Annotated in this window: 52 protein-coding genes, 1 tRNA gene and 2 pseudogenes (2 of these 55 only partly in view); 21 read left to right on the top strand and 34 right to left on the bottom strand. The window is 68.5% G+C overall.

Annotated features, from left to right (window positions below; all coding sequences use genetic code 11):
• A protein-coding gene (gene thrC, locus ACWAT3_RS06750; RefSeq protein ID WP_460796944.1) for a threonine synthase crosses the window boundary here: on the bottom strand, nt 1-201 show its 5' portion. Its footprint begins 1,203 nt before the window's first position; only the first 201 of its 1,404 coding nucleotides appear in the window; the start codon lies at nt 199-201; its stop codon lies off the left edge, out of view.
• A 96-nt stretch (nt 202-297) separates the two neighbouring features.
• The gene (locus ACWAT3_RS06745) at nt 298-426 is read right to left on the bottom strand and encodes a hypothetical protein (protein ID WP_460797725.1); all 129 of its coding nucleotides are present in this window, start codon (nt 424-426) and stop codon (nt 298-300) included.
• Nucleotides 427-447: 21 nt separating this feature from the next.
• On the opposite strand from ACWAT3_RS06745, the pseudogene ACWAT3_RS06740 reads away from it, so the two are divergent.
• The 4 genes and pseudogenes from ACWAT3_RS06740 to ACWAT3_RS06725 form a co-directional block, all read left to right on the top strand.
• Nucleotides 448-570 (top strand): annotated as a pseudogene (locus tag ACWAT3_RS06740) (short chain dehydrogenase); the annotation flags it as partial.
• Nucleotides 571-681: 111 nt separating this feature from the next.
• Nucleotides 682-1,449, top strand: a complete 768-nt coding sequence (locus ACWAT3_RS06735; protein ID WP_460797723.1) for a lysostaphin resistance A-like protein — start codon at nt 682-684, stop codon at nt 1,447-1,449.
• A complete protein-coding gene (locus ACWAT3_RS06730; RefSeq protein WP_460796942.1) occupies nt 1,442-2,290 on the top strand; it encodes a CPBP family intramembrane glutamic endopeptidase in 849 nt (282 codons plus the stop codon). Before ACWAT3_RS06735 ends, ACWAT3_RS06730 begins: the two co-directional genes overlap by 8 nt.
• Before the next feature lie 46 nt (nt 2,291-2,336).
• Nucleotides 2,337-2,429 (top strand): annotated as a pseudogene (locus ACWAT3_RS06725) (IS5/IS1182 family transposase); the annotation flags it as partial.
• 88 nt (nt 2,430-2,517) lie between these two features.
• On the opposite strand, the gene iolG reads toward ACWAT3_RS06725, so the two are convergent.
• Genes iolG through iolC form a run of 7 tightly spaced genes read right to left on the bottom strand, consistent with a single transcriptional unit; the run spans nt 2,518 to nt 10,735 of the window.
• Nucleotides 2,518-3,528: an inositol 2-dehydrogenase gene (gene iolG / locus ACWAT3_RS06720; RefSeq protein ID WP_460796940.1), complete on the bottom strand. Its 1,011-nt coding sequence runs from the start codon at nt 3,526-3,528 to the stop codon at nt 2,518-2,520.
• A gap of 28 nt (nt 3,529-3,556) precedes the next feature.
• Nucleotides 3,557-4,474 (bottom strand): sugar phosphate isomerase/epimerase family protein, encoded by a 918-nt coding sequence (locus ACWAT3_RS06715; protein WP_460796939.1) that lies wholly within the window; start codon nt 4,472-4,474, stop codon nt 3,557-3,559.
• Complete coding sequence (gene iolD / locus ACWAT3_RS06710; protein ID WP_460796938.1) at nt 4,471-6,399, bottom strand: 3D-(3,5/4)-trihydroxycyclohexane-1,2-dione acylhydrolase (decyclizing); 1,929 nt, start codon at nt 6,397-6,399, stop codon at nt 4,471-4,473. The genes ACWAT3_RS06715 and iolD overlap by 4 nt, the downstream gene beginning before the upstream one ends.
• Nucleotides 6,396-7,313 carry a 5-deoxy-glucuronate isomerase gene (iolB, locus tag ACWAT3_RS06705; protein ID WP_460796936.1) on the bottom strand — a complete coding sequence of 306 codons (918 nt, stop codon included), beginning with the start codon at nt 7,311-7,313 and terminating at the stop codon, nt 6,396-6,398. The genes iolD and iolB overlap by 4 nt, the downstream gene beginning before the upstream one ends.
• Nucleotides 7,313-8,881 (bottom strand): CoA-acylating methylmalonate-semialdehyde dehydrogenase, encoded by a 1,569-nt coding sequence (locus ACWAT3_RS06700; protein WP_460796934.1) that lies wholly within the window; start codon nt 8,879-8,881, stop codon nt 7,313-7,315. The genes iolB and ACWAT3_RS06700 overlap by 1 nt, the downstream gene beginning before the upstream one ends.
• Nucleotides 8,882-8,901: 20 nt before the next feature.
• Entirely contained in the window at nt 8,902-9,795 is an 894-nt protein-coding gene (locus ACWAT3_RS06695) for a Cgl0159 family (beta/alpha)8-fold protein (RefSeq protein ID WP_460796932.1), read from the bottom strand.
• The gene (gene iolC / locus ACWAT3_RS06690) at nt 9,788-10,735 is read right to left on the bottom strand and encodes a 5-dehydro-2-deoxygluconokinase (protein ID WP_460797721.1); all 948 of its coding nucleotides are present in this window, start codon (nt 10,733-10,735) and stop codon (nt 9,788-9,790) included. Before iolC ends, ACWAT3_RS06695 begins: the two co-directional genes overlap by 8 nt.
• Before the next feature lie 102 nt (nt 10,736-10,837).
• Here iolC and ACWAT3_RS06685 point away from each other — a divergent pair, with 102 nt between their 5' ends.
• Nucleotides 10,838-11,602, top strand: a complete 765-nt coding sequence (locus tag ACWAT3_RS06685; protein WP_460796930.1) for a GntR family transcriptional regulator — start codon at nt 10,838-10,840, stop codon at nt 11,600-11,602.
• Nucleotides 11,603-11,627: 25 nt separating this feature from the next.
• Here ACWAT3_RS06685 and ACWAT3_RS06680 read toward each other — a convergent pair whose 3' ends face one another.
• From ACWAT3_RS06680 to ACWAT3_RS06665, 4 genes are read right to left on the bottom strand one after another with little or no spacing between them, the layout of a single operon-like run.
• A complete protein-coding gene (locus tag ACWAT3_RS06680; RefSeq protein WP_460796928.1) occupies nt 11,628-13,310 on the bottom strand; it encodes a hypothetical protein in 1,683 nt (560 codons plus the stop codon).
• A 1-nt stretch (nt 13,311) separates the two neighbouring features.
• Nucleotides 13,312-14,133 carry a carbohydrate ABC transporter permease gene (locus ACWAT3_RS06675; RefSeq protein ID WP_460796926.1) on the bottom strand — a complete coding sequence of 274 codons (822 nt, stop codon included), beginning with the start codon at nt 14,131-14,133 and terminating at the stop codon, nt 13,312-13,314.
• Nucleotides 14,130-15,095 carry a carbohydrate ABC transporter permease gene (locus tag ACWAT3_RS06670; protein ID WP_460796924.1) on the bottom strand — a complete coding sequence of 322 codons (966 nt, stop codon included), beginning with the start codon at nt 15,093-15,095 and terminating at the stop codon, nt 14,130-14,132. The genes ACWAT3_RS06675 and ACWAT3_RS06670 overlap by 4 nt, the downstream gene beginning before the upstream one ends.
• A gap of 2 nt (nt 15,096-15,097) precedes the next feature.
• Nucleotides 15,098-16,375: an ABC transporter substrate-binding protein gene (locus ACWAT3_RS06665; protein ID WP_460796922.1), complete on the bottom strand. Its 1,278-nt coding sequence runs from the start codon at nt 16,373-16,375 to the stop codon at nt 15,098-15,100.
• A gap of 189 nt (nt 16,376-16,564) precedes the next feature.
• On the opposite strand from ACWAT3_RS06665, the gene ACWAT3_RS06660 reads away from it, so the two are divergent.
• Together ACWAT3_RS06660 and arfA are read left to right on the top strand one after the other, a co-directional pair.
• Nucleotides 16,565-19,456 (top strand): glycoside hydrolase family 2 TIM barrel-domain containing protein, encoded by a 2,892-nt coding sequence (locus ACWAT3_RS06660; RefSeq protein ID WP_460796920.1) that lies wholly within the window; start codon nt 16,565-16,567, stop codon nt 19,454-19,456.
• 29 nt (nt 19,457-19,485) lie between these two features.
• Nucleotides 19,486-21,018 (top strand): arabinosylfuranosidase ArfA, encoded by a 1,533-nt coding sequence (gene arfA / locus ACWAT3_RS06655; protein ID WP_460796918.1) that lies wholly within the window; start codon nt 19,486-19,488, stop codon nt 21,016-21,018.
• A gap of 102 nt (nt 21,019-21,120) precedes the next feature.
• Here arfA and ACWAT3_RS06650 read toward each other — a convergent pair whose 3' ends face one another.
• Entirely contained in the window at nt 21,121-22,332 is a 1,212-nt protein-coding gene (locus tag ACWAT3_RS06650) for an acid phosphatase (RefSeq protein ID WP_460796916.1), read from the bottom strand.
• A gap of 191 nt (nt 22,333-22,523) precedes the next feature.
• Between ACWAT3_RS06650 and ACWAT3_RS06645 the strand changes: the two genes are divergently transcribed.
• The 5 genes from ACWAT3_RS06645 to ACWAT3_RS06625 all read left to right on the top strand — a co-directional run bounded on the left by ACWAT3_RS06645 (nt 22,524) and on the right by ACWAT3_RS06625 (nt 28,253).
• The gene (locus ACWAT3_RS06645; protein ID WP_460796914.1) at nt 22,524-24,119 is read left to right on the top strand and encodes a DUF5060 domain-containing protein; all 1,596 of its coding nucleotides are present in this window, start codon (nt 22,524-22,526) and stop codon (nt 24,117-24,119) included.
• A gap of 382 nt (nt 24,120-24,501) precedes the next feature.
• Nucleotides 24,502-24,867, top strand: a complete 366-nt coding sequence (locus tag ACWAT3_RS06640; protein ID WP_460796912.1) for a MerR family transcriptional regulator — start codon at nt 24,502-24,504, stop codon at nt 24,865-24,867.
• 101 nt (nt 24,868-24,968) lie between these two features.
• Nucleotides 24,969-25,913 carry an aldo/keto reductase gene (locus tag ACWAT3_RS06635; protein ID WP_460796910.1) on the top strand — a complete coding sequence of 315 codons (945 nt, stop codon included), beginning with the start codon at nt 24,969-24,971 and terminating at the stop codon, nt 25,911-25,913.
• A 197-nt stretch (nt 25,914-26,110) separates the two neighbouring features.
• Nucleotides 26,111-26,539 (top strand): MarR family winged helix-turn-helix transcriptional regulator, encoded by a 429-nt coding sequence (locus tag ACWAT3_RS06630; RefSeq protein WP_460796909.1) that lies wholly within the window; start codon nt 26,111-26,113, stop codon nt 26,537-26,539.
• 109 nt (nt 26,540-26,648) lie between these two features.
• A complete protein-coding gene (locus tag ACWAT3_RS06625; RefSeq protein WP_460796907.1) occupies nt 26,649-28,253 on the top strand; it encodes an SPFH domain-containing protein in 1,605 nt (534 codons plus the stop codon).
• Nucleotides 28,254-28,302: 49 nt separating this feature from the next.
• Here the strand turns inward: ACWAT3_RS06625 and ACWAT3_RS06620 are convergent, their stop codons facing one another.
• From ACWAT3_RS06620 to ACWAT3_RS06595, 6 genes are all read right to left on the bottom strand, one after another.
• A complete protein-coding gene (locus ACWAT3_RS06620; RefSeq protein ID WP_460796906.1) occupies nt 28,303-29,037 on the bottom strand; it encodes an ABC transporter permease in 735 nt (244 codons plus the stop codon).
• Nucleotides 29,034-29,795 carry an ABC transporter ATP-binding protein gene (locus ACWAT3_RS06615; protein WP_460796904.1) on the bottom strand — a complete coding sequence of 254 codons (762 nt, stop codon included), beginning with the start codon at nt 29,793-29,795 and terminating at the stop codon, nt 29,034-29,036. The genes ACWAT3_RS06620 and ACWAT3_RS06615 overlap by 4 nt, the downstream gene beginning before the upstream one ends.
• A 42-nt stretch (nt 29,796-29,837) precedes the next feature.
• Nucleotides 29,838-30,434: a TetR/AcrR family transcriptional regulator gene (locus tag ACWAT3_RS06610; RefSeq protein WP_460796902.1), complete on the bottom strand. Its 597-nt coding sequence runs from the start codon at nt 30,432-30,434 to the stop codon at nt 29,838-29,840.
• Between the two features lie 27 nt (nt 30,435-30,461).
• Entirely contained in the window at nt 30,462-31,220 is a 759-nt protein-coding gene (locus ACWAT3_RS06605; protein ID WP_460796900.1) for an AAA family ATPase, read from the bottom strand.
• Nucleotides 31,220-32,788, bottom strand: a complete 1,569-nt coding sequence (locus tag ACWAT3_RS06600) for an L-serine ammonia-lyase, iron-sulfur-dependent, subunit alpha (RefSeq protein WP_460796898.1) — start codon at nt 32,786-32,788, stop codon at nt 31,220-31,222. The genes ACWAT3_RS06605 and ACWAT3_RS06600 overlap by 1 nt, the downstream gene beginning before the upstream one ends.
• Before the next feature lie 70 nt (nt 32,789-32,858).
• Nucleotides 32,859-32,931 (bottom strand) — tRNA-Arg (locus ACWAT3_RS06595).
• Nucleotides 32,932-33,137: 206 nt separating this feature from the next.
• Between ACWAT3_RS06595 and msrB the strand changes: the two genes are divergently transcribed.
• The gene (msrB, locus tag ACWAT3_RS06590) at nt 33,138-33,587 is read left to right on the top strand and encodes a peptide-methionine (R)-S-oxide reductase MsrB (RefSeq protein WP_460796896.1); all 450 of its coding nucleotides are present in this window, start codon (nt 33,138-33,140) and stop codon (nt 33,585-33,587) included.
• Nucleotides 33,588-33,606: 19 nt separating this feature from the next.
• Here msrB and ACWAT3_RS06585 read toward each other — a convergent pair whose 3' ends face one another.
• From ACWAT3_RS06585 to ACWAT3_RS06540, 10 genes are all read right to left on the bottom strand, one after another.
• The gene (locus tag ACWAT3_RS06585; protein ID WP_460796894.1) at nt 33,607-34,182 is read right to left on the bottom strand and encodes an asparagine synthase; all 576 of its coding nucleotides are present in this window, start codon (nt 34,180-34,182) and stop codon (nt 33,607-33,609) included.
• A gap of 28 nt (nt 34,183-34,210) precedes the next feature.
• Nucleotides 34,211-34,900, bottom strand: a complete 690-nt coding sequence (locus ACWAT3_RS06580) for a hypothetical protein (protein ID WP_460796892.1) — start codon at nt 34,898-34,900, stop codon at nt 34,211-34,213.
• A 1-nt stretch (nt 34,901) separates the two neighbouring features.
• Entirely contained in the window at nt 34,902-35,555 is a 654-nt protein-coding gene (locus ACWAT3_RS06575; protein ID WP_460796891.1) for a GntR family transcriptional regulator, read from the bottom strand.
• A gap of 52 nt (nt 35,556-35,607) precedes the next feature.
• On the bottom strand, nt 35,608-36,567 hold the full coding sequence (locus ACWAT3_RS06570; protein WP_460796889.1) for a GNAT family N-acetyltransferase: 960 nt from the start codon (nt 36,565-36,567) through the stop codon (nt 35,608-35,610).
• 42 nt (nt 36,568-36,609) lie between these two features.
• Nucleotides 36,610-37,479 carry a sulfurtransferase gene (locus ACWAT3_RS06565; protein ID WP_460796887.1) on the bottom strand — a complete coding sequence of 290 codons (870 nt, stop codon included), beginning with the start codon at nt 37,477-37,479 and terminating at the stop codon, nt 36,610-36,612.
• Nucleotides 37,480-37,573: 94 nt separating this feature from the next.
• Complete coding sequence (sufU, locus tag ACWAT3_RS06560; protein ID WP_460796885.1) at nt 37,574-38,017, bottom strand: Fe-S cluster assembly sulfur transfer protein SufU; 444 nt, start codon at nt 38,015-38,017, stop codon at nt 37,574-37,576.
• Nucleotides 38,014-39,315 (bottom strand): SufS family cysteine desulfurase, encoded by a 1,302-nt coding sequence (locus ACWAT3_RS06555; RefSeq protein WP_460796883.1) that lies wholly within the window; start codon nt 39,313-39,315, stop codon nt 38,014-38,016. Before ACWAT3_RS06555 ends, sufU begins: the two co-directional genes overlap by 4 nt.
• A gap of 28 nt (nt 39,316-39,343) precedes the next feature.
• On the bottom strand, nt 39,344-39,655 hold the full coding sequence (locus ACWAT3_RS06550) for a DUF7882 family protein (protein ID WP_460796882.1): 312 nt from the start codon (nt 39,653-39,655) through the stop codon (nt 39,344-39,346).
• Between the two features lie 120 nt (nt 39,656-39,775).
• A complete protein-coding gene (locus tag ACWAT3_RS06545) occupies nt 39,776-40,678 on the bottom strand; it encodes an AraC family transcriptional regulator (protein ID WP_460796880.1) in 903 nt (300 codons plus the stop codon).
• 35 nt (nt 40,679-40,713) lie between these two features.
• A complete protein-coding gene (locus ACWAT3_RS06540; protein ID WP_460796878.1) occupies nt 40,714-41,055 on the bottom strand; it encodes a DUF6804 family protein in 342 nt (113 codons plus the stop codon).
• A 140-nt stretch (nt 41,056-41,195) separates the two neighbouring features.
• Here ACWAT3_RS06540 and helR point away from each other — a divergent pair, with 140 nt between their 5' ends.
• The 5 genes from helR to ACWAT3_RS06515 all read left to right on the top strand — a co-directional run bounded on the left by helR (nt 41,196) and on the right by ACWAT3_RS06515 (nt 50,163).
• A complete protein-coding gene (helR, locus tag ACWAT3_RS06535) occupies nt 41,196-43,343 on the top strand; it encodes an RNA polymerase recycling motor ATPase HelR (RefSeq protein WP_460796877.1) in 2,148 nt (715 codons plus the stop codon).
• Between the two features lie 82 nt (nt 43,344-43,425).
• Entirely contained in the window at nt 43,426-44,763 is a 1,338-nt protein-coding gene (locus ACWAT3_RS06530; protein WP_460796875.1) for a hypothetical protein, read from the top strand.
• Nucleotides 44,764-44,770: 7 nt separating this feature from the next.
• On the top strand, nt 44,771-46,468 hold the full coding sequence (locus ACWAT3_RS06525) for a SulP family inorganic anion transporter (RefSeq protein ID WP_460796874.1): 1,698 nt from the start codon (nt 44,771-44,773) through the stop codon (nt 46,466-46,468).
• Nucleotides 46,458-47,540, top strand: a complete 1,083-nt coding sequence (locus tag ACWAT3_RS06520) for an ATP-binding protein (RefSeq protein ID WP_460796872.1) — start codon at nt 46,458-46,460, stop codon at nt 47,538-47,540. The genes ACWAT3_RS06525 and ACWAT3_RS06520 overlap by 11 nt, the downstream gene beginning before the upstream one ends.
• 58 nt (nt 47,541-47,598) lie before the next feature.
• Complete coding sequence (locus ACWAT3_RS06515; RefSeq protein ID WP_460796870.1) at nt 47,599-50,163, top strand: LuxR C-terminal-related transcriptional regulator; 2,565 nt, start codon at nt 47,599-47,601, stop codon at nt 50,161-50,163.
• A 6-nt stretch (nt 50,164-50,169) separates the two neighbouring features.
• Here the strand turns inward: ACWAT3_RS06515 and ACWAT3_RS06510 are convergent, their stop codons facing one another.
• Nucleotides 50,170-50,613 (bottom strand): DUF6325 family protein, encoded by a 444-nt coding sequence (locus ACWAT3_RS06510; protein WP_460796868.1) that lies wholly within the window; start codon nt 50,611-50,613, stop codon nt 50,170-50,172.
• Between the two features lie 103 nt (nt 50,614-50,716).
• A complete protein-coding gene (locus ACWAT3_RS06505; RefSeq protein ID WP_460796866.1) occupies nt 50,717-51,379 on the bottom strand; it encodes a TetR/AcrR family transcriptional regulator in 663 nt (220 codons plus the stop codon).
• Between the two features lie 87 nt (nt 51,380-51,466).
• Between ACWAT3_RS06505 and ACWAT3_RS06500 the strand changes: the two genes are divergently transcribed.
• Both ACWAT3_RS06500 and ACWAT3_RS06495 read left to right on the top strand, forming a co-directional pair.
• Nucleotides 51,467-52,897 (top strand): MFS transporter, encoded by a 1,431-nt coding sequence (locus tag ACWAT3_RS06500; protein WP_460796864.1) that lies wholly within the window; start codon nt 51,467-51,469, stop codon nt 52,895-52,897.
• 63 nt (nt 52,898-52,960) lie between these two features.
• Nucleotides 52,961-53,587 carry a TetR/AcrR family transcriptional regulator gene (locus tag ACWAT3_RS06495; RefSeq protein ID WP_460796862.1) on the top strand — a complete coding sequence of 209 codons (627 nt, stop codon included), beginning with the start codon at nt 52,961-52,963 and terminating at the stop codon, nt 53,585-53,587.
• Between the two features lie 2 nt (nt 53,588-53,589).
• Here ACWAT3_RS06495 and ACWAT3_RS06490 read toward each other — a convergent pair whose 3' ends face one another.
• Nucleotides 53,590-54,714 carry a Gfo/Idh/MocA family protein gene (locus ACWAT3_RS06490; protein WP_460796860.1) on the bottom strand — a complete coding sequence of 375 codons (1,125 nt, stop codon included), beginning with the start codon at nt 54,712-54,714 and terminating at the stop codon, nt 53,590-53,592.
• On the bottom strand, nt 54,711-55,535 hold the full coding sequence (locus ACWAT3_RS06485; protein WP_460796858.1) for a sugar phosphate isomerase/epimerase family protein: 825 nt from the start codon (nt 55,533-55,535) through the stop codon (nt 54,711-54,713). The genes ACWAT3_RS06490 and ACWAT3_RS06485 overlap by 4 nt, the downstream gene beginning before the upstream one ends.
• 108 nt (nt 55,536-55,643) lie before the next feature.
• On the opposite strand from ACWAT3_RS06485, the gene ACWAT3_RS06480 reads away from it, so the two are divergent.
• Nucleotides 55,644-57,046: the 5' portion of an ABC transporter ATP-binding protein gene (locus ACWAT3_RS06480; protein ID WP_460796856.1), read on the top strand. 394 nt of this gene lie beyond the right edge of the window; the window shows 1,403 of its 1,797 coding nt (coding positions 1-1,403); it begins with the start codon at nt 55,644-55,646; the stop codon falls past the right edge of the window.

Genomic DNA, 57,046 nt, shown 5'->3' with positions numbered 1-57,046 from the left:
CGGGATGTCCGTGGCGAACAGCGCCAGCACCTCGGTGGCGAGCTGCGGGTACGTCAGTGCGCGCCAGCGCTCGAGCGTCTCGCCGTCGACGGTCGGCATGACCTCGGGGACGGCCAGTCCGCCGTCGGGCGCGAGCCCTTCGAGCAGCGTCTCGCAGTACGGCAGCGGCTGCATGCCGCCTCGGGTGGAGATGTACTGCACTTCGGCTCCTCGGAGTTGATTCGGCGCGGGCTTCCATTCTCGCAGGTGTGCGGAACCGGATGACGCATGCGTCGGAACCGACCAGCCTGCCCGGCGTCAGCGCATCACGCGCAGGCTCAGCGTCGACAGCAGTTTCAGCCTGTCGTGGCTCTCGGATCCCGGAGCTGCGGTGTAGACGAGCAGGGAATGCGACCGGACAGGGTCGATCAGGGTCTGGCACGACAGCTCGAGGGCTCCGAGCTACGGGACCGGTTCGAACGGCAGTTCGGCACGAATCATCTGGCGCACGTCGCCCTCATCGCGCATATGCTGCCGCTGCTGCGCGCCGGCAGCGCGCGTGTGACGTCGCAGATCAGCATCGCCGCGCGCGGGGCTCGCCTTGCAAGATCGCGCGCGGCGCGCCGTCGAAGATCGCGCGAGATGCCGCTTGCACAGCGAAGAAGTCATATGTGCGAAACGAGGCTCTGCCATGATGTGCTCATGACTGAGACTCTGAGGGTGCGACCGCAGGTGTGGATCGGCCTGGCTATCTATGTCGGCTACGTGGTGGTCGTGTTCCTCGTGCAGCAGCTGAGTGGCGTGCCCTACACCGATCTCGGCGACAGCGGGGCGAACCTCTTCTTCGGTGCGGGGCTGTCGTTGATCATCGCTGCGATCCTGCTCGCGATCACCACGACGCTGCTGGGCTGGTGGCGGCCCGCGCTGCGTGAGCAGAAGCGCAGCGTCAGATGGCCGATCATCGCGCCGATCATCATGGTGGTCGCGTTGCTCATCAACCTCGCGTCCACCGATTGGGCGTCGTATGACGGGGCGTTCTTCGCGGCATCCATCGTGCTGATCCTCGTCGGCTTCACCGAGGAGCTCACCACGCGAGGACTGCTGCTCACATCGCTGCGCAGCCGGCTCAGTGAGGGGTGGGTGTGGTTCCTCACCTCGGCGCTGTTCGCGCTCATGCACCTCATCAACGCCGCGTCCGGCCAAGACCTCCTGCCGACTCTGCAGCAGGTGGGCTTCGCATTCCTCGGCGGAACGATCTTTTACATCGTGCGTCGCGTCACCGGCACTCTGATCTGGGCCATGGTCCTCCACGGGCTGTGGGATTTCTCGACGTTCGCGGTGCTTCACGGCACACCGGGTGCCTTCGCTGGCTTCGGCTCCATCGTGTATTTGGGTGCAGGCGTCCTCGCGCTCATCTTCGTCCCGTTCGTGATTCGCGGTGCGCACGAGAGGGTGGGGGTTCGTGCCTGACGAACAGTTCGCGGTGCGCAGCCGTCCCCGCAGCATCTGGCTCGCTCTCCTCGCCGTCGTCGTCTATGTTCTCTTGGCCGCCGGTCTCGGCAATCTGCTGAGCGGACTGGTCAGCGATGACCAGGAACTGGCCCAGTTCTCGCTCGGGCATTTCATCCCGCTCGCTGTCGCGATCGTCGGTCTGCTGCTGTTCCTGAGGTGGACGGGCTGGGGCGCGGACGTGTGGCGGGAACCACCGACCCCGACCCTAACGCCGAGGCGCTGGTGGCTTGTCTCGATCCCCGTGCTCGTGGTCCTGCTGCCCCTCAGCCAGCTCGGCGACGTCCCGTGGATGTCGCGCTCTATCGGGTTCGTCCTCGTCATCGCGGCGGGCACGCTCATGGTCGGGTTCGGGGAGGAACTGCTCATCCGAGGGGTCCTGCTCACCACCATCCGCGCCCGCCATGGCGAACTCGTGACCCTCCTCGTAACGAGCGTGGTCTTCGCGCTCGCCCACATCCCCGGGAGCATCATCGGCGGTGCGTCCCTCGGCGCCATCGCCTTCCAGGTATCGTTCCTCGCCGCGTCCGGCGCCGCCTACTACTGGGTGCGACGCGTCACCGGCAGGCTCTGGGTCGCCATGCTCGCGCACGCTCTCACCGATTGGGTACTGTACCTCGCCTCGGGAGCAGGGACCCCCGCCGCGTCCTTGCCGCAAACTCACTCTTCGGAGGACCCGAACATGTTCGCGGTCACTTTCCAGGTCCTGCTGCTCATCGCAACGACGATGAGCGTCATCAGCGTCATCCGGGAAGACCGGCGCCACAAACGCTCGGCCGCAGTTGCCGCACCTGTGGGTTGACGTGCGGCCCATCGACACGGAGAAGCTTCGGTAGATCGAACAAGGAATCGGCCGTTCCCGGGGCGGGTTGTCGACGAAGATCCACCAGCTCGTCGACGGCAACGGGCTGCCACTGGTCACTCTCGTCACCCAGGGCAGGCCGGCGACTCACCTATGTTTCTGCCCTTGATGAGGCAGCGGCGTGTCGAGCGTGACATCGCATGGACGAGAGCTTTGCCAGACACGCCCTAGCTCACATCGACGGCGACCGAGACGCCTTCGACCGCCGAGCGCTGCGCCGCATCGGCCAGCAGGAGCGCCGCGCGTCCGTCCTCGAATGTCGAACTCGACGACTCACCGCCGCGGGCGAGCACGATGAAGCTGGCCAGCTCCGCCGCGTACGCCTCGGCATAGCGCTGCAGGAAGAAGTCCTCATACGGCGCGCGCGACTCGACCCGCGTCGCGGACGAGTGGCTGGCCAGGCTCGTCGAGCGGTTGGAGACCTGCAGCGATCCCAGAGCCCCGAACGCCTCGACGCGCTGGTCGTAGCCGGTGGCGCTGTGGCGCGAATTGATGATCGCCACGACGGCGCCGGATGCCGCGGTGAGCGTCACCACGGCCGTGTCGAAGTCCCCGTGCTCGCGCGCTCCGGCGTCGAACGTGTTCGTCGCGGTTGCCGAAACCCGGACGATGTCGGGGAGGAAGAAGCGCGCCATGTCGAAGTCGTGGATCGTCATGTCTCGGAAGATGCCGCCGGAGACGGCGACATAGTCCGCCGGCGGGGCGGCCGGGTCGCGACTGACGATCGTCAGCTGCTCGAGTGCACCGATCTCGCCATCGGCGACGCGCGCGCGCACCTCGGCGAACGCCGGGTCGAATCGACGGTTGAAGCCGAGAGCGACCGGGACGCCGGACGCGGCGACCTTCGGCCGCAGCGCCTCGACGCGCGCGATGTCCAGGTCGATCGGCTTCTCGCACAGGACCGGGATGCCGCGATCGACCGCTTGCTCGATAAGGGCGACGTGCGTGGGTGTCGGCGAGGCGATGAGCACGGCATCCACATCGTCGGCGGCGAAGAGCTCGTCGGCATCCGCCGTTGCCCGGCCGCCGAAGCGCTCGGCGACGCCGCGGGCACTCTGGATGAACGGATCGGCGATCCACGTCAGCGTCGCATTCGCGTCGTCGGCGATGTTGGCGGCGTGGACCTGGCCGATCCGGCCGGTACCGATCAGGCCGATGCGCAAGGGATTCTGGGTCACTCTGGGTTCCTTCTCTGACGGTCTCGGCTCACGCCCAGGCGCGCAGCGCCTCGCGGTTGGTCTTCTGGTCGGCGCTGCGGGCGCGCCGGAACGCGTCGATGGCGACATCTGGAGCGTTCAGGACGTCCTGTTCGACGACGATCCAGCCGTCGAATCCGCGTTCCTGCATCGCCGCCATGACGCCGGCGAGGTCGAGGTCGCCTTCGCCGAAGGCGACGAACGCGCCGGACATCCACACCGCGGCCATGTCGCCTCCGGACGCGAGGACGCGATTCAGCTCGGAGCGGTCGACGTCCTTGAGGTGCAGGTGGTTGATCCGATCGCCCCAGCGCGTCACCGCATCCATCGGGTCGCCGCCCGCGATCAGGAGGTGGCCCGTGTCGAGGGTCAGATCGACGTCGACGCCGGCGAGGAAGCGGTCGACTTCCTCCGGCGACTCCACGAAGGTGCCGGCGTGATGATGGAACGTCGGCTCGAAGCCGGCTGCGCGCACCAGGGCGGCAGCGCGCTCGGTGTTGGCGATCAGTCGCTCCCACGCGTCGGCATCCAGTGGGTCCACGGCAGCGCCCTGCCCCGGATGCGCACGGCGCGTCAGCGAGCCGTCGTCGGCCAGCGTGGGCAGCGGCAGGCGCGCGGGGCCGGATGCCGCGGCATCCGAGAAGACGCGCAACGCGTCGTGCAGCGCCGGCAGCGACGCTTCGAAGCCTTCATCATCGGACAGCGGCAGCTGCACCCACCCGCCCGCGAGTTCGAGGGCGTGTGCGTCGAGGCGAGCACGCAGATCCGCGCCACGGCCGAGGAACCCGACCGGTCCGAGGTCCACTCCCCCGTAGCCGGCTTCGGCCAGAGATATGAGCATCTCGTCAGCGGAGACCGTGGCGGCTCCCTCCGGAGTCATCTCGAACACTCCGTAGCTCACCGGCGCTCCGGCCACCGTCGCGTTCATCGCGCCTCCTCTTCGCCCAGCAGCGGCCGCTGGACGGCGCGCTCCTGCTCGTACGCGGCGCGGGCGCGCTGCGTGGACTCGAGCTCCGAGACGGCGGGAACCGGGACGTCCCACCATCCCTCGCCATCCGGCGCGTACAGCAGCGGATCGCTCTCGACGTGGATGAAGGTCGCCCGATCGGATGCCTTCGCAGTCGCGACCGCTGCTCGCAGGTCGTCGATGGCGCTCTCCCCTGGCGCGACTTCGATCACATCCAGACCATAGCTGCGCGCGTTCATGGCGAGATCCACCGGCAGAACGTCGCCGTTCTGGAAGCTCCGCGCATCGGCATCATAGGAGCGGTAGGCCGTACCGAACCGCTCGGAGCCGACGGTCTCGGACAAATGCCCGATCGATGCGTACCCGTGGTTCTGGACGAGGATCACGATGATCTTGATGCCCTCGGCCACAGCGGTGACCAGCTCGGAGTTCAGCATCAGGTACGAGCCGTCGCCGACCATGACGATGACATCCCGGTCGTCACCGAGCGCGTGCAGTCCGCGCTTGACGCCGAGCCCGCCGGCGATCTCGTAGCCCATGCACGAGAACGCGTACTCGACGTGATAGCCGAGCGGATCGCGCACGCGCCACAGCTTGTGCAGGTCACCGGGCAGCGAACCGGCCGCCTGGACGATGACGTCCTCGGGTGCGGTCGACGACTGGACGGCACCGATGATCTCCGATTGGCCTGGCCGGTCGAGGCCGGATGGGGCGAAGGCCGCGTCGACCACGGCATCCCACTCCGACTTCTCACGCGCGATCCGCTCGGCGAGCGCTGGACGCACCGACCATCCGTCGAGCCCGTCACGCAATGCGTCGAGCGTCTCGCGCGCATCGGCGATCACGGGGATCTGCGTGCCGTGCTTGTAGGCGTCGAAGGGCGCGACGTTGATATTGACGAATCGCACGCCCTGATCCTGGAACGCCGTGCGCGATCCCGTGGTGAAGTCGCTGTAGCGAGTACCGATCCCGATGACGAGGTCGGCATCGGCGGCGAGCCGGTTCGCGGCCGACGTACCGGTCGCTCCCACTGCGCCCACGTACTGCGGGTGATCCCACGGCAGCGATCCGCCGCCGGCCTGCGTCGTGCCGACCGGGATCCCGGTGGCATCGACCAGGGCACGCAGCACCCCCTCGGCACCGGAGTAGAGCACGCCGCCGCCGGCGACGATGAACGGACGCTCCGCCGAGCGGATCGCGTCGAGTGCCGTCTTGAGCGCCCGGCGCTCGGGCAGCGGGCGGCGGATGTGCCACTCCCGCTCCTGCAGGAACGCGAGCGGAACGTCGATGCTCTCGGCCTGGACGTCCTCGGGCAGCGCGATCGTGACGGCTCCGGTCTCAACCGGGTCGGTCAGCACGCGCATGGCCGCGAGCGCGGTGGAGAACAGCTGCTCCGGACGCTGCACGCGATCGAAGAAGCGCGAGACCGGCCGGAAGGCATCGTTGACGGTGAGGCCCGTGTCCCACGGCTGCTCGAGCTGCTGCAGGACCGGGTCGGCGACGCGGGTGGCGAACGTGTCGCTGGGCAGCAGCAGAGCGGGCAGCCGGTTGGTCGTCGCGAGCGCGGCACCGGTGATCATGTTGGTCGCGCCAGGACCGACGGATGCCGCGGATGCGAACGTGGCGCGACGGCGGTGGATACGGGCGAAGCCCACGGCCTGGTGCACCATCGCCTGTTCGTTGCGCGCCTGGTGGTAGGGCATGAGGTCCGGGTCGTGGACGTTGAGCTGACGCAGCGCCTGTCCGATGCCTGCGACGTTGCCGTGCCCGAAGATGCCGAACATGCCGGGGATCGTGCGTTCACGGATCTCCCCGTCGACGGTCCACTGCCGCGCGAGGAACTCGACGAGCGCCTGGCTCACCGTCATCCGCTTCGTCGCCGTCATCGATTCGCTCCTTCATCGTCCAGGGGCAGCCGTGGGTCGATTCCCTCGCGCGTCCAGGACTCACGGGTCCACGCATGGGCGGGGTCGTCACTGATGAGCCAGGCCCGCTCAGGGTCAGGGCCGGCCATCACGTTGAGGTAGTAGAGATCGTATCCGGGCGCCGCCACGGCCGGACCGTGGTAGCCGTACGGGATCAGTGCGATGTCGCCGGTGCGCACTCTGGCATCGATCTCGATCTCACCCGCGGGCGACGAGTACGCGCTGAAGAGCCCGAACGGACGCGCTGCGGACGGCGCGCCAGCAGTACGGTCCGGAGCGGATTCGAAGTAGTAGATCTCCTCGAGGCGCGTTTCCTTCCCCGGCACGTGCTCGTCGTGCTTGTGCGGCGGGTACGAGGACCAGTTGGACGACGGGGTGATGACCTCGCAGACGATCAGACGTGCCGCGTCGAGGACCGCTGGCGTGCCGAAGTTGTGCACCTCACGGCTGGCCGCCCCGCCGCCGCGCAGCTCAGACGGCGCAGCGTCGGCGGAGATGTGCTGCACGGGCCCTCCGGTCTCGGACGGCGACGTGGCGACCGCGAATCGGCCGGTCCCTGTGATCGTCGCAGTGGTGTGCGGAGGCAGGTACAGGACATCGGTCGGCCCGGCGAAGACCGAGGGGCGCCCCGTGAGCTCGGTCGTCGCCGCTGCCTCGCCGGAACCGTGGGTCACAGCGAAAGAGCCGGCCAATGGCACGATCAACTGCTCGACTGCACCGTCGGGCAGCTCAAGCAGGCCGCCCTCGACGAGCTCGCCGATGCGGATGCCGGTGTGCTGCCAGCCCGGTATCCGCTCGTCCACGACGCTGTCCCAACCGTCCGCGGCGAGTGCGCCGCGGCGGTGGAACCAGGTCGATGCCGTATCGGCGGACATCAGGCGTTCCGGGGGAAGCCGAGGTTGATGCCGCCGTGATCGCCGGCGTCGCGCTTGGCGGGGTCGATCCATCGCGCGGTGACGGCCTTCTCCCTCGTGAAGAAGTCGAAGCCGTGCGCGCCGTAGGCCTTTGCGTCGCCGAAGAGCGACTTCTTCCAGCCGCCGAAGGAGTGATAGGCCACCGGAACCGGGATCGGCACATTGATGCCGATCATGCCGACCTGCACCTCGTTCTGGAAGCGACGTGCCGCACCGCCGTCGTTGGTGAAGATGGCGGTGCCGTTGCCGAACTGGCCGGAGTTGATGAGCGCGAGGCCTTCGTCGTAGCTCGCCACGCGAACGATCGAGAGCACCGGTCCGAAGATCTCCTCGGTGTACGCACGGCTGTCGGTGGGCACCCGATCGAGCAGGGTGGGGCCGAAGAAGAATCCGTCTTCTGCCCCCTCCACACGGAAACCGCGTCCGTCGACGATGACCTCGGCGCCGTCGGTCTCCGCGATGTCCACGTACTGCGAGACCTTTTCGCGGTGAGCGGCTGAGATCAGCGGGCCCATGTCCGGTTCGATGCCGTCGACGCCAGCGCCGTCGCCGACGTGCAGTCGGCCGATGCGCTCACGGATCTTCGCGATCAGGTCGTCAGCGACCGGCTCGACCGCGAGGACGACCGAGACCGCCATGCAGCGCTCACCTGCCGCTCCATAGCCGGCGTTGATCGCGGAATCCGCGACGAGGTCGAGGTCGGCATCCGGCAGGACGAGCATGTGGTTCTTCGCTCCGCCCAGCGCCTGCACGCGCTTGCCGTGTCGTGACGCGGTCTCGTAGATGTACTGGGCGATCGGGGTCGACCCGACGAAGCTGATCGACTCGACGATCGGCGAGGTCAGCAGACCGTCGACCGCCGCTTTGTCTCCCTGCAGAACCGTGAACACGCCGTCCGGAAGACCGGCCTGCTTCCACAGCGCCGCGAGCCAGAGCGCCGCGGACGGATCCTTCTCGCTGGGCTTGAGGATGACGGCGTTTCCGGCGGCGATGGCGATCGGGAAGAACCACATCGGCACCATCGCCGGGAAGTTGAACGGACTGATGATGCCCACAACACCCAGTGGCTGCTTGATCGAGTAGACGTCGACGCCGGTCGAGACCGACTCCGAGTACGCGCCCTTGACAAGACTCGGGAAACCGCACGCGAGCTCGACGACCTCTTGCCCGCGCAGGATCTCTCCGAGCGCATCCGAGACGACCTTGCCGTGCTCGGCGGTGATGATCTCGGCCAGCTCGTGCTTGCGTGCGTTCAGCAGCTCGCGGAACGCGAAGAGCACAGCCTGGCGCTTGGCCGCGGAGTACGCCGACCAGACGCGGAAGCCGCGCTCGGCCGAAGCGATGGCGAGGGCGATCTCGGCCTCGTCGGCCAGTGCGACCTCAGCGGTGACCGCGCCTGTCGCCGGGTTGAACACGGACGCGGTCCGCCCGCTCGTGGACGCGTGCTCCGCACCGTCGATCCAATGCGGGATCACACGCTGCTCGTGCTGCCGGTCGATCTGCGGCGCAGTGCTCTCAGCAGTGCTCATGGAAGTCTCCTTCTCCGGGTTCAGCGATCGTTGTGGACGAGACGTGCGGCCGTGTCGACGGCTGCGGCGACATCATCGTCCGGTGGGTAAAGGAGCGTGCGGCCGACGGTCAGTCCGCGCACGCCAGGCAGGCACAGGGCGTCCTCCCAGGAGGAGAACGTCTCGTCCTGGTCGTCACCGGCGTCGCCGCCCAGCAGCAGCGTCGGCAGCGTGGTCGCCGCCATCACGCGCTCCATGTCGGGGACGACGGGGAGCTTCATCCAGGAGTAGGCGCTGCTGCCGCCGAGCCCGGCGGCGATCGCGACGGATAGCACGACGGCTTCGGTGGTGAGGTCGTTGACGACGCGCCCGTCGATGCGCCGGCTCATGAACGGCTCCAGCATGATCGGCAGCTGCGCCGCCGCGGCATCCGATACCGCGCTGGCCGTCTCGGCCATCGTGCGCACTGTCGCGGGGTCCTCGAGGTTCAGCCTGATCAGGACCTTTGCGAAGTCCACACCGGCGGCGGCCATGGACGGCACGTCGAACCCGGTGAACCGGTCGTCCATCTCGAAGGTCGATCCGCGCAGGCCGCCGCGGTTCATCGAGCCGACGAGGATCTTGTCGTCGAGCAGGCCGAGCAGGGCGAGGTCGTCGAGGATGTCCGGCGTTCCCAGCACGCCGTCCACGCCCGGATGCGCGAGCGCCATCGCCAGGCGCTCCAGGAGGCGGTAGCGATCGGCCATGGCGTCGCTGCGCTCACCGACGCCGAGCGCGCCACGAGCCGGATGGTCGGCGGCGATGATGAACAGTCGTCCGTCACCGCGTACGAGTGGGCGGCGGGCGCGGGCGGCGTAGGCCTCGCGCACCGCCTGCGGCCGTTCAGCACGCAGACGACGCAGCTCGGCGAAGTCGAGTTCGGTCACGTCACACATCCGTTCCGAGGGCGCGCTCGACCTCGATGGTCGTGGGCATCGCGGTCGAGCACTCGCGCCGGGAGGCGACGATCGCACCCGCCGCATTGGCGAATCGCAGGGTGCGATCGAGCGTCCAGCCCGAGATCAACCCGTGACAGAGGGCACCGCCGAAGGCATCCCCGGCGCCGAGACCGTTGACGACGTCCACGGGATGCGGCGGCACCTCGACCTCCTCATCGCGGGTCTTGGCCAGCACGCCCTTCGGGCCCTGCTTGACGATCGCGAGTTCGGCTCCGCGTTCCAGCAGCGCGTCAGCAGCTCGGCGCGGATCGCTCTCGCCGACCGCCACTTCGCATTCTTCACGGTTGCCGACGACGACGGTGACCTGGGAGAGCAGCGGCTCCACCTGTGCGGATGCCTCGGCCGCGGATGCCCAGAACATGGGCCGGTAATCCAGATCGAGCACGGTATGCGCGCGCCGACCGCGCGCCTGAAGTGCTGCGTGGTGCGCCGCGCGGCTGGGCTCTTGACTCAGGCCGGTGACCGTGAGCCAGAGCACGGCGGCGCTGCGGACGGCCTCCATGTCGAGCTGTGCGGTATCGATGTTCATGTCGGGGGCCTTGGGCTCCCGATAGAAGTAGAGCGGGAAGTCATCCGGCGGGAAGATCTCGCAGAAGGTGATCGGCGTCGCCAGCTCGGGATCCGTGGCGACGAGATCTGTCGCCACGCCGAGTCGGTCGAGTTCGCGCAGCAGGTAGCGGCCGAACGGGTCATCCCCGACCCGTGACACCAACCAGGCACGACGGCCGTGTCGGGCAGCTGCCACAGTGACGTTGGCTGCGCTGCCGCCGAGGTACTTGCCGAACGTCGACACGTCTTCGAGACCGACGCCGTCCTGCAACGGGTAGAGGTCCACGCCGAGCCGCCCCATCGCGAGCACCTCGGGAGCCGGAATCATCGTCATGTCCTAACAATAACACATACGGATGTTTTTGCTTTAGACTGTGACGCGGATATGTAGCATTGCCCTCACGACGAGGTGCTGCAGAAAAGAGGAATCATGGCCGGCGACGAGACCTACTGGCCGGCTGAGCTGTTCGCCGACCTCGAGCGCACCGGGCCTGTGCCTCTCTACTACCAGGTCTCGACGCGTCTCGAACAGGCGATCAAGGCCGGCACGATCCCGACCGGTGCTCGCCTGGAGAACGAGATCGCCATCGCCCAGAAACTCGGCCTCTCGCGTCCCACGATCCGTCGCGCGATTCAGGAGCTCGTCGACAAGGGACTGCTCGTGCGCCGCCGCGGCATCGGAACTCAGGTCGTCCAGGGCCAGGTCGTGACCCGCCAGGTCGAACTCACGAGCCTCTACGAGGATCTCGCGAGCACCCACCACACGCCGGGAACCCGCGTACTCGCGCACGAGGTCGTTCCCGCGACCGACGAGGTCGCGGCCAGCCTCGGCGTCGAGCCCGGTTCCGACGTCGTCTACATCCGCCGTCAGCGCTCGACCGATGGCATTCCGGTCGCGGTTCTGGAGAACTACCTTCCCAGCGACTTCGCCGATGTGACGACCGAGCAGCTCGAGGCGCGGGGGCTCTACCAGGTGCTGCGCGCACGCGGCGTGGCGATCCGCGTCGCCAAGCAGAAGATCGGCGCGCGCCGCGCGGCGGGAGACGAGAACACTCTGCTCGACATCGACAAGGGCGGACCCGTCCTCACTGTCGAGCGCATCGCCTTCGACGATTCCGGACGAGCGTTCGAGTACGGCCTGCACTGCTATCGCCCCGACATGTACAGCTTCGAGACGACGCTCGTCGCGAAGTGAGTCGGTCGATGCCGAGCCGCGGTGCTCACAGCGATGCGCGCTCGGCTCGGAGCGTCACCGTCAGCGTCGCGGGCGCACGACCTGCGATGTAGAGCCGATCCCCTGACATCGCATCCGTCGCGCCGAGGAAGGCGTAGTCCTCTCCCGGCCGGTATCGAGCGAGACCGTGTGTCTCGTGAGCGTCATCCACGGTGACCACGATCGCCGCCTGATCCGCTTCGTATCGCGCCGACCCCGACTCGAGCACGGCCGTGCCGTCCTCGCGGACGTCTACATCCTGAAAACGACCACCGCGGAAGGCGAGCTCCAGCGCCCAGGCGCAGTCCGGCCCATCGATCGCGACTTCGATCGATGCTCCGTCCTCTGTCGGGACGATATCGATCCTGGTACTCAGCGAGACCACGTCGCGACCGCGCTCATCGAAGGACATCGACCCGTAGAAGCGGCCGTCGTCGGTGAGCGCGTACTGCCCTGCCGTGTCCCGCCGAGCGGCGTCGATCGGCTGATAGTAGTTCGCGGACACGGTCTCCACGAGGCGCAGTCGGCCTTCACCGGCGATGAGCGACTCCGAGCGGAACGGGCCGAGACCGAAGAAGTCCCTGGACAGCCGGACGGAGTCGAGCACGGCCGTGCCGGCGAACATCCGCGCGAACGTGGGATTGGTCGCGAGTCCCGATCGGATGCGTCGCACGCGCGGATAGTCCGAGCCGCCGAACACGACGAGACGCCGCTGATCGGTCGCATCCACCACCAGGCCGGTCTGCTCCCAGCTTCCACCGGGCGCCGGCGGCGCAGTCTCCGGCATCCGTCGCCCCACCCGGTCATCCAGCAGCAGTTCGGTCAGCACGGATCCTGGGTGCACGATGCCCTGCGCCTGCGCCTGCCCGGCCGCCCACGCGAAGTCCCCTCGATCCAGCGCAACCGCGAAGCGCCGGTACTGAACGAGATATGGGGCGAGCGGGAAGCGCGCGAGCTGATCCTGCCGTCGCGAGTGCACGGTCTCGACTGTTCCGTCCGGATGGATCATCCCGAGAGTCGATTCGAGGTTGCGCACGACCGCATCCTGGGCGTCCGAGCGGCCGAAGACGTCGGCGATCACGCTCAACGACGGATTGGAGACGTACGCGGCATAGTTGGCGCTGCGCTCCGAATACACGCCGTCCGGCGTGATGTCGATCCCTTCGGCCAGCCACTCGGACACGCGGGAGGCGAGCGCATCGGACGGGCGACGGCGGTGCAGTCGCGCAAGCGCGGCGGAGATCTCCCAGCGGTGGTTGGGGGTGTGAACGCCGCCGGCGAGAAGTGCCGGTTCGATCAGGTCCGCGATCGCGTCCAGTTCCGCGACCAGCGCATCGATCCCGGCGGTGCGCTCATGCCGCACGGTCTCAAGCAGCCGGAGCGTGTCGCACAGATCGTTGACCGTGAAAGCGGAGTCGGGGGGAGAGTCGACGTTGTCGCCACCGATGAAGAGTCCGCTCGGCCCCTGCAACGCACGCAGTGTCGCGACATCCTCGCGCGCGGAGTCGATGAGTGCGGCATCTCCTGCCCTGCCGGACGCGGGCCACAGGTAGGCCGCCACAACCAGCCGCACCCGGTCCATCAGACCACGATGAGCGCGGACCGGATCGGCGCCGGAGGCGAGGACGGCCGAGACCTCGGCATCCACCGCCCCGCGCAACGCGGATTCGAAGGCCTGGTCCGATACCACGTCAGTCCTTCAGGCCCGAGTTGATGTCGGCGTTCATGATCTGGCGCTGGAAGATGGCGAACAGGATCACCATCGGGATCAGCGAGATCACGGATGCCGACAGCAGCACCGACCAGTCCACGTTGTCCGCGCCGACGATCGAGCGCAGCGCCACCTGGAGCGTGTACTGCGACGGATCGCGCAGCACGATCAGCGGCCAGATGTAGTCGTTCCAGCGCCACTGGAACGAGAAGATCGCCAGCACGACGGCGATGGGCTTCGCCAGCGGCAGCATGATCCGCCAGAAGGCGCCGAACTCGCTCACTCCGTCGATGCGCGCCGCCTCGAGCAGTTCGTCCGGAATCGTCTTGAAGTACTGCCGGAACATGAAGATGCCCGTCGCGGTGATGATCGACGGCACGATGATACCCGCAAGAGAGTTGTACAGCCCGAGGTCGCGCACGACGGCGAACGACGACGGCATGATCACCTCGGTGGGGAGCATGGTCGTGGCGAGGATGCAGATGAAGAAGGCCTTCAACCACCACGATTGGTACTTCGCGAACGCGTAGCCGGTCATCGCGCTGACGACAACGGTGAGCGCCGTCGTGACCACAGCCACGATCGACGTGTTGAGGAAGTACCGGGCGAAGTCGAACCGGTTCCACGCGGTCTCGTACCCGCTGACGGTCCAGTCCTTGGGGAACAGCGTCAGAGGCAGACTGAAAAGCTCCGAGCCCGGTTTGAACGAGCTGAGGATGAACCAGGCGACGGGGATCAGGAAGCCGAGCGCCAGGAGCCAGAGCACCACCGTACTCGTGATGCCGATTCGTTTCGCTTTCATGCGAGATCGTTCCTCTTGTCGAAGCGCATCTGGATGATCGCGATGATGATGAGGATCACCATGAGGACCATGGAGGCTGCGCTGGCGTAGCCGACGTCGGCCCGCTCGAAACCGGTGCGGTAGATGTACTGCACGACGAACATGTTCGATGTGCCGGGTCCACCGCCGTTGAGCGCCTGGACCATGGCGAACTCCTTCATCGAGCCGATGGTCGTCAGCAGGACGACCATGAACGAGGTCGGACGCAGCAGCGGGAGCACGATGCGGTAGAACCGCTGCCATCCGTTCGCTCCGTCGAGCTGGGCCGCCTCGAGGTACGACTGCGGGATGTTCCGGATCGCGGCGATGAACAGCAGCATGTTGAAGGCCGTTCCTCCCCATGTGCTGACGATGAGGATCAGCAGCAGCGCCAGGGTCGGGTCGGTCTCCCAGTTCAGACCGTTGCCTCCGACGAGCTCGATGAGGAAGTTGACCATGCCGAAGTTCTCGCCGAACAGCCACTTCCAGATGACGCCCGCGACGATGGGCGAGATCAACCAGGGCAGGAAGAAGATGATTCTGGCCGGCGTCTTGCCCTTGGCTGCCGTGCTGGTCAGCAGGACTGCGATGCCGAGTGCTGCGACGAAGTGCAGCGGCACCGAAAGCAGGGTGTACAGGAACGTTCGCCCGAGCACGGCGTAGAAATCGGGGTCCTGCGCCAGCTCGACGTAGTTGTCTACGCCGATGAAGTCCGGGGACCCGACGCCGGTGTAGTCCGTGAACGAGTACCAGAGCCCGAGAGCACCGGGCCAGACGAAGAACAGGGCGAACAGCACCACCGCGATCGCGATGAAACTGAGCGGCGCCAGGATGAAGGTCGTGGAGCGCCGCCCGGGGCGGCGGACGCGTGGCGTCCGCCGCCCCGTCGCGATGAGCGCGGACGTCTCCGCGCTGCGCCCATCGACGGTCTTGGTGGTGGACACGCTCACTCCTCCAGTGCGCCCAGTTGGTCGGTGAACTGCGCGTTGATGTTCTCGATCGTCGCGTCCACGTCCTGCTCGCCGTTGAGATACTTGACCGTCTCGTCGCGCACCGGGTCGCCGTCGGTCGTCACGCCCTGGGCACCGTACTGCAGCTCCATGGCCTTGATGTCGCCGACGATGGCCGGGGATGCCGCGATGTCCTGGTTGTAGATGTCGAACGCGTCGGCGTGCGCCGTGTACTGGATGTCCAGTCCGTCAACAGCCGGGATGAACGACGACGTCTCCGAGAGCTCGGTGTAGTTCTCCGGCTCGTACAGCCACTCGATGAAGTCGTGCGCCGCCTCCTGCTGCGGACCTTCGAAGACGACGATCGAGGCCGCGTTGCCGTAGTTGGTGGCCCGCTCCTTCTCCGTCGGCATGTAGACGGACGCCCATTCGAAGTCGGCGATGTTGACCGAGAAGTCAGCGATCTGCCACGAGCCCGACACGTAGGAGACGACGTCACCGCTCTTGAAGAGTGCGTTGCCGTCGGCATCCGAGAGCCAGACGGAGCGCGGCATGAACGAGTCGTCGTTCAGGCCGTTGAAGAACTCCAGGGCGCGCGTCGTGTCGTCGTTCGTGCTGAATTCGCCGTCGTCGTTCGGCTGGAAGTAGTCCGAGCCGAACTCATACATCAACGCCTTGAGGCGGTGCGAGGACTTGTCCATGACCATGCCGTAGCTGGTACCCGTAGCCGCCTGCACCTGCTTGACCGCGGCGACGTACTCGTCCCACGTCCAGATGTCGTCCTCGCTGGTCGGGTACGCGACACCGGCCTCGTCGAACAGCGTCTTGTTGATGAACAGCCCGACCGCCGTGATGTCCGACGGGAGGGAGATGACCTTGTCGCCGTCCCAGTCGCTCAGCTCGGTGCGGATCTCGCTCCCCTCGGTGATGTCGGTCAGATCGGCCGTCGCGCCGCGCCACACGGGGTCGACGGAGCCGACCCTGGCGATCGCGGGGAGATCGTTCGCCTGAGCGGAGTTGCGCAGCTTGGTGGCGAGGTCGTCGTTGGCGATGTCGACGATCTCGACCTTGACCCCGGTCTCCTCCTCATACTTCTCCGCCATGTGGGCGTAGCCGCCGCCCTGATTCGCATCCCCCGAGAGGAAGAACTGAATGGGCTCGTCGGACGAACCGGCATCCGTCGAGCCGCTGCAGCCCGCGAGTGCGACCGCGCCGACCGCAACAGCGGCCACCGCGATGGAGAACCGCAACGGGGTCTTACCTGAACGCTTCATTGGAATTCCTTTCACCCGGAGGATCCGGGCCAACGTCATTGTCGAGTTCACTAACGTTTTCGATGCTGTGGATGCGTCCGTTGCAACGGGTTCGACAACCGGGCGCTGATATGATGTTAGGACATTATTGCAAAGTTGACAATCATTGTCCGACACGCCCGCCTGACCCATCTCATCGCTGAGGAATCCATGGACATCGCGACCACCCGCCCCGGCTCCGGCTCACTTCCGCCTCGGGCACGACTGCACTCCGACGCGCCGCAGCAGTCACTCGCCGGCAGCTGGCGATTCCGTGTCTCGCCCACGCTGCGCAGCGCACCCGCCGACTGGCGCGGCGCCGACACCGCCGACTGGGGCGATATCGAGGTCCCCGGTCACTGGAATCTGCAGGGCTATGGCTCCCCCTCCTATTCGAACGTGCAGATGCCGTTCCCTGTCGACCCGCCCTACCCGCCGGATGCGAACCCGATCGGCGACTACCGATACGACTTCGAAGCGGATGCCGACGTCCTGGCTCATGAGGCGCAGTGGCTGCGCTTCGACGGCATCGAATCGGCGGCCGAGATCTGGTTGAACGACGTCCTGCTCGGGACGACGCGCGGCAGTCGACTGACTCACGAGTTCGATGTCACCGGGATCCTGATCTTCGGAATCAATCGTCTGGCCGTGCGAGTGGCGCAGTTCAGCGACGCGACCTACCTCGAGAACCAGGACATGTGGTGGCTGCCGGGCATCTTCCGAGACGTCGCGCTTCTGGCGCGACCGGCCGGGGGGATCCGCGATGTCTTCGCCCGTCCCGACTACGACCCGCTGACCGGGGCCGGGACCCTGCTGCTCGACGTGGAAGCCGATGGCGACGCGCGCGTGCTGATCCCCGAGCTGGGGATCGACCGGCCCGCCAGCGGAGCGATCGAGGTCGGCGATGTCGATCCGTGGTCGGCCGAGCGTCCTCGACTCTACGACGCCGTCATCACGACCGCGGCAGAGACCGTCGAGCTGCGACTCGGCTTCCGCCGCATCGAGGTGGCAGGCTCCCAGCTCCTCGTGAACGGTGTGCCGATCATGCTACGCGGCGTCAACCGTCACGAGCACAGGGCGAGGCACGGTCGCGTGTTCGATCGCAACGTCGCCCGCGAGGAGCTTCTGCTCATGAAGCGGCACAACATCAACGCCGTGCGCACGTCGCACTACCCGCCGCACCCGGACGTGCTCGATCTGTTCGACGAACTCGGGTTCTGGATCATCGACGAATGCGATCTGGAGACCCATGGCTTCGAGCACGTCGGCTGGCGCGGCAACCCGAGCGCCGACCCGATCTGGCGTGACGCGTTCCTGGATCGCATCCGGCGCACGGTCCGCCGAGATCAGAACCACGCGAGCGTGATCATGTGGTCACTGGGCAACGAAGCGCATGCGGGCTCGAATCTCGAGGCCATGGCCCGTTGGGCGAAGGCCGCCGACCCGAGCCGTCTGATCCACTACGAAGGAGACAGGGAGAGCCGCTACGTCGACGTGTACTCGCGCATGTACGCGCCGCATGACGAGGTGCGTGCGATCGGCGAGGAGGGCCTGCGGCCTGCGCCGATGGATGCCACGGATGCCGAACTGCACCGCCTCGAACTGCCCTTCCTGCAGTGCGAGTTCGCGCACGCCATGGGCACGGGACCCGGCGGCCTGCAGGAGTACTGGGACCTGTTCGAGCAGTACCCGCGGATTGCGGGCGGCTTCGTCTGGGAGTGGATCGAGCACGGCATCGCTGTGGACGATCCCGACGGCACGACGCGCATTCTGTACGGCGGGGACTTCGGTGAGGTGGTGCACGACGGCAACTTCGTCATCGACGGACTCGTCGACGCGGAACGCAATCCTCGGCCAGGGCTGCTGCACTACGCAGCGGTGATCGCACCGGTCACGATCGACGTCAGCACGGATCGGCGCACCGCACGCATCGGCAACAGGTTCGACGTACTCGGTCTCGACGACGTGCTGCTGCGCGCGACACGGGTGGTCGACGGAGAGCTGATCGGCTCCTGGGACCTCGAAACAGGGACCTGCGCCGCGCGATCGTCTGTCGTCATCGACCTTCCGATCGAATGCCGGACGGATGCCACGGCGCGCATCGCCGACGTCCTGACGATCGAGGCCGTCACCCGGTCGGATGCCCCGTGGGCCGCGGCGGGACACGTCCTCACCAGCGGGCAGCAGGTGCGCGCCGCGGAGCCCCTGATAGCCGCCCCGTCCCCCGTCGATGCGTGCGAGGACCAGGTGGGGGCCGCACGATTCGACCCGGTGACCGGGCAGCTGACCCGCCTGGGCGGGATCGACGTCGCCGGACCGACGGTCGGCCTGTGGCGCGCGCCGACGGACAATGATCGGGACCTCGGGGACGACGAACCCGACCTGCCCCCGTATGCCGAGAGATGGCGGGCAGCGGGCATCGACCGGCTCATGACCCGCGTGCGGGACATCTCCGTCGAGGGCGCGGCGCTCGTGGTCCGCACCAGAACCGGCACGCCGATCCTGGACAGCGCCGTCGACGCGCGATTCACCTGGACCGCCGTCGCCGATGGCGTTCGCCTGGATGCGCAGCTCGATCCGAACGATACCTGGACAACGGAATGGGCAAGGCTGGGCCTGGACCTCGTGCTCGCCTCGGCGCCGCTGAGCGCCGCGATCGCCGGGCTCGGACCGATGCCGAGTTACCCCGACCTGCGCTCCGGTGCGCGGTTCGGGTGGTGGGACCTGGACGCCGACGATCTCACGGTCGACAACGTGCGCCCGCAGGAGAGCGGTTCGAGGATGGGCGTACGCGACGCGCGGATCCGCACCGAGCAGGGCGTCCTGCACATTCGCGCGCTCGACCAGCCGTTCGCACTGACCGTGTCGAGGCACAGTCGCCAGGCGCTCGCGGCTGCGGCACACAACTGGGAGCTGCCCGACGACGGCCGAACGTTCGTGTCGATCGATCTCGCCCAGTCCGGCGTGGGAACGGCGACCTGCGGACCTGGAGTCCTGCCCCGCCACCGCCTGCCCGCACGCGCCGGGACGACCTCGCTCCTGCTGCGCCACGAATCCGCCTGATCTGCTGACCAATCCGTGGAAGGACGACCATGACCACTGAGAGCACCGCGAACGCCCGCCTCGACCCGAGCCGCACGATCGCCGATATCGACCGCCGGATCTTCGGCGGATTCGTCGAGCACCTCGGGCGCCACATCTACGACGGCATCTTCGAACCGAGCCATCCGACCGCGGACGATGAGGGTTTCCGCACGGACGTCATCGACCTCGTCAAGGAGCTCGGAGTCTCGACGATCCGCTACCCCGGCGGCAACTTCGTCTCAGCGTATCGCTGGGAGGACGGCATCGGGCCGGTCGAACACCGCCCGCGCCGGTTGGATCTCGCGTGGCATTCGACCGAGACCAACGAGGTCGGCCTGCACGAGTTCCAGGCGTGGCTGGACCGCGTCGGCAGCGAACTCATGCTGGCGGTGAACCTCGGCACCCGGAGCACCGAGGAGGCGCTCGATCTGCTGGAGTACGCGAACGCGGACACCCGGACGTCCTGGACCAATCAACGAGCAGCGAACGGGCGACCCTCTCCGTTCGGAGTGAAGATGTGGTGCCTGGGCAACGAGATGGACGGCCCGTGGCAGGTCGGGCACCGCAATGCCGACGACTACGGCAAGCTCGCCTCGCGCACCGCCAAGGCGATGCGGATGCTGGACCCCACGATCCAGTTGGTCGCCTGCGGATCCTCGGGGCGGGACATGCCGAAGTTCGGAACGTGGGAGCGGCAGGTGCTCGAGCACACGTTCGACGACGTCGACTTCATCTCCTGCCATTCCTACTACCAGGAGCACGACGGCGATGCGCAGGAGTTCCTCGCCTCGGGGGCCGACATGGCGCGCTTCATCGAGTCGGTCGTCGCGATCGCCGACGCAGTCGCCGCCACAAAGAAGAGCGACAAGCGGATCATGATCTCGTTCGACGAGTGGAACGTCTGGTACCTCTTCAAGGAGGACGGCACGGAATCGGGCCACGAGTTCAAGGGCGGAGAGTGGCCAGTGGCGCCCCGTCTGCTCGAGGATCAGTACAGCGCTCTGGATGCCGTCGTGTTCGGCGACCTGCTCATCACGCTCCTGCAGCACGCCGACCGCGTGCGCAGCGCCTCGCTCGCTCAGCTGGTCAACGTCATCGCGCCGATCATGACAGAGCCTGGTGGCCCGGCGTGGCGCCAGACCACGTTCTTCCCGTTCTCGATCACGTCGCGTCTCGCTCAGGGCCGAGCGGTGAGCGTTCCCGTGACGGGCGCCACCGTGGCATCGACGAAGCTCGGCGACGTGCCGGCCGTGAACGCGGTCGCGACCATCGACGAGGATGGCGTCTCCCTGTTCGTCGTGAACCGTTCCGTCCGAGATGCCGCAGCCCTGCACATCGACCTCGCGCCACTCGTGCGGGAACTCGGACGCGACGTCACCGTCGCCGAGTCGCACCTGCTACACGATGCGGACATCTATGCGGCGAACACGCTGACCGATAGCGAGCGCGTGGGCGTCCGGACAGCTGACGCAGCAGTCGCCGAAGGCGTGTTGTCGCTCGATCTGCCCGCCGTGTCGTGGGCGGCCCTTCGTCTCGTCTGATGCCGGCATACGACCGCCAGCTGAGCCAGGACGACACCTGAGCGGGTGCAGACAGCCCGGGCCGCGGATGATGCCATCCGCGGCCCGGGCCCGTTCGACGCTTCAGCTCTTGCCGCTGTTCACGTGGACGCGCCCCTTGCCGTCCACCGTCACGTGAGCGCTCATGGCCGCCGCCAGATCGATTCGCTGCCATGACGCGGTGGAGTGCACGCTGAGATCGAGCGGGTAGCCGGAATCGATCGCGGTCTGCTCGAGCACGTCGATGCGCTGCGCTTCGGTGAGGTCAGGGTGACTCGAGATCAGCAGGGCCGCCGCAATACGCGGAACGTCCATCGGCACGCCGGGTTGCCCGATCTGGTCGAAGCCGTACGTGAGTCGGTCCCGGTACAGCTCTTCGGCATCCTTCGTTTTCATGTACGCGGTGTCCTGCGCGATGCATGCCGTGAGAACCGCGCCGCAATCGGCTTCGATGACGGCATGCAGCTCAGCGCTGGCCGCCTCGAGGAGCTCGCGGAACTCCGGATCGGCCCAGCGCTTGGCGATGGCGGCCTGCCCCATCATGCATCCGCCCATCACATCGAGCGGATAGTGCATCGCCATGACCACGCGGTAGTTGCCGGATTCGGACGTGCGCGCCAAGATCTGCGCCGACAGCTCGGGCAGCAGCGTGGCCAGCAGAGTCCCTTGCCAGAAGGCCTGGTTGGTGTGTCCACTGGGGTAGGAACCGCTCGTCGAGCTGTACGCGTCTCCACCTTCCTTATCGCGGTACACCACCTCATCCGGTGCGACGATGTACGGCCGGTCGTAGTCGAAGTAGTTCTTCGACGGATTGGTCGACTCGCTCTGCGCGCGGCCGCCGTCTTTGTGGATCAGCTCGACAGTCTTGGGAAGACGGCCCTCCGTCCACGCTCGCTGATAGATCTCACCGAGTCGCTCGCCCAGCGCGTCGCCCATCGTGTACGACATGTCACCGTACTCGTCGACGATCGCCGCAGCCGATTCTTCGGCGTCGGCGTTGCGATTGATGTCCAGCGTCTTGGCGAGGTTCTCCGCGAGAACCTCCGGATAGCTCGCCTCCAGCGTGGCGAACCCGGCGAGCAGCGGGACATAGTCGACCGTCCGGTCGGACTCGTACACCTCCTCGAGTTGGTCGGGGGTGAACGCCTCCGGCGCCGGCGACGCGATCGGGGCGGGCTTACCTGCGATCTGCGTGTTCCATGACGCGCATCCAGTCATGGACATGGATGCGACGAGGACGAGGGCCAGTGCGGACGCCGGGGAGGAGCGGGTGGGTTTCTTCTTCGAGGACTGCATGGGAGTCTTTCGTTCGTCGTTGAATGCTTGCACATTCTAATGTCCTCACAATTTGCGCGGCAAGCCCGGCGCGCCGCATCTCGGGGATCCATTCACTGCATAACCATTCGGCCTAGCGAGAATACTCATCGCTTTGTACTCTGTGCGAGGACGCTCGTCCACATCACGAGAGAGCATCGAGAGGATGATCGATGGAGATCACGCGTAGAACCGTCCTGACCGGAGCAGCGGTGCTCAGCGCCGCTGCAGCGGTCGGGCTCCCCACCGGAGCGAACGCGGCCACCACCACCCAGACTCGGCCAGTGGCCAAGCCGTCGGCCGTCGAGCGCTGGGGTTTGTACGAGATCGAGGTCAAGGGACCGGACAAGGGCAATCCGTTCGTCGACGTCGTGCTCGCCGGCGTGTTCCGTCTGGCAGACCAGAGCATCACGGTGCCCGGCTTCTACGACGGCGACGGCATCTACCGCATCCGCTTCTCGCCGCCGCAGACCGGCCAATGGAAGTGGAGCATCGACAGCAACGTCCGGTCGATGCGCAAGTCGGGCACGGTCACGGTCGTCGACCCGTCCGAGGGCAACCATGGGCCCGTGCAGGTGTCGCCGGATGGCTATCACTTCGTGTACGCGGACGGCTCGCCGTACCACCAGATCGGAACGACGTCCTACTCCTGGGCGCAGCAGCCCGAGGAAAAGGTCCAGACCACGCTCGCAACGCTCGGCGCGTCGCCGTTCAATAAGATCCGTATGCTGTTCTTCCCGAACGTCCCGTCCGAGGCTGTCGACCCGTTCGTGCGCACCGGGCCGGGTCCGCGGGACTGGGACGCAACGCGCTTCGATCCGGCCTACTTCCGCCTGTACGAGAGCCGGATCGCGAGCCTCTTGCAGCTGGGCATCCAAGCCGACGTCGTGCTGTTCCAGCCGTACAAGGCCGACATCGGATTCTCCGACATGGCGCGCGCGGACGACGAGAGGTACGTGCGCTACATCACCGCGCGGTTCGGCGCGTACCGGAACGTCTGGTGGTCGATGGCGAACGAGTATGACGACAACGAGACCAAGACGCTCGAGGACTGGGATCACCTGGGCGGATTCCTCAAAACCGTCGACCCGCACGGCCGACTGCGCTCGATCCACAACAAGAACATCTACTACGACGCGCGAAAGGACTGGGTGACGCATGCCAGCATCCAGAGCGGCGGCGCCGCCATGGACGGCATCCGGGCGCATCTGCACCGGCAGTTCGCACTGAAGCCAGTCGTGTTCGACGAGGTCGCCTACGAGGGCAATATCGATGCGCGTTGGGGCCAGCTCTCGGGCGAGGAGATGACCGACCGGTTCTGGAACACGTTCGTCGGTGGAACGTACTGCGGCCACGGCGAGACACTCAACGAAGCCAAGAGCCCGAGCACCTCATGGTTGGGCCAGGGCGGGGTCCTCAACGGCACCAGCGCGCCACGCCTCGCGTTCTTGAAGCAGATCATGCAGGACGGTCCCGCCACGGGCATCAATGCACTCCAGCCAGACTGGGGCTACGACATCGGTGGCGTCGACAACGTGTACTACATGAAGTACTTCGGCACGAGCGCCCCGACCTCGTGGGAAGCGATCCTGCCGAGCGGCAACGGGCGCACCTTCAAGGCCGACGTCATCGACACGTGGAACATGACGATCACTCCGATCGGAACCTTCACGATGGCAAAGGCCGACGGCGGCTCGCAGGATGCCAGCCGCCCGACGATCGATCTCCCCGGCACCCCGTGGATGGCGGTGCGCTTCACCGTCGTGTGATCGCGGAGAATCTGTGACGCGCCTCCGGAGTCGATCACCACGACTCCGGAGGCGCGTCGCACGATGTCCTCGAACAGGCGAGCATCACGCCTGGAGTCGCGCGGCCAGGGAAAGGACTGCGGGAGATTCTCCTGCCCTGAAGACCGATGAGGGTGCTTCGCCATCGCCTCGGGCGTCGCGTCGATGCGCAGCAGTAGCGTGCGCCCGCGTCGACGCGACCGAATCGGATGGACCTGCCCAGGCCCATCCGTTGATCGCAGCGAGCGGAAGACGCAGCAGGTACCGTAGCCCACAGGTGACGCACATCGACGCCTTGGCGTGGAGCGCGCAGCAGGTCCCCGAATCCGATTACGGCAGCCACCGGCGCGAGAAGAAGGTGCCCATGTCACACACCCTCACCCCCCACGCCGCAGCGACGCGCGCTGGCGTGTCGCTCGACACCCTGCGCTATTACGAGCGGGAAGGACTGATAGGACCGATCCAGCGGACGGCCGGCGGCCGCAGGGTCTATGGAGAGGACGATCAGTTCTGGATCGGTCTGGTCACTTGCCTGCGGGATGCCGGACTGGGCATATCGGAACTGCGGGCGTTCACCACGCTGCTCCGAGGCGAGGGCGATGCCTCCGACCGTGTCGCCTTTCTCCGACACCATCGGAGCGAGCTGCAGGAGCGGATCGCGCGCATCGAGCTCGCGATCGGGGTTCTGGACGACAAGATCGCCTACTACGCGGAGAGAGTCGACGGCTGACCGATGCCCTCCGATCGACCCGGTCGAACGGAGGGCATCTCGCGATCGACAGTGTCGCGGCCCCTTGACCTGGAGCGCGCTCCAGCATCCAGCATGGCGATATGACGACTTCATTCGACACCCCTCAGATCGTTCTCGGGACCATGGACCACGGCACGCGCGTGGAGCAACGCACCGCCTTCCGTCTGCTGGACCGCTTCGTCGAAGCCGGCGGGCGTTGGCTCGACACCGCTGACTGCTACTCCTTCTGGAACGACCCGAGCGGCGTCGGCGGAGCCAGTGAACGCGTGCTCGGAGCATGGTTCCGGGCGAATCCTGGCGTGCGGTCGACGATCGGCGTCGCGACCAAGGTCCGACAGAATCCCCTGGTGGCGCATTCCTGGCCCGAGAGCGCGGAAGGGCTCTCCGCCAGCGCGATCCGAACAGGCCTCGATGGCAGTCTCGACCGGCTGGGGATCGATCACGTGGATCTCCTCTGGGCGCACGCCGAAGACCGGAGCGTGAGCCTTTCGGAGACAGTGGCCGGTTTCGGCGAAGCAGTAGCCGAGGGGCGCGCGACGCGGATCGGAGCCGCCAATCATGCGTCCTGGCGTGTCCAGCAGGCGCGCGATCTCGCCCGACAGCAGGGCGTCGAGCCGTGGTCCGCCCTGCAGCTGCGGCACTCTCTCGCGCAGCCCCGGCCGGGGACGTCGGTGCCGGAGGCGGGCCACAAGCTGCTGACTCCGGACGATCTGGATTTCGCACGGTCGGAAGGCCTCGGACTCTGGTGCTACACGCCGCTGATGATGGGCGGCTACACCCGCGAGGACCGCCCCTTCTCGGCGGGCTACGCGCACCCCGGAACCGAGCGGGTGCTCCATGTACTGGAGGAGACCTCGAGAGAAGTGGGCGCCACACCCAATCAGGTGGTGCTCGCCTGGCTGCTCGGTCAGGGCCTCTCCCCCATCGTCGGCGCAAGCAGGGTGGAGCAGCTCGACGAGGCCATGGGAGCACGGTCGCTCGTGTTGACCGATCAGCAGATGCTCCGATTCAGCGAAGCACGCTGAATCGGAGACGCGGCCGCGGCCCAAAATTCCGTGATCAAACCGTTGCATTCGTTACCGGCCCGTTATAGAGTGATCGCACGGTGAATGTTTGCTGTGGCATCCACCGCATGTGATTGCAGGACACTCTTGGTGCAAGGGACAAGGGCCGGTCGGAAGCCTCTCCGACCGGCCCTTCACGTTGCCGCTACGCTGAGATCGTGACCGACCGGAACCTGGCCATCGCCGCATGGGAGAGCCTGTTCCGCGCGCAGCACGAATTGTTCGCCAGGATGGCCGCCGACTTCGACGGAACCGATCTCGCCCAGGCGGAGTACGACGTGCTCCTCACTGTGACACGCGCGCCTGACATGACGGCGCGCCTGCGCGACGTCACCCAGAACATGCTGATCAGCCAGCCCAGCGTCTCGCGCCTGATCGACCGGATGGTGACTCGCGATCTCGTCACGAAGCACCCAGACCCCGAGGACGGCCGCGGTGCACTGATCCGCGCGACGGATGCCGGGGCGCGCGCTTTCCGGAGCATCGCCCTGGTCCACGGACGCTCGATCGCCGAGCGCATGTCGAACCTCGACGACGACGAGCTCCGCACCCTGTTCACCCTGACGGAGCGGCTGCGCTCTCAGTAGGCACCGCCGCGACGGGATCCCGAACGCGTGCGCGGCATTCGATCTGGCATAGTCGAAGCCATATGTAGTCGCCGCGACGTCCGCGGTTCGACTGGGAGGGACATACACCATGGAGCTCGCCGGACTCGTCGGCATCCTCGTTCTCGTCGGCATCGGGGTCGTGATCCTGATCGTCTTCGCCCTGATCGCACTGCTGTTCGCACGCAGCTGGATCAAGGTCGCACGCGCCGACGAGGCGCTGGTCATCTCTGGACGCAAGCAGAAGGTGCAGCGCGCGATCGTCGCCGCCGACGGCACCAGCAGCTCGGAGATGTCCGAATCGCCCGTCACGGTCATCGTGAACGGCAAGTCCCTCGTCAACCCGATCACGCAGCGCCACGAGATCATCTCGCTGCGCTCGCGCCAGGTCTCCCTCAACGCCGAGGCCCAGTCGCTCGACAGCGTCACACTGAACGTCGACGGCGTCGCAATCGTGAAGATCGGCTCCGACCCGCTGTACGTCCGCCGCGCAGCCGAGCGCTTCGCGTCGCAGGATGCCGCGATCGAGCAGTTCACCACCGAGCAGCTCGAGGGCGCGCTGCGCGGCATCGTCGCAACGCTGTCCGTCGTCGAGCTCATGCGCGAGCGCAAGAAGTTCTCCGACCAGATCGCCGCCGACGTCTCGCAGGAGCTCGCCGAGCAGGGCCTGATCCTGGACTCCTTCCAGATCAAGGGCATCACCGACGCGGTCGGCTACATCCAGTCACTCGGCGCCCCCGAGATCCAGGCCAAGCGCCAGGCGGCCGAGATCTCGCAGACCAACGCCGACCGTGCGATCAACCAGAAGAACATCGCCAACAAGGAAGCCAACCTGATCGAGCAGACCGCGCTCGACACGAACACGGCCAACGCGGATGCTGGCATCGGCCGTGCACGCGCCGAGGCCGAGCAGGCCGAGTACCTGGCCAGGGCGCAGGCCGAGCAGGCCGTTCTCCAGCAGCAGGCCGAGAACAAGCAGGCTCAGCTCGACGCCGACGTCAAGCGCGTCGCCGACGCCCAGCGCTACGAGGCCGAGACCCGGGCGCAGGCCGAGCTCTACACCCGCGAGCGCGCCGCCGAGGCCGCAGCGATCGAGCAGGTCAAGCAGGCCGAGGCCCGCACCCGCATCGCCGAGCAGCAGGCGAAGGCCGACGAAGCCCGCGCACAGGGTGAAGCGACCGCCGCGCAGGCCAAGGCCGAGGGTGAGGCCGTGGCCCTGCGCGCTCTCGCCGAAGCCGAATCCGAAGCCCGGCGCCTGCGCGCGAGCGCAGAGGCCGACGCGATCCGCGCCGAGGGTGAAGCCCGCGCCGCTGCCGTCGAGGCCGAAGCGAAGGCCATCGCCTCCAACCAGGATGCGTTCCTCTCGCAGCGCGTGATCGACGTGCTCCCGACCATGATGGGCGAGTTCGCCAAGGGCTACGCGGCCATCGGAAACGTCTCGATCATCGGCAGCACGGGCGAGGACGGCGCCTCCAGCGTCGTCGGCGGCGACAGCGCGAAGGCACTCAAGTCCGTGTTCGACAGCGTCAGCTCGGCCACCGGCCTCGACCTCGCCGCCATCATCCAGGGCCAGGCCGTCGGTCGCGGCATCGGCGAAGGCGTCGCGCAGGCTCAGACCCCTGCCCCCGTCGCCACGGCGGCCCAGGCGAAGTCCAGCACCACCGCTCCCCCGCCGCCGCCCGCGTCGGTGGAGTGAGCATCCGAAGGCGCCGGTCGCGCATGGTCGCACCGGCGCCTTCGTCGCCCTACGGCGTCCGACGCCGCAGAGTGAGCGAGGCGAGCACGAGCGCACCGACCGCGAAGGCGACGACGATCAGCAGCGGACCGAACACATCCCACCCCGCGTCGCCGCGGGTGACGGCATTGACCGTGTCGATCGCGTAGCTCAACGGCAACCAGTCCGAGATCGCGTACAGCGCGTCGGGCATCTGATCGCGCGGCATGAACAGCCCGCCCAGAATGATCTGCGGGAACACCAGAAGCGGCATGAACTGCACCGCCTGGAACTCCGTCTGCGCGAAGGCACTGGCCAGCAGCCCGAGCGCCGTGCCGAGCAGGGCATCCACGACCGCCACCAGGCCGAGCTGCCAGAACGGGCCATCGGTATCCAGTCCGCACACCCACACCGCGAACGACACCGTCACCACCGCCTGCAGCAGCGCCATCAGTCCGAACGCGAGCGCATACCCGAGAATGAAGTCCGCCTTGCCCAGCGGCGTCGTCATCAGCCGCTCCAGCGTTCCCGATCGCCGCTCACGCAGCGTCGTGATCGACGTGATGAGGAACATCACGATGAACGGGAACAGTGCCAGGATCGCCCCGCCGAACTGATCGAACACCCCGTCCTGGTCGCTGAACAGCCAGGCGAACAGACCGACCAGCAGGCTCGGCGCGATGAGCATCAGCGCGATCGAGCGCGGATCGTGCCGCAGTTGCGTCAGCACCCGACCAGCGGTGACGACGAGCCTCCGGCCGTTCATTCGCCCGCCTCCCCTCGCGCCGCCCTGCGCGACGTCGAATGCTCCCGCTGATCGCGCTCGATCAGGGTGAGGAACGCGGCATCCGGATCCTCCGCCCCGGTGTCGGAGAGCAACTGCGCCGGCGTCGTGTCGGCGATGATCCGCCCCGCCCGCATCAGCAGCAGTCGATCGCACCGCAGCGCCTCGTCCATGACATGACTCGATACCACCATCGTCACTCCGCGATCGGCGAGCCCCCGGAACAGCCCCCACAGCTCCGCTCGCAGCACCGGGTCGAGCCCCACGGTCGGCTCGTCGAGCACGACCACCTCCGGCGAACCGAGCAGCGCCATGGCGAGGGACACCCGCGTCTCCTGACCTCCGCTGAGCGAATCGACCAGCTGCCCGGACTGCGCCCGCAACCCGACCTCGTCGATCACCCGATCGACGTCGCCGCGCGGCGCATTGAGAAGCCCGGCCAGGTACGACAGGTTCTGCCGCACGCTGAGATCTCCGTAGACGGCCGCGCCCTGCGTTCCATACGCGACACGACGCCGCAGCCTGCGCGATCCGCCCGGCTCGCCGAGCACTGTGACGTCACCGCTTGCGATCCGCTGCACGCCGACGATCGAGCGCATCAGCGTGGTCTTCCCGCATCCGGACGGTCCGAGCAGCCCGGTGATCTCGCCGCGCGGGATCGCCAGATCGACGCCGTCGAACACCTGCGTCCTGCCCCGGCGCACGCGCAGGCCCGTGATCTCGACCGCTTTATTCATCATGCGATGAATTGTTCTCCGGAGCGCCCTCCGCGTCAAGAGGATCTAGTCGAACAAGTACCGCTGCACGGTCGGGCCGATCCGCTCCACCAGTTCGTCGATGGATGCCGACGCCAGCGTCGGCAACTTCAGCACGTACCTCGTCAGCAGCAGCCCGGCGATCTGCGAGGCGACCAGGCTCGCGCGCAGCACGGCATCCGGCACGTCCAGCGCCCGCGCGATGCGGCCGATCAGCTCGCGGGAGAGGAACCCGGCCAGCATCGGCGTCGTCAGCCTGCTGCCGATCGCGGTGCGCATCAGCATGACACCACGGCGCTGCACGTCCGGGTCCTCGAACGCCTCGAGGACGTAGCGCACCAGCCGCACGCCGACCTCGTCAGCAGGACCGGCCAGAATCGCCGGAACGTCCACGTCCGGCCGCAGCGGCATCCCGACGGCCTCGGCGAAGAGGTCGGCCTTCGTCCCGAAGTAGTGGTGCACGAGCGCCGAATCCACACCGGCCCTCGCCGCGATCGAGCGGACCGTCGACCCGTCGTACCCGTGGTCGCCGAACTCGTCGACCGCGGACGCGATGATGCGCACACGCGCATCCGATCGCCCCCGCGGACGGCCGCGGCGCCTGGGTGCCGTCTGCTCGCTCATACCGGCCACCCTACGACCTCGCCGCACTCACCCGTCGAACAGGTGTCGCAGGTAACGCGGCGGCGAGTCCAGGAACGACCGCCAGTGCCTCACCAGTTCGAGGTCCTCCCACACCGCCTCGCGGATGCCCCACTCGCCGACCTCGAGGATGCGGGCGCCCGGCAGCGACGCCAGCACCGGAGAATGCGTCGCGCACAGCACCTGGCCGCCCTCGTCGACGATCCGCTGCAGCACGGTGATGAGCGTCAGCGTGGACTGGAACGACAGCGCTGCCTCCGGCTCGTCGAGACAGTAGAAGCCGGGGTCCTGGAACCGGCTGCCGAGCAGAGCGAGGAATGATTCGCCATGGCTCATCTCGTGGAACGGCACATCGGGACTGCTCATCGACGGGTTCTCTTCGAGGTACGTGTAGAACGAGTGCATCGTCTCGGCCCTGAGGAAGAAGCCCCACCGGCTGGCACCGACTCCGCGCTGCAGCCGCAGCCAGTCCGACAGCGGCGACTCGGTCGGACGCGTGCGGTGCATCGCGTTCCGCGAGCCGCCCTCCGGCGACAGCCCGTACGCGATCGCCACCCCCTCGACGATCGTGGACTTGCCGCTGCCGTTCTCGCCCACGAGGAACGTGACGCCCGGCGCGAGATCGACCCCTTCCCGCAGCACCTGGTCCACCGCCGGGATCGTGACCGGCCATCGGCCGGCGGTGACCGGCGCGTCCTCGACTGGCTGCACCGACACCACGGGCTGCTCGCGCCTGCGCCGGCTTCCCGGCGCCCAGATCGAGTCCATCAGCACTCGATGACGTTGACCGCGAGACCGCCCTCGCTGGTCTCCTTGTACTTCGTCGACATGTCCAGCCCGGTCTGCCGCATGGTCTCGACCACGGCATCCAACGAGACGTAGTGATGCCCGTCACCGCGCAGAGCGAGCCGCGCCGCTGTGACGGCGGTGGATGCCGCGATGGCGTTCCGCTCGATGCACGGGATCTGCACGAGCCCGCCGATCGGATCGCACGTGAGCCCCAGGTGGTGCTCCATCGCGATCTCGGCGGCGTTCTCGATCTGCCGGTTCGTGCCGCCCATCACGGCCGTAAGCCCGCCGGCGGCCATCGCGCACGCCGAGCCCACCTCGGCCTGGCAGCCGCCCTCCGCGCCCGAGATGGACGCGTTCGCCTTGAACAGCGACCCGAGCGCCGTCGCCGTCAGCAGGAATCGTCGGATGCCGCGGCGGCGATTGGCCTCGGCGATCGCCTTGTCATCGAGTGCGCCGGCGTCGGCGGGCTCGGTCGGCGACTGCAGCAGAGCGCTGCCGACCAGCTCGCCATGCGGCGTCACCGCGTTGCCCGATCCGAGCCCGGAGTCAGCGAGGAAGCGCCACCAGTACATCGCGACGGCGGGGAGGATGCCGGCCGCACCGTTCGTCGGCGCCGTGACGACCCGCCCGCCCGCGGCGTTCTCCTCGTTCACCGCCAGCGCGAACGCACCCAGCCACTCCCCCGGGATCTCGCGCCCGCCCTCGGCCTCCGCGGCCTCCAGCTGTGCACAGATCGCTGCGGCCCGTCGCTTCACCTTCAGGATGCCCGGCAACACGCCGTCCGCATGCAGACCGGCATCCACGCAGCCGGCCATCGCATCCCAGATGGCGTCGAGTCCGGCGGCGACCTCGGCCTCCGCGGTCGCTGAACTCGCTGCGGCCCCTGAGCTCGCCGTGGTCCCTGAGCTCGCCGTGGTCCCTGAGCTCGCCGTGGTCCCTGAGCTCGCCGAAGGGCGCAGCGCGGTCTCATTGCGCCTGGCGATCTCCGCGATGGTCAGCCCGTGCTCGTCGCACAGCTCGAGCAGCGTCGCGGCGTCGGTGTATGCGAACGGCAGCGTCGCCGCGGCGATCGGCGCCTCCTCCCCCTCGCGGCGGATGAACCCGCCGCCGACGGAGTAGTAGGTCTCCTCCGCGATGACGGCGGCATCCGCGTCGTAGGCGGTGATCGTCATGGCGTTCGGATGCGCGGGCAGGCGCGTCCGCGGGGCGAACACGACGTCATCGGCCTGGAAGGCGATCGGAGTCGTGCCGCCGAGCAGCAGTGGCTCGCCCTCGGGGTACGCGGCCCAGGCCTGCCGCACCTCTGCCGGATCGCACGTCTCGGGGCTCAGCCCGCGGAGGCCTGCGACGACGGCATCCGGTGTGCCGTGCCCGATGCCCGTCGCCCCGAGGGATCCGTACAGCGTGCACGTGACGCGAGCCACGGCATCCGTCGGGGCGCGGCCGACGAAATCCAGCGCCGCGCGCATCGGCCCGACGGTGTGCGAGCTCGACGGCCCCACGCCGATGGAGAAGAGGTCGAAAGCCGAGACGTAGGCGGTCACTTTTCCAGGCTACGCCGAAAAACCCCCGCAGCTTTCGCGACGGGGGTTTCGGTACTGTCTCAACACAGTGTGCGCCCGAAGGGACTCGAACCCCTAACCTTCTGATCCGTAGTCAGATGCTCTATCCATTGAGCTACGGGCGCATGGCCTGTTCCGCAGAACGCTTTCCGGGCCGTCGTCAAGAATACATGAGGATGCACGCCGGAGCGAATCGAGCGGACATCACGCCCTGATCCCCCGAGCAGCGCGCAAGTCACAGCGCGCTCCCAGGCTCGCGGGACCAAAACCCGCCGACCCGCTGTTGACCCTGAAGACGGCGCAGCCAGCGACGTCGGACAAGGAGAGCATCATGTCGCACGAGTACCGCAAGACCGACGAGGCGCTGAGCGCGCTGACCGATGACCAGTTCCGCGTCACCCAGAAGGACGGCACGGAGCCCGCCTTCCGCAACGCCTACTGGGACCACCATGAGGCGGGCATCTACGTGGACGTCGTCTCCGGACAGCCGCTGTTCTCCTCGTCCGACAAGTTCGACAGCGGAACGGGCTGGCCGAGCTTCACCCGTCCGATCGGCGCCGATGCCGTGACGACCCGCACAGATCGAAGCCTGTGGTCGGAGCGCACCGAGGTGCGCTCGTCCGGAGCGGACAGCCACCTCGGCCACGTCTTCCCCGACGGACCGTCCGCCGCCGGCGGACTGCGCTACTGCATGAATTCGGCGGCGCTGCGCTTCGTGCCCGTCGCCCGGTTGGATGCCGAGGGCTACGGCGAGTTCCGCAGCCTGTTCGACGAGGCCTGAGCACCCCCGCGGGCGCGGGTCACGCGGACGCCGGATCCGCCTCTGACTCGCGCTTGCGGCGCGCGCGCTGCTCGGATGAGAGCGCCTGCAGGTCGACGAGGCGCAGCGCCTGCATCCGCGCCTCGCGCATCGTGTCGTAATCCGGGTCCTGATCGGGCCGCATCCCCTCGACGCGCAGGCGTCGATCGAGGTTGTGCCGCACGTCCGCCCAGGCGGCCGATCGGGCCTCCTCGACCAGAGCGAGCATCTTCTGGTCGTCCTCGGCCATCGCCCTCAGCCGGGTGGCGACACCGGTCGACTGCCGCGCGCGACGGCGCAGGTTGCGCACATCGCGGTCGCGGTAGTCGTGCGTCCCCGAGGGATCGGAGTGCCGGCCGCGGGCGCGCTTGCGCAGCTGGGTGACCAGCACCGCGGCATCCTCGGATTCCTTCGCCATCGCGAGCAGCGACTCGCGGGCATCCTGCAGGTAGCGCTCCGTGTCGAACACCCCGCCCTGCGCGATCGTGCCGACGAGGATGTGGTTCTTGACCGCCAACCGGGTCGCGGCCGTCGCGATCGCCACGCCTTCTGCGATGGCATCCGCTGTCCGACCCACGTCGACCTCCCTCCTGAAATCGTACCGGTCAGCGGACGACGCCGACCCAGATGGCCGATGCCCAGACCTGCTGATCCGCATCGCACCCGACCGTGCCGGCGTATCCGCGCACCAGGGCCATGCAGTTGGCCAGGAACTCCGGATCCCCGCCGAACAGGCGGTGGTACCCGTCGGAGTCGTTCAGCGCTCCCCACACCCGGAACTGGTGGATGTGCGCGAGCTCATGCGCCATGGCCCAGTTCAACCGACTCTCGCTCCAGGACGCCACATCGGACCGGTACTTGATGTAGCCGTTGCTGTTCGCACAGGCCGCAGCCGTGCCCCCGGCGCAGGACGAGGACTCCTCCAGGCCGACGTCGCCGCCGCCGACCAGATCCAGCGCCGCCCGCACACGCGCATAGCCGTCCGCCCCGGATGCCTGGGCAGAGGATGCCGTCCACACGCGCTGCCCCCGCGGCGGATCGGCCGGGCGATCGGCAGCGTGCGCCGCCGCGGCGGCTTCGTGCTCGGCGATCACCGCGCGCTCGGCGATCGCGGCGCGCTCGCGGATTTCCTCGGCTGCGGCCCCGAGCTGCGCCGAGCGCACCGCGGCGTGGAGCCCGTGCCCGGCAGGGCGGTCCTGCGTCGAGAGCACGAAGCCGGTCGCGCCAACCACGAGCAGCAGCACGCCGAGCACGCACAGGGCGAGCGGCACGACGCGCCATCCGACCTGTCGCATGTCAGTCGACGGCCCGGCTGGTCGCGCGCAGGCGGAGCTCGGCGGCTTCCCTGCCTCTCGCGAGATGCTGCGGCACCAGCTCGCGCAGCAGTGCGACGTCGCGCGCCGCGATCGCGTCGTAGAGGCTCACGTGCTCGTTCAGCATCCCCTCCAGATCCTCGTACTGCCCGAACAGCCACCGCAACCGCGTGGTGAAGAGATCGACGAGCTCGCGGAGCATCTCGTTGCCCGCCATGGTCGAGGCGATCTCGTGGAACTCGCCGGCGGCGGCGCGGGCGGCGATGACGTCCCCCTCCGCGGCGGCTGCTCGCTCACGGCCGAGGACCGCGTGAAGTCGCGCGAGGTCCTCGTCGTCGTGGCGCTCGGCGGCGAACGCGAAGATCAGCGTCTCGATCGCCTCGCGCACCTCGGCGAAATCCTGGATGTCGCGCTGGGTGAATTCCCGTACGACGGCCCAGCTCCGAGGGCGGGCGACGACGATGCCCTCCCCGACGAGCGCGCGGATGGCCTCGCGCACGGGAAGGCGGGAGACGTTCAGCTCGGCGGCGATGTCGCGCTCGACGAGACGCGAGCCGGGGGCACGTCGGCCGAGCATGATGTCGTCCCGCAGCAGGCGCGTCACACGCGCCGACTCGAGCTCAGCGCCCCCTGTCATGCATGGATTCTCCCACCGGATCGGACATCGCACCACTCTGGTATCCCAGAGCTCAGAGGGTGGCGACGACCAGCTCCTGGATCCGCCGGTATCCGAGCTGCTCGTACAACGCGACCGCGGGGGTGTTGCCGCCGAACACGTGCAGCCCGAGGGATGCCGCGCCCATCCTCCGCGTCTCCCGCTCCGCCGCGTGCATGAGCGCTCGGCCGTATCCGCGGCGCTGGTGAGGCGGATGCACGGCGATGTCGAGAATGAAGCCGTGCGGCGCGCCCGCCCGCATGCGCCGGCTCAGCCAGAGCACCCCGACCTCCTCGCCATCGACCGCCGCGGTGAACAGCTCCTGCCCGTCGGTGTCGACGCCATCGGGCAGCTCGACGCGGAACTGCCGCTGCGCCTCCGCCAGCGCGTCGTCGGCGGAGATCCGCCCGGTGGCGGCGAGCTCCTCGGCGAAGCCCCGCTCCGCGTCGGCGGCGAACCGCTCGAAGCGCTCCCGCGACATCGGCGCCACCTCGACGCGCTCGTCCGCACTATCGCGCTCGTCCGCGCCATCGCGCTCCGGCAGCGGATCGAGCAGCATCTGGATCGACGACACCTCGAATCCGCGCCCGTCCAGCAGGTTCCGCGTCTCGTCATCGCCCCGGTGGACGTCGGCCGAGAGCGTGACCGCCCCCGTGTCGCGCGCCAGGGCCTGGACGAGCGTCACGACATCGTCACGTTCGTCTCGATCCAGCTCCCGATCGACGTAGACGTCGATGAGGAACGCGCGCTCCCCAGGCAGACTCAGCCACACCGTCCCCGCCTCGACGTCGTCGATCAGGATGCCGAGCACCGCAGAGGCGCTGATGCCGACGCCCTGCGGGAACATCTGCGCGATGATCGCGTCGGCGTGATCATCGGCATCCGTTCCAGGGCGCAGCCCGGAGCCCCGAAGGCGACGGACGAGGCGCGCGCGCACCGCCTCGCGCCAGGAGTCGAATCGATCGGCGGGCAGAGGCTCAAGGCGAACGGTCACGGAATCCATCCTGCGCCCTGCGAGGGCAGAGCGTTGACCGGCTCACACTGCGGAAAGGCGTCCGTTCGGAAGGATGCCGACGGCGACCGGAAGTCCGCGGCGGTGGGACCACTCGCTCCATGACCCCGGGTACACCACCGCGCGGATGCCCGCCTGCTCGAGGGCGAGCACGGTGTGCGTCGATGCGATGCCCGAGCCGCAGTACACGGCCACCGGCACGCCCTGGCGCACTCCGGCGCCGGCGAAGACGCGCCGCAGGGCATCCGGATGCCGCAGTCGCCCGTCCCCGTCCAGCACCGCCATGGCCGGCAGGTTCACCGCGCCGGGGATGTGTCCCCCGACCGGGTCGAGCGAGCTCTGCACCCCGCTGTACTGCTCCGGCGTGCGGACATCCAGCAGGACGCCGGTGCGCGCGAACGCCTCGACGTCTTCGAGATCGATCCGTCCCGCATCCGACGCCTCCAGCACGACGTTCCCCTGTTCGGACAGCACGTCGCCGGATTCCAGCGGCAGGCCTTCGGCGACCCAGCCGCGGATGCCGCCGTCGAGCACGCGCACATCGACGCCGGCACGACGCAGCAGCCACCACAGTCTCGCCGCTGCGACTCCCCGGTTGTCGTCGTACGCGACCGCGATGTCAGAGACGTTCACGCCCCAGCCGCGTGCGGCCGCCTGCAGGTGCTCGACCGACGGAAGCGGATGCCGTCCGCGCTCGGGTTGCCCGCGGTCGGCGAGTTCGTGCTCGAGATCGACGTAGACGGCCCCTGGGAGATGCGCGCGGACGTACTCGGGGCGACCCTCCGGTCGATCCAAGCGCCAGCGCACGTCGAGGACCCGTACCACCGGACCTTCACCGTGTTCGGCGCGTCGCTGGAGATGGATCAGCTGCGCCGGGCTGACGAGATTGCTCATGGCCCCAGCATCCTGGCCGTGATGGGTGCCGTCACCGGTCCATGACATTCCGCTTCACGCGGCGCAACACGGCGTCACATCGACGCCGCGCCCGTCAGTCGAGCTTGCGCAGTGCGTCCTCCGCGGCGACCCACGCGAGCATCGCGCACTTCACCCGCGCGACGTAGCGGGAGACGCCGCCGAGGGCCGCCGCGTCCCCGAGCAGCTCGGGATCGGGGTCGATCTTGCCCCGCGAGCGCATGGCCTCGCGGAACACGTCGATGCGGCGCTCGACCTCGGCCTGCGGCATCCCCTCCACGAGTTCGGCGAACAGCGAAGCGGAGGCCTGCGAGATCGCGCAGCCGTGCCCCTCCCAGGCGACGGCCTCGATCGTGCCGTCCTCGGCGCGGTGCATCTGGAGCGTGATCTCATCGCCGCAGGTCGGGTTCACCTGATGCGACTGCGACGGCACCTGATCGCGCAGCCCGTACCCGTGCGGCGTGCGCGAGTGATCGAGGATGAGCTCCTGGTAGAGGTTCTGCAGATCGGATGAGCTCATCGGATCCTCCCGAAGAAATCGATGGCCGCTGCGACGCCGGAGACCACGGCATCCACGTCGTCGGCCGTGTTGTACAGATAGGTGCTGGCCCGCGTGGACGCGGTGACGCCGAGGCGGCGGTGCAGCGGCTGGGCGCAGTGGTGACCGACGCGCACGGCGATGCCGCGGTCGTCGAGGAACTGGCCGAGATCATGCGAGTGGATGCCGGTGACGTCGATGCTCGCGAGCCCCACGCGCGGCAGGTCGATGCGGGCGCCCAGCACGCGGACGCCGTCGATGGCGCCGAGCCCTTCGACCAGTCGCGCACCGAGTTCGGCCTCGTGCGCGGCGATCCGCGGCATCCCGATGCCCTCCAGGTAGCGCACCGCGGCGGCGAGCGCGATGGCCTGCGAGACCCGCTGCGTTCCGGCCTCGAAGCGCTGCGGCGGCGGCAGGTACTCGGCCTCGGTCGTCGAGACGGTCGTGATCATCGATCCGCCGGTGAGGAACGGCGGCATCGCCTCGAGCAGCGATCGGCGCCCGTAGAGGGCGCCGATGCCGGTCGGCCCGAGCATCTTGTGTCCGGACAGCACCGCGAAGTCGACGTCGAGCGCGTGCACGTCGACGGGCAGGTGCGGAACCGATTGGCAGGCGTCGAGCAGGAACAGTGCGCCGACCTCGTGCGCTGCGGCGACGAGGCGTTCGATCGGGTTGATCACGCCGAGCACGTTCGACACGTGCGTCACGGCGACGAGTCTGGTGCGCTCGGTGATGTACTCGTCGAGGTCGTCGAGCAGCAGCGCGCCGTCGTCGCCGACGGGGATCACCCGCAGGTTCGCCCCGGTGCGGGCGGCGAGCTCCTGCCACGGGATGAGGTTCGCGTGATGCTCCATCTCGGTCGTGACGATCTCATCGCCCCGGCCGATCCGCAGCCGCTCGGCCGCGACTCCGCCTCGGCCGATCGACGCGTTCGAGATGGCGTACGCCACGAGGTTGACTGCCTCGGTCGCGTTGGACGTCCAGACGAGCTCGCCCTCATCCGCGCCGATGAATCCGGCGACCGTCGCCCTGGCCTCCTCGAACACCTCGGTGGCTTCGGCCGCGAGCGTGTGCGCTCCGCGGTGCACGGCGGCATTGAGGTTCAGCAGGTAGTCGCGTTCGGCGTCCAGCACCGCGAGCGGGCGCTGCGACGTCGCGCCGGAGTCGAGGTAGACGAGCGGATGCCCGTTCACGGACGACCCGAGAATAGGGAAGTCCGCCTTTAGTCGGCGCACCTCGGCATCCGTCAGCGTGCTCGCGTCGATCCGGGGAGAGCTCATCCCTCTAGGATCTCACCCGCGGCTGCCCTCAGTCCCCAGATTCGAGATGCTCCTCGACGAGCGTGATCCCTCCGCTCGAATTCGCCGAATTCGCCAGGTCCGTGATCCACGTCGGACTCAACTCCGGTGCGTCAGGGTCCTCGAAGACGAAACGCAGGGGAATGGAGGGATGCAGCCAGAGCGTTGAGCGCCCGGCCGGCTCCCCCTCCGGATGCCGCCAGGAAAGCGTGAAGCTCTCGTTGCGGCGCAGTTTGGTCGCGATGACGACCTTCAGATGCGCGAGCGCGCGGTCCTCGATGAGGATCGGCTTCGCCTCGTCGCCGTAGTAGAGCTGTCCCATGAGATCACGGTAGGGTCCGGGCGGAACCGCGGCGCGCACGCAGCGCCGCAGCGTCCGTCTGCCGACGCACATGGTGCGCGGACTGTCATCATCCGCCCGCTGTCGAGGCCGTCCCCTCGCTCAGCGGTGTCGTCGAGCGATCGTTCCCGGTAGGAGGCCGTACTCCGCGCGGAAGTACGCCGCGAACCGAGAAGGGTGCGAGAACCCCCAGCGTCGGGCGATCTCCGCCACTGGATCGGTCGTCTCGATCAATTCGCGATGCGCCCCGGCGAGGCGAGCGCGTCGCAGCGCGTCGCCCGGCGCTGTGCCGAGGGCGCGCTGGAATGCGCGCTGCAACCCGCGTGTCGACATGTTCACGGCGACCGCGACATCGTCCACCGTGACGGGGAGATGTGCGTTGGCGTCGATGAACTCCAGAGCGCGGCGCACCGAGGCCGGCGCCGCCCTCGTCTGCGGCGAGCGCTCCATCGTGTCGTGGAAGGTCGTCGGGAACGCGGTGAGCGTGATGTTCAGAGCGTGGCGCTGCACCGCGGCGAGCAGCAGGCCGTCGCTCATCGCGCACGACGAGAGCGTGCCCAGGAGGTAGTCGAACGTCCGACTCCACAGCTCGCCGCTGCCGGCATCCCGTGCCGCCGCGTCATGCACGGCGAGTTCCAGACGGTCATCGCCGGAGATCTGGCGCGCCGCGCGTTGCGCCTCGTCGTGATCGAAGATCAGGGCCTGGACCGTCGCCGGTCCGTCCCAGTGCGCGGTGACGGCATCGCCGCCGGTGATCCACGCGGTGTCCGGTACGAGCGCCTTCTCCGCGGTGCCTGCCCGCGCTCCTGCCCCGCTCACCCGGCATGCGAGGAGTTGTCCGGTCGGCGCCACCGTCGAGGTCACACCCGCAGCGAGCTCGTACCGCACGACTGACAGCCCCGGGAGCGTCACCGATGTCCAGTCGAACCGGAAATCCCGCGGTTCGGCGCGCTGCAGCTGGGCGGTGGGGACGAACTGCTGCCAGGTCTCCTCAACCCGCGCCACGCTCCGGGAGCGGAACCGGAGAACGGCCTCCCCTGCTATGACTCGACCCGCCTGTTCTTGATGAGTGCGCCGGCGGTGAGGAACAACAGCGCCCCGATCACGCCGCCGACGGCCCACACCGCGTAGTCCACCTCGACCGCGACGATCGGATTCCAGAACACCGCGACAGCGAGGAAGACGATCGTCCACCACCACTGTCCGGCCTGCACCGCGAACCAGGCGACGATGAGGGCGAGGATCGCCACGACGAAGCGGACGATCGTCGCACCGAGCCCGTCAGGGACGAGCGGCGAGAGGAAGAGGGCGATCGCGGCGAGGATGCCCGGAGCGAGCGCGTTGCGCTGAAGCTGCGGCTCGGTCGGACGGGAGGCGTGCATGCTTCCAGTCTCCCAGGTGCCGGCCCTGCCCGCACTTCCAGGATACCGGAGGGGTGGGGGCTTGCGGCAAGGGCCCCTGGAGGGCGCATACTGGTCCGTCGCGCCCGCCGATACCCGGCTGGCGCCCGATCGGAGCTTGCGTGACACACCCCGTTTTCGACCTTCCGGACCGACTCGCCGCCAAGGCGGATCCGACCCTCATCCAGGACGACATCGACCACTTCGAGCGCATCGCCGCGACCCTCGACGACGCCATCGCCTCGGCATCCATGCGCCTGGATGCCGTGAGGCACGCACCGGCCGGCATCGGCGGCGCAGCGGTCGAGCGCGACCTCGAGATCCACCGGCTCAACACGCGCCTCAGCGTCCTGCGCCGGTACGGGATCGACCTGTGCCTCGGGCGCATGATTCCCGAGGACGGCCCCGCCGTCTACATCGGACGCGTCGGGCTGTCGGATGCCGCGGGCGATCCGCTCCTCGTCGACTGGCGCGCCCCCGCATCCGCCCCGTTCTTCGCGGCCAGCCATGGCGACCCGATGGGACTGATCAGCCGGCGGCGCTACCGCTGGACGGGCCGGCGCATCAGCGACTACTGGGACGAGGTGTTCACCGCCGACGGGCTCGAGAACCGAGCAGCGCTGGACGACCAGTCCGCGTTCATCGCGAGTCTCGGAGCCCGTCGCTCCCCGCGGATGCGCGACGTGCTCGCGACGATCCAGGCCGACCAGGACGCCATCATCCGCGCCGGCTCGGACGGCGCTCTCGTCGTCGACGGCGGTCCTGGCACCGGCAAGACGGTGGTCGCGCTGCACCGCGCCGCCTACCTGCTCTACGCCGAGCCGCGCATCGCTCGCGGCAGCGGCGGCGTGCTCGTCGTCGGACCGCACGAGCCCTACCTCGCCTATGTCGACGATGTGCTCCCGAGCCTCGGCGAGGACGGCGTGCAGACTTGCACGCTGCGCGATCTGGTGCCGCAGGGTGCCGCCGCAGTCACGGAACCGGACGCCCGCACGGCGGCGCTGAAGGCGGACGCTCGGCTTCTGGATGCCGTGACGAACGCTGTCAGGGCATACGAACGACCGCCGCAGCACGACCTCGTGGTCGAGACGGACTGGGCGGACATCCCGCTGACATCGGCGGACTGGGAGGATGCGTTCGATGCGGTCGAACCGGGCACCGCGCACGACGACGCCCGCCCGGGCATCTGGCGCGCACTGGTCGAGATCCTGTCGCGTCGAGCCCGCGTGCCGCAGCGGCTGCTCGCGCAGGCGCTCGCGGAGAACAGCGCTCTCGTGTCGGCACTCGATCGAGCATGGCCGCCGCTCGACCCGACCGCGCTGCTCGCGGCGCTCTGGTCGGATGCCGCCTTCCTGCGGCGCTGCGCTCCGTGGCTCGCGGATGCCGACATCGCCGCGCTCGTCCGCGCGGAGAGCACCGAGTGGACGGCCTCCGATCTGCCCCTGCTGGATGCCGCGCGCCGGCTCGTCGGCGACCCCGCAGCCGAGCGCATCAGACGCGAGCGCGCCGCGCAGCTGGCGGCCGAACGCGCCTACCGGGAGGACGTCGCGGACTACCTCATCGCCAGTTCGGACAACGACCTCGGGCTGATGTCGATGCTCCGCGGCGATGATCTGCGCAACTCGCTCGACGACGAGAGCGTCCTGCCGGAGCTCGCCGCCGATCCGCTGGCCGGGCCCTTCGCGCACATCATCGTCGACGAGGCTCAGGAGCTGACGGATGCCGAGTGGCAGATGCTGCTGGCGCGGTGCCCGTCGCGCAGCTTCACGATCGTCGGCGACCGGGCGCAGGCCAGGCACGGCTTCGCCGGCACCTGGACGGAACATCTCACGCAGGCCGGGCTGCGCGATGTGCGGGTGGCGTCCCTGACGGTGAACTACCGCACGCCCGCGGAGATCATGACCGCCGCCGAACCGGTGATCAGGGCGGCGATCCCCGACGCGAACGTCCCCACCTCGATCCGCGAGAGCGGAGTGCCGGTGCGCCATGGCATCCTGTCCGATCTGCACGGCCTGCTCGCCTCCTGGCTGGAGACGAACGAGGACGGCACCGCGGCCGTGATCGGCATCGATCCCGTGCCCACGCCTGCCCGAGTGCTCTCCCTCACCCCGGAGACCGCGAAGGGGCTGGAGTTCGACCTCGTCGTGCTGATCGCCCCTGCCGAGTGGGGCGAGGGGATCGAGGGCGCCGTCGACCGATACGTCGCGATGACCCGCTCGACCAGGGAGCTCGTCGTGCTGCAGGACGCTGCGCTCACCCCTGCGGGATGACCGCGGCGCTCGCGACGGAGCACGCACGGGCACAGTGGACCACAGACCGCCGGCGCGAGCCGCTGAGAGCGATGGGGGAAGCATGGCCACCGAGACGGACACCGCAGCACTACAGGCGAAGATCGCCGCACTCGAGGCCGAGAACACGTCGCTCCGCGCGGCGAAGCCGCGCCGGCGCCGCGTGCACGGTCGGAGTGTCATCGCCGGTGTCCTGCTCATCGTCGCCGTGCTGCTCGCTCCGATCGCCGTGCTCGGCACCTGGGCGCGCCTCCAGCTCGTCGACACGGATCGTTTCGTCGCCACCTTCGCGCCGCTCGCCGAGAACCCGCAGGTGCAGTCGTACATCTCGGATCAGGCGATGGTCGCGATCGACGAGAACCTGGACATCCAGGGCATCGTCGACGACCTCGCCGATGGCCTGACCCAGCTCGACCTGCCGCCCCGCGCGGAGAGCGCGATCCAGCTGCTCACGGTCCCCGCCGCCCAGGGCATCCACGGTGTGATCGAGAACGCCGTGAACAAGGTCGTGACCTCCGAGGTGTTCGCCGATGTCTGGGAGACGACGCTGCGCGAGACGCACTCGCGCGCGATCGCGATCATCCAGGGCCAGGAGGGCACAGCCGTGACGCTGAGCGACGACGGAACGATCGCGATCGACCTCGGCGTCGTCGTCGACAAGGTGAAGGCATACATGCTCGAGAACGGGTTCGCGTTCGCCGAGGCCATCCCCGCTGTCGAGAAGAGCATCCCCATCGCGACGGCGGAGTCGTTCGGGCTGATCCGCACCCTTTACCAGGTGGCGACGGCCGCCGGCTACTGGCTGCCGTGGATCGTGCTCGGTCTGCTCGTCGCGGGCATCGCCCTCGCGATCAAGCGCCCGCGCGCGCTGGTCGCGACCGGCGTCGGCCTCACGATCGCCTTCCTCGTGCTGCTGGCGGGGCTCGGCATCGGCAAGCAGTTCTTCATCGGCGCTGTCAGCCCGTCCGTGATGCCCGCATCGACCGCGACCGTCGTGTTCGATCAGGTCATCGAGCTGATGAACTCGACGCTCGTCGCCCTGACGGTTCTCGCTCTGCTCATCACACTCGGCGCCTGGTTCAGCGGCCCGTGGGGCCCGGCGCGCACTCTCCGCCGGATCGGACAGGATGCCCAGAACACGCTGCGGCGCAAAGCCGAGCGCTACGGCCTGAGCACCGGCGGCTTCGGGGCCTTCCTCGACAAGGCCGCGACGACCCTCCGCGTCGTCATCGTGCTCGGCGCCGTCGTGATCCTGTTCCTCTCGCGGCCGCCCACGATCGGCGGAGTCCTATGGACACTGGTCGGCGTCCTCGTGCTGCTGCTCGCCATCGAGGTGCTGCGCCGCCCCGCACCGGTGACAGAGGGCGCGGCGGACGCACCGGCCGAGCGGGCCTCGGTCTGATCGTCCGATGAGGATCCCCGCCGCAGCGCAGAGGTACCTGCGCCGCTTCGGCGGCCGCGGCACGCTGCGCAAGGACCTCGTCGCCGGCATCGCGCTGGGCGTCGAGAGCGTGCCCGATGGGCTGGCCGCCGGCGTCCTCGCCGGCGTCAGCCCCCTGTACGGCCTGAACGCGTACATGATCGGCACATTCGCCGGCGCGCTCACCACCGGTTCGGTGTTCATGAGCGTGCAGGCCACCGGGGCGATGTCGGTGATCCTCGCGGACGTGCCGGAGATGCAGGGACCGCTGGCCGCGACCGCGATCGCGACGCTCACGGTGATGGCCGGGCTCATCATGCTCGGCCTCGGACTCGCACGGCTGGGCAGCCTCGTGCGCTTCATCCCGACCGCGGTGCTGATCGGCTTCGTGAACGCGGTGGCGATCAACATCATCCTCGGCCAGCTCGACAACCTCACCGGGTTCACCAGCACGGGCGCCAATCGGCTCTTGCGCGCGCTCGACAGCGCGCTGGGCATGGCGCATTTCAGCTGGCCGTCGCTCATCGTCGGCGCGGTGACGGCGGCGATCATCCTGCTGCTGGAGCGCACCAGGATCGGCGCGCTCTCGATGGTCGTCGCGGTCGTCGTCGGTTCGGCCGCCGCCCTGCTCATGCCGAACCAGTCCGTCGCGACCGTCGGCGATCTCGCCGAAGTGACCCGTTCGCTGCCGGGCCTCTCACTGCCGGACCCGATGCTGGTGCTCTCGCTGCTGGTCCCCGCGCTCTCGCTCGCGCTCGTCGGACTCGTGCAGGGCGCGGCGATCTCCGGGTCGATCCCCAACCCGGACGGCACCTATCCGGATGCCTCCGCCGACTTCCGCGGGCAGGGCATCGCCAACATCGCGACCGGGATGCTGCAGGGCATGCCCGTCGGCGGTTCGATGTCCGCCACCTCGCTCGTGCGGGCGGCCGGGGCGAAGACGGCGCTGGCCAACCTCACCGCCGGCGTCGTGATGCTCGTGACGCTGCTCGTGTGCGGTCCGCTCATCGAGTACGTGGCCATGCCCGCTCTCGCGGCGCTGCTGATCCTCATCGGCGTCCGGACGTTCAAGTTCCACCAGATCACCATGGTGTGGCGCACCGGCACCATGCAGATCGCCGTGTTCCTGGTGACGTTCGTGCTGACGCTGCTGATCCCGCTGCAATACGCGGTGCTCGTCGGCGTCGGGCTGTCGATCGTGATGCACATCGCCCGGCAGTCCAACCGCATCCGCGTGCTGCGGTGGATGTTCGACGACGGCGGCTTCCACCCGCGCGAGGTGGCGCCGCCGTCCGAGCTGCCCGCCGGCGAGACCGTGATCCTCACCACCTACGGAAGCCTGTTCTTCGCGTCGGCGCAATCATTCCGCGCACAGCTGCCCTCCGTCACCGCAGCATCCGCCGGGGCCACCGTCGTCATCCGCCTGCGTGGGACCGAAGAGCTCGGCGTCACGTTCCTCACGATGATCCGCGACTATGCCGCCGAGCTCCGCTGCAACGGCGCCGCGCTGATGATCACGGGCGTCGAACCGAGGCTCGCGCATCAGCTCAAGGCCACCGGTGTGGGGGCGATCATCGGCGAGGACAACATCTTCCCGCTGCGGCAGCGGTTCGGCGATTCGCTCGACGAAGCGCTCGCGGCGATCGCGGCCCGCGGCAGCGAATACGATGGCGATCATGAGCGCTGAGATGCCGATCGGCACCCTTCTCGATTCGTCCGACGCCGCGTATCTGCGTGCCCCCAAGTTCAACCGCCACACGTTCTGGTGCGGTCAGAGCGGCTCGGGCAAGACCTACGCCCTCGGAGTCGTCCTCGAGCAGGTGCTGCTGCACACCCGGCTCCCGCTCGTGATCCTGGACCCCAACTCCGACTTCGTGCATCTGGACACCCCCCAGGACACCGCACCGGAGGATGCCGCGGCGCAGATCGCCGCGCGCGACATCCGGATCCTCCGTCCGGACAGTGCCGGGGAGAATCACCTCCAGGTGCGCTTCGTCGACATGGACATCCGCTCGCGTGCCGCTGTGCTGCAGCTGGACCCGGTGCTGGATGCCGAGGAGTACAGCGCGATGCTCCGCGTGGGCGCCGAGTTCGACATGGGCGACGACCGGAACCTGTCCGGATGGCTCGAGAACCACGACGACCCGATGATCCGACGCCTTGCGCTGCGGTTGCGCAATCTCGGCGTGCTCGACTGGGATATGTGGGCCTGGGGCGGTCATGACGTCACCGACGTCGTCAACGCGCTCCCCGACGCGACCGTCGTCGATCTCGGCGGATTCGACTCCGCCGCGCAGCTGCAGACCACGGCGCTGGCAATCCTCGACCGGCTGTGGGCCCAGCGGCACGAGCGCACCGGCCGCCTCGTCGTCATCGACGAGGCGCACAACCTCGCCGCCCCCGATGCCGACACGCCGCTGGCCAGGGCGCTCACCGAGCGCATTGTGCAGATCGCCGCGGAGGGCCGCAAGTACGGCATCTGGCTCCTGCTGTCGACGCAGCGTCCCTCCAAGCTGCACCCCAACGTGATCTCGCAGTGCGACAACCTCGCGCTGATGAAGATGAGCTCGACCCGCGATCTGGACGAACTCGGCCAGATCTTCGGCTTCGCTCCCTCCGAGCTGCTGGAGAGGTCCCCGCAGTTCCAGCAGGGCCAGGCGCTCTTCGCCGGCGGTTTCGCTGCCGAACCGCGACTCGTGCAGATGGGCACGCGGTTGACGCGCGAAGGCGGATCGGACGTGCCGATCGGCATCCGCTGATGACACGCGACGACACCCGGCGTCGGGTATCGTCACGCGCATTCGCAATACTGGACACATGGTTCCCCCGCCACCCTCATCGGGCCGCGTCCGCGGTGTCCGGTTCCGACCGCCTGCCCAGCAGCACGGTCACCTGCGGCGCCCCCGACTGACCGCGCAGCTGGATGCCCGCCTGGCCGAGCATTCGACGGTCCTCGTCGTGGCGCCGAGCGGGTACGGGAAGACCTCCGCCGTAGTCGAGTGGGCGACGCCTCACCTCGACCGCGTCGCCTGGCTGACGCTCGGCACGTGGGACGTCGACCGCACCCACCTGAACGTCAGCACGCTGCGGGCCCTGCAGGCACTCGCACGCGAGAGCGAACGTGCGGATCTCGCCGAGCTGCTCGGCATCCAGCCGGAGGAGATCGACGAGCGGCTCGCGTTCGACGTCGTTTCGGAGGCCCTGTCGCAGGCGACAGCGCCCGTCGTCCTCGTCGTCGATGACGCGCATCGCGCTGAGGACGAGCTGCCTGAGGGGCTGCTCGGCGCCTTCATCCGCGGCGAGTGCGAGCATCTGCAGGTGATCGTCGTCGGCACCGGCTACGTCGAGATCGCGCTGAGCCGTATCGCGCTGACGCAGTCGTCCTGCGTGCTCCTCCCCCGCGACCTGGCGTTCTCGCGCGACGAGATCACGGCGCTCTACACGACGGCGGAGACACCGGTCGACGCGGATGCCGTCCTCGCCGAGACCAGCGGCTGGCCCGTCGCGCTGCGCTTCATGCAGCTGAGCGGTGTGCGGCCGGATGCCGTCGGCAGCACCGACGAACCGCTGCTGCGGCGGTACGTCCGCGATCATGTTCTGTCGGCGCTGCCGGATGATGTGGCGGCATTCGTCCTGGACTCGTCGGTGTGCCGGCTGCTGACTCCAGGGCTCGCGTCCGCGGTCTCCGGCGTCGCCGACGGCGGAGAGCTGCTGGAGCGATGTGCCGAGATGGGGCTGTTCCTCGACCGATTCGAGACGGAGGGCGGGATCGCGTACCGGTGGCATGGTGTGGCCGCCCGGCAGTTCCGTCGACTGCTCGAGCAGCGGGATCCGCAGCGCCGGTTGGAGGTGCTGCGCATCGCTGCAGGATTCCTGCGCGACGACGATCCACTCGCGGCCGCGCAGTATCTGGTGGAAGCCGGCGATACCGACGAGGCGGTGCGCCTGGTCGCCGACCACTGGATCTCGCTCGCCGTCGGTTCCCACGCCCACGCGCTGGACGGCTGGTGCGCCGCCCTGCCAGACGGGTACGCGGACGACCCGCGGGTGCTTCTCATGCGCGCGTGCGCGCAGGACGTGGTCGGCAACCGCGACGTCGCCCGGTTGTACGCGGCACGGGCGGATTCGCGAGCCGACGGCGTGGATGCCGCGGAGTACGCGGCGATCCGGATCTGCGCGGACCTCTTCCTCATCGATGACCGAGCCGAACTCGCGCGGTCGGCCGCGCTCGTGCACGCTCGCCTCGCGAGCGCGCACAGCGGCAGCAGCGGGAGCCGGGCGGCGCTGCTCTATCTGCTCGGCTGGTCGGAGCTGCGTCACCGCACCTCGCCCGAGCTGATCGTGCAGCTGTTCTCCTCAGCAGCCGTCGAGGCGAAGGCATCCGGAAAGGACGCGCTCGAGCAGCGCGCACTGGGCCACCTCGCCTACACGCTGGCCTGGGCCGGTCAGCTCACGCGCACCGACGAGGTGCTCGCCCTCGGCGTCGAGCAGCGGGACGTGGCCGGCTGGTCCGCCTATGCGGGCGGGAGTGCGGCCACGGCATCCGGATACACGGCCTACTGGCGCGATGATCTCGAGCGCGCCCACGTCGATCTGACCCGAGCCACCCGCAGCGGGGGGTCCAATCGTTCTTTTGCGGGCATCGCGCGGATGATGCTCGCCTTGACCGCCGCTGCGACACGCGACCCGTACGCCTGCCAGCACGCGGCTCGCGAGCTGCAGTCCCTGCCGCAGACCATGCAGCAGGGCGTCTCATGGCCGGCGTTCCGGCACGCCGCCCTCGCCGCCCTCTTCGAGGCCACCGGTCGGCGCGAGCAGGCGCTCAAGATCGTCGCGCAGTACGAGGATGCCGATGACCTGCCGCTGGTCACCGTCATCCTCGCCGGCATCGCCGAGCGGATGGGGCGCCCGCAGCTCGCGCTGCACATGCTGCGCCGCATCGAACGCTACGACGCGATCTCGTACGTCCGCGTGAGCCGGCTGCTGGTCGAGGGCGTGCTGCACTGGCGCGCCGACCGGTTCTCGCAGGCACATGACGTGGTCGAGGATGCGCTCGCGATCGCCGTCGCCGAGAACCTGCGGCGTCCGTTCGCCGGCGGCGGCCTCGATGTCCGCCAGTTGCTGACGGAACAGCTCGCCTGGGGGACCACGCACGAGGAGTTCATCACCGCGTGCCTGGCGCCCAAGACCGCGAGCGGCTCGCTGCAGGTGCTCTCCGAACGCGAGCGCGAAGTGTTCGCGCAGTTGCGGACCACGCGCACCATGCACGAGATCGCGGCAGGGCTCGGCGTCTCGATCAACACGATCAAGACGCACCAGCGGGCGATCTACCGCAAGCTCGGAGTCGCCTCCCGCCGCGAGGCCGTGCGACTCTACGCCTGAGCGCGGTCAGTCGGCGTCGGCGAGCTCGGCGATCGCATTGACGACGGATGCCGGGATGCGCTCGGCGGCGATCACCGCGTTGCCGTCGTGCGCGAGCTGCTCGGCGAGATCGCGCGCCCACAGGAGCTCGAGGACCACGACCGCGACCGTGCCGCCGACGGGGATGCGCTCGGCGATCGCGGCGAGATCCTCGTCCCCGGCGAGCCCTGGCGCGTGCAGTTCGAGACCGTCGAGCGCGAAGCCGTCCAGGTCGATCTCCTCGGTCGATACGACCCCGCCACGATCGCGCGACAGGACGACGAAGTCGAGCACCCTGACGACGCCTTCGGAGACCTGAGCGGCGAGCGCGTGCAGCAGTCCCGCGGACGGCACCGCGCCGCGCAGCGAGATCACCGTGAGCTCCACCGGACCGTACTGCACGGGGGCGAGCGATGCGCCAGTGCCGATCATGAACGGGCTCCCTCCCCCCGACCGGATGCGTCTGCGAGCAGAATCGCACCCGCGAGCGCGGTGGACGCAGTGAATCATCCCGCGGGGGTGAGGGCGCGATCGATCAGCTGTGCCAGGCGCCGACCCAGTCATCCCAACCCGGCCCGCCCGAGAGCACGACGCCCTCAGCGGCCTGCGCACGCAGCCCTGTCGCGATGAGGTCGAGATAGCGCAGATGCAGGGCATCCGCCTCTCCTCTGGGCATCGGCAGCACAGGGCGCAGATGCTGGAGTAGCTGCATGGCGTCCGCGGGAGTGAAGCCGGCCGGCAGCATCCCCGTCTCCCGGTCGTGCGCGATCAGGAGTTCGAGTCCGGTCCGCAGCTCATCGGATGCCGCAGCCAACTCCGCCGGGATCGGGCCGGCAATGCGTGGGGGTCGCAGGAGCGGACCGCTCGCACCAGTGATCTGGCGGGAGAGGAACGTCGCGACACCGCCGAGATCGGTCGACGCCCCCATCTCGAGTTCGCGAGCGAGTTCGAGCGCACGGGAGGCTGCCTCGCGAACGGCGTGCAGGTGCAGCGCTTCGACCAGCGCCTCCTTGGTCGCGTATCGACGGTAGATCGACCCGATGCCGACGCCGGCATGCCGGGCGATATCCGCGATGGACGCATCGTGCCCTTGCGCCGAGAAGACCTCGCGCGCGGCCACGAGCACGGCGATGTCATTGGAGCGGGCTTCACGCTGTCGCCCCGGCAATGGGCGCTCGTCGGCTGGGGCTTCTGGCACGGGACCACTGTAACCCCGGAGCGGTGCTATTCTTATCGGAACGAACATTCCGTTCCGATAAAAGCGCACACCGAACGAGCAGGCACCGTGACTTCCCACACTCTCGACGAGGACCTCCCGACCGACAGCATTCCCGTGGCTCTGCCGCAGCCCGCGCCACGGCGCGCAGGCGCGGTCGTCTTCGCGCTGAGCGCCGTCGTGTTCGCCTTCTCGCTCATGCAGACACTGGTCGTTCCGGCCCTTCCGACCATCGGTGCGGATCTGGGCGCCAGCGCCCAGAGCACGGGCTGGATCCTCACCGCCTTCCTGCTCTCCGGCGCCGTCCTCGCGCCGGTCGTGGGCAACCTCGGCGACCGATTCGGGCATCGCCGCACCCTGTTGATCACGCTCGCGCTCTTCGCGGCATCGACGCTGGCCGCCGCAGTCGCACCGAACCTCGCCGCCCTCCTGGTCGCTCGTGTCGTGCAGGGGATCAGCACCGCGACCTTCCCCCTCGCGCTCGCCCTGGCTCGAACGCTGCTCAGTGGACCGAGGCTGGCGGCGGCCTTCGGCTGGATACCCGGGATGATCGGCCTCGGCGCCGGCATCGCACTCGTGGTCGGTGGAGTGATCGTGGACGCGCTCTCCTGGCGATGGCTCTTCATCATCGGCGCCGCACTCGTCCTCCTCGCCGCGCTGCTCGTGATCCTGCGGGTTCCGGGGAGCGCTGCACCTGCGGTCGGCAAGCGCACGGATTGGCTCGGCATCGCCCTTCTCGCCGGCGGACTGGTCGGCGTACTGCTGGCGGTGTCCCAGGGCTCGACATGGGGCTGGACCTCGCCGCTCACGCTCGGCGTCGGCGCACTCGGGCTGCTCCTCCTGGTCGCGCTCGCGTGCGTCGAGGTGCGCAGCTCATCTCCCGTCGTCGACGTCCGCACCTTCCGCCACGGCCCCCTCGCGCTCATCAGCGTGCTCACGCTGGCCGTCGGATTCGTGCCCTACATCTGCTACATCGCACTCCCTCCGCTCATGCAGACACCGGCGGACACCGGCTACGGACACGGGTTGACGGTGACGGCATCCGCCCTGGCGATGTTTCCCAGCGCCGTGTTCGTCTTCCTCGGCGGGCGGATGACCCCGGCGCTCGCCTCACGCTGGGGCGCGAGCACCGCAGGCCTGGTCTCCGCGATCGTCATGGGTATCGGCGCCGTTGGCCTCGCCGTGTGGCCGAACATCCCGCTCGCCGTGATCATCGGCTTCTCCATCCTGGGGCTGGGCAACGGCATCGGATACGCGATCTGCGCGCAGCTGGTGATGCTGCATTCACCCGCCGCCGAGACGGGAGCAGCAACCGGGTTGAACAGCGTCGTGCGAACGACCGGCTCAGCGGCAGCGGCCCCGGTCGTCGCCGCGGTACTGGCGGCATCCGCCACTGACGCCGCTGTCGGATACGCGACGGTGTTCTGGATCGCAGTCGGCGCGAGCGCCGTGGGCGCCGTGGCATCTGTCGCGCTCATGGCGGGTGCACGTCGACGCTGACGCCGATCGACCAAGAACCTCCAATCGGAGGTTTTCTGGGCGCCATCTCGGTATCATCGGGACATGACCGATTCCGCAGCCGAGGAACCACGCCCGCGAGGCCGATACCCCAAGGGGATCGCGCGGCGGCAGGAGATCCTCGACAAAGCGATAGAGGTGTTCGCGCAGCGCGGCTCGCAGAAGACGAGCCTGCGGGCGATCGCCCAGGAGGTCGGTGTCACGCACGCCGCGCTCACCCACTACTTCGGCTCGCTCGAAGAGCTGCTCGTGGAAGTGTACCGGGAGTCGCAGCGCCGCCCCGGCAAGCACGCTCCGGCGACGCTGAGCCCGGCTATGGAGATGCGCGTGTCCGCCGAGGAGAACCGCAGCATCCCCGGGCTCGTGCAGCTCTACTCCACACTCACCGCGATGGCACTCGAAGACAACCACCCCGCGGCGCAGGAGTACATCACGGACCGCTTCGCCCGGCTCCGCGACGGAATCGCGAGGAAGGTGCGCGACCTGCAGGCATCGGGAGACCTGCGCGCGGATCTCGACCCGATGCTCGTCGCCGCTCTCGTGATCGCGGCATCCGATGGCCTGCAGACGCAGTGGCTGCTGGACGATGCCGTCGACCACGAGGCGGCCCTGGAAATGCTCGACGTGCTGCTCAGGGGCGCGATGCCCCCGAACAGCACGTCGGGCAGTTGACGTCAGAGCGTCGCGGCGAAGGGGTCGAAGCCTTCGGGCAGCAGCGGGACGGGTGCGACGGTGCTCTCGACGACGATCGTCTGACCTGTCGCGGCCGATTCCTGGGCTGAGAGCAGGATGTCGAGCACGTGGAAGCCGAGTTCGCCGGATGCCACGTGCGGCCGGTCCTCGGCGATCGCGCGGACCATGTCGAGCGCGCCGATGCCACGGCCCACCTCGACGTCGTCGTGCTCGATCTCGATCCACTCCTGCTCGAACGACATGCCGTCGCGGATGACCCCGAGCGGCTTGACGTACGCGATGCGTCCGGCGAACTGGTTCGGGTCGGCGATCACGATGGTGCCCTCGGTGCCGTGGATCTCCACGATGCCGTGCCGCTCGAGCGCCGAGTCGAAGCTGAGCAGACTCTGCGCCTGCGTGCCCTGTTCGAACGCCGTCACGATCTGAATCGTCGAGGGGACCTCGACGGGGAACGTCGTCCCCGCGGCGGGGCCGGTGTGGATCTCGCGCTCCTCGCGCGCCTTCGACCCGACGGCCGCAATGCGGTCGACCGGGCCGAGCAGGCTGACCAGCGCCGAGAAGTAGTACGGCCCCATGTCGAGCAGCGGGCCGGCGCCCTGTGCGAACAGGAACGCCGGGCTCGGGTGCCAGAGGTCGGGGCCCTGGGTCTGGAACGCGGTCTGGGCGAACAGCGGACGCCCGATGACGCCGCCCTCGATCGCATGACGTGCCGCCTGGAACGCCGGTCCGAGCAGGGTGTCCGGCGCGGAGCCGATGCGGAGACCCGCGGCCTCCGCCTCGCGGAGCAGCTCGGCTGCTCCGTCGCGGTCGAGGCCGAGCGGCTTCTCTGTCCAGACGTGCTTGCCCGCGGCGATCGCCGCACGCGAGACCTCGATGTGCACGGCAGGGATCGTGAGATTCACGACGAGGTCGACGCCCGGGTGGGCGAGGACGTCCTCGGCGGATCCGAATGCCGGGACGCCGTACTTCTCGGCCTGCGCCGCCGCGCGGTCGAGCAGCAGGTCGCCCACGATGAGGACCTCGACGTCGGGGAACGACGCCAGGTTCTGCAGATAGGTGTCACTGATGACGCCGACGCCGATGATTCCGATGCCCACGGCGCTCATCGGGCGAACCCGCCCTCGATCAGGAAGGAGTAGCTGGCCGCGATGTCCGTGAACACGTCGCCGGGGGCGTTGTCGTACTCGATGATCGCGTACTGGAGAGCGGATGCCGCGCGCAGCGCGTCGGCGAGCGGCACGTCTCCGGTGCCGGCGTGGCGCTGGTCGAGCGCCTCGGATCCGAACTTGTCCGCGCCGGGTGCGAACGGGTTGCTCGCCGGGGCGACGCCGTCCTTGACGTGCGCCGCGACGAGGCGATCGCCGAGACGCGAGACGAGGGCGGTGACGTCCTGGCCGCCGACGAGCGCCCAGTACAGGTCGAGCTCGATGACGACGCGCTCATCCGTGAGCGACACGAAGCGCTCGTAGGCGGTCTGCCCGTCGAAGTCGGCGACGAACTCCTGGGCGTGGTTGTGGTAGCCGACCTCGAGGCCGAACCCGGCCGCGGTGTCGACGAGCGCGTTCAGACGGTCGGCGATGTCGGTCACGCCCTCGAGCGTGAGCCACCGCTCCGGCGTGACGAACGGGTCGATCACCGTCTTGATGCCGATCTTCGCTGCGGCCTCGAAGACCACCTCCGGCGCGGGCGTGGGGATCGACCCGTCGGGCGTCCAGAGCTCGTCCGTGAGCAGCGGCGCGTGGCCGGTCGGCGAGACGAGCCCCGAGGCATCCAGGGCCGTGCGGATCTCGTCGGGGCGACCGACGAAGTCGAACGCCTCCACATTGCGCAGGCCGATCGCGGCGAGCTTGTCGAGCGAGCCCCCCATGTCGGCGGAGAACTCCGCAGCGAGCGTATACAGCTGAACCGAGGCTTCTGGCAGGGCCACGATGACCTTCCTTCTCTGACGGGAACGGGGCCTCCGACGGCGCCCTGCGGGCCACGATAGCAGAAACCTCCATGTGGAAGTTATTCGAATCGCGCGATACCATCGAGCATGCCTGCGAAAGCGTTTTCCAGCACGTCGACCGGAACCATCCGGATCGTTCAGGGCCCCCGTCCAGCCCGCTCGGTGCTGCGACTGCTCGCCCGGCGCCCCGGGCGCATCACGATCGCGCTGATCGCCTTCGCGCTCAAGGAGATCCCGCTCTGGTTCCTGCCGGTGGTGACCGCCGAGATCATCGACCTCGTCGCGACCGGCGGCGAGGTGTCGACGCTGCTGGTGTGGTTCGCCGTCGCCGCGGTGCTGCTCCTGCAGAACTACCCGAACCACATCATCTACACGCGCAACTTCATGACCGTCGTGCGCGACACCGGCGCCGATCTGCGCAACGCACTGGCCGCGCGGCTGCAGAGCCTGTCGATCGGGTATCACACGCGGGTGAGCTCGTCTATCGTCCAGACCAAGGTCGTACGCGACGTCGAGAACGTCGAGCTCATGCTGCAGCAGCTCACGCATCCGCTGCTGTCGGCGACGATGGTGCTCATCGGCGCGATCACGATGACGGCCATCGCCGTACCCGAGTTCCTGCCGGTGTACGCCCTCGCCGTGCCGATCGCCCTCGTGCTGCGCTGGGCACTGAGCCGTCGATCGCGCGCACGCAACGAGGTGTTCCGGCGCGAGGTCGAGGGCTTCGCCGCGCGCGTGGGCGAGATGGCCTCTCTGATTCCGGTGACCCGCGCGCACGGCCTCGAAGAGACGGCCGTCTCGCGCGTCTCGGCGAGCGCGGACGGCGTGCGCAAGGCCGGCCTGCACCTCGACATGCTCAACGGTCATGTCGCGTCCATCTCCTGGGTCGCGATGCAGCTGCTCGGGCTCGGCTGCCTCGCGCTCGCCGGCATCTTCGCACTCACCGGCATCCTGCCGATCACACCAGGCGAGGTCGTGCTGCTGTCGTCCTACTTCGCCCTGCTCACGCAGGGGCTGACTTCGCTGCTCATGCTCATCCCTGTGGGCGCGCGCGGTCTCGAGTCGATGCGCTCCATCTCGGAGGTGCTGCAGGAGCCGGACCTCGAGCAGAACGCGGGCAAGAGGGGGGTGACCTCGGTCACAGGGCACGTGCAGCTCGAGCGCGTCTCGCACCGCTACCCCGGCGCGGATGAGGATGCCGTGCACGAGATCTGTCTCGACATCCCACCCGGCCAGACCGTCGCGTTCGTGGGCTCGTCCGGGTCGGGCAAATCGACGATGCTGAACCTCGTGCTGGGGTTCGTGCGCCCGACGAGCGGACGGATCCTGCTGGACGCCGACGACATGCAGGATGTCGACATGCGCACGGTGCGGCAGTCGATGTCCGTGGTGCCGCAGGAGTCCGTGCTGTTCGAGGGGAGCATCCGGGAGAACATCGCGTACGGCCTCGAGAACCCGCCGGAGGAGAGACTGCGGCAGGCGCTGATCGA

The sequence above is a fragment of the Microbacterium sp. GXF0217 genome (genome assembly GCF_054798195.1).
This window is presented reverse-complemented; position numbering and strand designations above follow the sequence as displayed.

Coding starts and splice junctions, on each gene's coding strand:
- ACWAT3_RS06675 (WP_460796926.1), bottom strand. CDS start 14,133: ATGAAAGCGAAACGAATCGGCATCACGAGTACGGTGGTGCTCTGGCTC.
- ACWAT3_RS06665 (WP_460796922.1), bottom strand. CDS start 16,375: ATGAAGCGTTCAGGTAAGACCCCGTTGCGGTTCTCCATCGCGGTGGCC.
- iolC (WP_460797721.1), bottom strand. CDS start 10,735: ATGATTCCGGCTCCCGAGGTGCTCGCGATGGGGCGGCTCGGCGTGGAC.
- arfA (WP_460796918.1), top strand. CDS start 19,486: ATGACCACTGAGAGCACCGCGAACGCCCGCCTCGACCCGAGCCGCACG.
- ACWAT3_RS06620 (WP_460796906.1), bottom strand. CDS start 29,037: ATGAACGGCCGGAGGCTCGTCGTCACCGCTGGTCGGGTGCTGACGCAA.
- ACWAT3_RS06550 (WP_460796882.1), bottom strand. CDS start 39,655: ATGGGACAGCTCTACTACGGCGACGAGGCGAAGCCGATCCTCATCGAG.
- ACWAT3_RS06520 (WP_460796872.1), top strand. CDS start 46,458: ATGAGCGCTGAGATGCCGATCGGCACCCTTCTCGATTCGTCCGACGCC.
- ACWAT3_RS06735 (WP_460797723.1), top strand. CDS start 682: ATGACTGAGACTCTGAGGGTGCGACCGCAGGTGTGGATCGGCCTGGCT.
- msrB (WP_460796896.1), top strand. CDS start 33,138: ATGTCGCACGAGTACCGCAAGACCGACGAGGCGCTGAGCGCGCTGACC.
- ACWAT3_RS06565 (WP_460796887.1), bottom strand. CDS start 37,479: ATGAGCAATCTCGTCAGCCCGGCGCAGCTGATCCATCTCCAGCGACGC.
- ACWAT3_RS06640 (WP_460796912.1), top strand. CDS start 24,502: ATGTCACACACCCTCACCCCCCACGCCGCAGCGACGCGCGCTGGCGTG.
- ACWAT3_RS06625 (WP_460796907.1), top strand. CDS start 26,649: ATGGAGCTCGCCGGACTCGTCGGCATCCTCGTTCTCGTCGGCATCGGG.
- ACWAT3_RS06685 (WP_460796930.1), top strand. CDS start 10,838: ATGGCCGGCGACGAGACCTACTGGCCGGCTGAGCTGTTCGCCGACCTC.
- ACWAT3_RS06635 (WP_460796910.1), top strand. CDS start 24,969: ATGACGACTTCATTCGACACCCCTCAGATCGTTCTCGGGACCATGGAC.
- iolB (WP_460796936.1), bottom strand. CDS start 7,313: ATGTCCGCCGATACGGCATCGACCTGGTTCCACCGCCGCGGCGCACTC.
- ACWAT3_RS06540 (WP_460796878.1), bottom strand. CDS start 41,055: ATGCACGCCTCCCGTCCGACCGAGCCGCAGCTTCAGCGCAACGCGCTC.
- sufU (WP_460796885.1), bottom strand. CDS start 38,017: ATGAGCTCATCCGATCTGCAGAACCTCTACCAGGAGCTCATCCTCGAT.
- ACWAT3_RS06525 (WP_460796874.1), top strand. CDS start 44,771: ATGAGGATCCCCGCCGCAGCGCAGAGGTACCTGCGCCGCTTCGGCGGC.
- ACWAT3_RS06580 (WP_460796892.1), bottom strand. CDS start 34,900: ATGCGACAGGTCGGATGGCGCGTCGTGCCGCTCGCCCTGTGCGTGCTC.
- ACWAT3_RS06605 (WP_460796900.1), bottom strand. CDS start 31,220: ATGGACTCGATCTGGGCGCCGGGAAGCCGGCGCAGGCGCGAGCAGCCC.
- ACWAT3_RS06610 (WP_460796902.1), bottom strand. CDS start 30,434: ATGAGCGAGCAGACGGCACCCAGGCGCCGCGGCCGTCCGCGGGGGCGA.
- ACWAT3_RS06650 (WP_460796916.1), bottom strand. CDS start 22,332: ATGCAGTCCTCGAAGAAGAAACCCACCCGCTCCTCCCCGGCGTCCGCA.
- ACWAT3_RS06490 (WP_460796860.1), bottom strand. CDS start 54,714: ATGAGCGCCGTGGGCATCGGAATCATCGGCGTCGGCGTCATCAGTGAC.
- ACWAT3_RS06645 (WP_460796914.1), top strand. CDS start 22,524: ATGGAGATCACGCGTAGAACCGTCCTGACCGGAGCAGCGGTGCTCAGC.
- ACWAT3_RS06495 (WP_460796862.1), top strand. CDS start 52,961: ATGACCGATTCCGCAGCCGAGGAACCACGCCCGCGAGGCCGATACCCC.
- ACWAT3_RS06575 (WP_460796891.1), bottom strand. CDS start 35,555: ATGACAGGGGGCGCTGAGCTCGAGTCGGCGCGTGTGACGCGCCTGCTG.
- ACWAT3_RS06660 (WP_460796920.1), top strand. CDS start 16,565: ATGGACATCGCGACCACCCGCCCCGGCTCCGGCTCACTTCCGCCTCGG.
- ACWAT3_RS06615 (WP_460796904.1), bottom strand. CDS start 29,795: ATGATGAATAAAGCGGTCGAGATCACGGGCCTGCGCGTGCGCCGGGGC.
- ACWAT3_RS06530 (WP_460796875.1), top strand. CDS start 43,426: ATGGCCACCGAGACGGACACCGCAGCACTACAGGCGAAGATCGCCGCA.
- iolD (WP_460796938.1), bottom strand. CDS start 6,399: ATGACGGCGACGAAGCGGATGACGGTGAGCCAGGCGCTCGTCGAGTTC.
- ACWAT3_RS06515 (WP_460796870.1), top strand. CDS start 47,599: ATGGTTCCCCCGCCACCCTCATCGGGCCGCGTCCGCGGTGTCCGGTTC.
- ACWAT3_RS06510 (WP_460796868.1), bottom strand. CDS start 50,613: ATGATCGGCACTGGCGCATCGCTCGCCCCCGTGCAGTACGGTCCGGTG.
- ACWAT3_RS06695 (WP_460796932.1), bottom strand. CDS start 9,795: ATGTGTGACGTGACCGAACTCGACTTCGCCGAGCTGCGTCGTCTGCGT.
- ACWAT3_RS06700 (WP_460796934.1), bottom strand. CDS start 8,881: ATGAGCACTGCTGAGAGCACTGCGCCGCAGATCGACCGGCAGCACGAG.
- ACWAT3_RS06715 (WP_460796939.1), bottom strand. CDS start 4,474: ATGAACGCGACGGTGGCCGGAGCGCCGGTGAGCTACGGAGTGTTCGAG.
- ACWAT3_RS06555 (WP_460796883.1), bottom strand. CDS start 39,315: ATGAGCTCTCCCCGGATCGACGCGAGCACGCTGACGGATGCCGAGGTG.